This window comes from Microcoleus sp. D3_18_C2, from assembly GCF_036702395.1.
Taxonomy (GTDB): domain Bacteria; phylum Cyanobacteriota; class Cyanobacteriia; order Cyanobacteriales; family Microcoleaceae; genus Microcoleus.
This window is the reverse complement of record NZ_JAUBTG010000022.1, coordinates 1-57,671: the sequence shown is the minus strand read 5'-3', so window position 1 is coordinate 57,671 and position 57,671 is coordinate 1. Positions and strand designations below refer to the sequence as shown.

Annotated in this window: 46 protein-coding genes and 1 tRNA gene (1 of these 47 running past the window's edge); 15 read left to right on the top strand and 32 right to left on the bottom strand. The window is 45.2% G+C overall.

What is annotated here, in order from left to right:
* A protein-coding gene (locus QUA88_RS15425) for a phosphoadenylyl-sulfate reductase (protein ID WP_333058431.1) crosses the window boundary here: on the bottom strand, positions 1-40 show its start. 695 nt of this gene lie to the left of the window's left edge; the window shows 40 of its 735 coding nt (coding positions 1-40); its start codon is at positions 38-40; the stop codon falls past the left edge of the window.
* A 1,083-nt stretch (positions 41-1,123) separates the two neighbouring features.
* On the opposite strand from QUA88_RS15425, the gene QUA88_RS15420 reads away from it, so the two are divergent.
* The 5 genes from QUA88_RS15420 (at position 1,124) to QUA88_RS15400 (ending at position 11,984) form a co-directional block, all read left to right on the top strand.
* The gene (locus QUA88_RS15420; protein WP_333058429.1) at positions 1,124-1,489 is read left to right on the top strand and encodes a response regulator; all 366 of its coding nucleotides are present in this window, start codon (positions 1,124-1,126) and stop codon (positions 1,487-1,489) included.
* Between the two features lie 256 nt (positions 1,490-1,745).
* The gene (locus QUA88_RS15415) at positions 1,746-2,249 is read left to right on the top strand and encodes a chemotaxis protein CheW (RefSeq protein ID WP_333080154.1); all 504 of its coding nucleotides are present in this window, start codon (positions 1,746-1,748) and stop codon (positions 2,247-2,249) included.
* 90 nt (positions 2,250-2,339) lie between these two features.
* Positions 2,340-8,132, top strand: coding sequence for a PAS domain S-box protein (locus QUA88_RS15410; protein WP_333272469.1), 5,793 nt, complete (start codon positions 2,340-2,342; stop codon positions 8,130-8,132).
* 380 nt (positions 8,133-8,512) lie between these two features.
* Positions 8,513-11,326 carry a hybrid sensor histidine kinase/response regulator gene (locus tag QUA88_RS15405; protein WP_333272466.1) on the top strand — a complete coding sequence of 938 codons (2,814 nt, stop codon included), beginning with the start codon at positions 8,513-8,515 and terminating at the stop codon, positions 11,324-11,326.
* Between the two features lie 178 nt (positions 11,327-11,504).
* Positions 11,505-11,984 carry a chemotaxis protein CheW gene (locus QUA88_RS15400; protein ID WP_333058420.1) on the top strand — a complete coding sequence of 160 codons (480 nt, stop codon included), beginning with the start codon at positions 11,505-11,507 and terminating at the stop codon, positions 11,982-11,984.
* A gap of 65 nt (positions 11,985-12,049) precedes the next feature.
* On the opposite strand, the gene QUA88_RS15395 is transcribed toward QUA88_RS15400, so the two are convergent.
* The 5 genes from QUA88_RS15395 to QUA88_RS15375 form a co-directional block, all read right to left on the bottom strand.
* On the bottom strand, positions 12,050-13,297 hold the full coding sequence (locus QUA88_RS15395; RefSeq protein ID WP_333058419.1) for an adenylate/guanylate cyclase domain-containing protein: 1,248 nt from the start codon (positions 13,295-13,297) through the stop codon (positions 12,050-12,052).
* A 234-nt stretch (positions 13,298-13,531) separates the two neighbouring features.
* Positions 13,532-14,116 carry a PepSY domain-containing protein gene (locus QUA88_RS15390; RefSeq protein ID WP_333055591.1) on the bottom strand — a complete coding sequence of 195 codons (585 nt, stop codon included), beginning with the start codon at positions 14,114-14,116 and terminating at the stop codon, positions 13,532-13,534.
* Positions 14,117-14,432: 316 nt separating this feature from the next.
* Positions 14,433-14,930 (bottom strand): Fe2+-dependent dioxygenase, encoded by a 498-nt coding sequence (locus QUA88_RS15385; RefSeq protein ID WP_333055592.1) that lies wholly within the window; start codon positions 14,928-14,930, stop codon positions 14,433-14,435.
* A 46-nt stretch (positions 14,931-14,976) separates the two neighbouring features.
* Positions 14,977-16,374 (bottom strand): HAMP domain-containing sensor histidine kinase, encoded by a 1,398-nt coding sequence (locus QUA88_RS15380; RefSeq protein ID WP_333210694.1) that lies wholly within the window; start codon positions 16,372-16,374, stop codon positions 14,977-14,979.
* The gene (locus QUA88_RS15375; RefSeq protein ID WP_333055594.1) at positions 16,340-17,017 is read right to left on the bottom strand and encodes a response regulator transcription factor; all 678 of its coding nucleotides are present in this window, start codon (positions 17,015-17,017) and stop codon (positions 16,340-16,342) included. The genes QUA88_RS15380 and QUA88_RS15375 overlap by 35 nt, the downstream gene beginning before the upstream one ends.
* 185 nt (positions 17,018-17,202) lie before the next feature.
* Between QUA88_RS15375 and QUA88_RS15370 the strand changes: the two genes are divergently transcribed.
* On the top strand, positions 17,203-17,925 hold the full coding sequence (locus QUA88_RS15370) for a pentapeptide repeat-containing protein (protein WP_333055595.1): 723 nt from the start codon (positions 17,203-17,205) through the stop codon (positions 17,923-17,925).
* A 208-nt stretch (positions 17,926-18,133) separates the two neighbouring features.
* Here QUA88_RS15370 and urtE read toward each other — a convergent pair whose 3' ends face one another.
* The 19 genes from urtE to QUA88_RS15275 all read right to left on the bottom strand — a co-directional run bounded on the left by urtE (position 18,134) and on the right by QUA88_RS15275 (position 37,660).
* Positions 18,134-18,832, bottom strand: a complete 699-nt coding sequence (gene urtE / locus QUA88_RS15365; RefSeq protein ID WP_333055596.1) for an urea ABC transporter ATP-binding subunit UrtE — start codon at positions 18,830-18,832, stop codon at positions 18,134-18,136.
* A gap of 211 nt (positions 18,833-19,043) precedes the next feature.
* Positions 19,044-19,790, bottom strand: coding sequence for an urea ABC transporter ATP-binding protein UrtD (urtD, locus tag QUA88_RS15360; protein WP_333055597.1), 747 nt, complete (start codon positions 19,788-19,790; stop codon positions 19,044-19,046).
* Positions 19,791-19,969: 179 nt separating this feature from the next.
* Complete coding sequence (locus QUA88_RS15355) at positions 19,970-20,698, bottom strand: TIGR00266 family protein (RefSeq protein ID WP_333055598.1); 729 nt, start codon at positions 20,696-20,698, stop codon at positions 19,970-19,972.
* 186 nt (positions 20,699-20,884) lie between these two features.
* Positions 20,885-22,027, bottom strand: a complete 1,143-nt coding sequence (urtC, locus tag QUA88_RS15350) for an urea ABC transporter permease subunit UrtC (protein WP_333055599.1) — start codon at positions 22,025-22,027, stop codon at positions 20,885-20,887.
* Between the two features lie 27 nt (positions 22,028-22,054).
* Positions 22,055-23,209, bottom strand: coding sequence for an ABC transporter permease subunit (locus tag QUA88_RS15345; protein WP_333055600.1), 1,155 nt, complete (start codon positions 23,207-23,209; stop codon positions 22,055-22,057).
* Positions 23,210-23,696: 487 nt separating this feature from the next.
* Positions 23,697-25,016, bottom strand: coding sequence for an urea ABC transporter substrate-binding protein (gene urtA, locus QUA88_RS15340; RefSeq protein WP_333272458.1), 1,320 nt, complete (start codon positions 25,014-25,016; stop codon positions 23,697-23,699).
* Between the two features lie 539 nt (positions 25,017-25,555).
* Positions 25,556-25,628, bottom strand: a tRNA-Ala gene (locus tag QUA88_RS15335).
* A gap of 120 nt (positions 25,629-25,748) precedes the next feature.
* Entirely contained in the window at positions 25,749-26,477 is a 729-nt protein-coding gene (locus QUA88_RS15330; RefSeq protein WP_333272455.1) for an HAD family phosphatase, read from the bottom strand.
* Between the two features lie 129 nt (positions 26,478-26,606).
* Complete coding sequence (locus QUA88_RS15325) at positions 26,607-27,506, bottom strand: class I SAM-dependent methyltransferase (protein WP_333210705.1); 900 nt, start codon at positions 27,504-27,506, stop codon at positions 26,607-26,609.
* Positions 27,507-27,758: 252 nt separating this feature from the next.
* The gene (locus QUA88_RS15320) at positions 27,759-30,323 is read right to left on the bottom strand and encodes an ATP-binding protein (RefSeq protein ID WP_333055604.1); all 2,565 of its coding nucleotides are present in this window, start codon (positions 30,321-30,323) and stop codon (positions 27,759-27,761) included.
* A gap of 295 nt (positions 30,324-30,618) precedes the next feature.
* Positions 30,619-31,344 carry a TVP38/TMEM64 family protein gene (locus QUA88_RS15315; RefSeq protein ID WP_333055605.1) on the bottom strand — a complete coding sequence of 242 codons (726 nt, stop codon included), beginning with the start codon at positions 31,342-31,344 and terminating at the stop codon, positions 30,619-30,621.
* 99 nt (positions 31,345-31,443) lie between these two features.
* Positions 31,444-32,430 carry an arsenosugar biosynthesis radical SAM (seleno)protein ArsS gene (arsS, locus tag QUA88_RS15310; RefSeq protein ID WP_333055606.1) on the bottom strand — a complete coding sequence of 329 codons (987 nt, stop codon included), beginning with the start codon at positions 32,428-32,430 and terminating at the stop codon, positions 31,444-31,446.
* 231 nt (positions 32,431-32,661) lie between these two features.
* On the bottom strand, positions 32,662-33,057 hold the full coding sequence (arsC, locus tag QUA88_RS15305; protein ID WP_190732266.1) for an arsenate reductase, glutathione/glutaredoxin type: 396 nt from the start codon (positions 33,055-33,057) through the stop codon (positions 32,662-32,664).
* 43 nt (positions 33,058-33,100) lie between these two features.
* Complete coding sequence (gene arsH / locus QUA88_RS15300; RefSeq protein WP_333055608.1) at positions 33,101-33,757, bottom strand: arsenical resistance protein ArsH; 657 nt, start codon at positions 33,755-33,757, stop codon at positions 33,101-33,103.
* A gap of 6 nt (positions 33,758-33,763) precedes the next feature.
* Complete coding sequence (gene arsB, locus QUA88_RS15295; RefSeq protein ID WP_333055609.1) at positions 33,764-34,915, bottom strand: ACR3 family arsenite efflux transporter; 1,152 nt, start codon at positions 34,913-34,915, stop codon at positions 33,764-33,766.
* A 36-nt stretch (positions 34,916-34,951) separates the two neighbouring features.
* On the bottom strand, positions 34,952-35,980 hold the full coding sequence (locus QUA88_RS15290) for a PstS family phosphate ABC transporter substrate-binding protein (protein ID WP_333272449.1): 1,029 nt from the start codon (positions 35,978-35,980) through the stop codon (positions 34,952-34,954).
* A 116-nt stretch (positions 35,981-36,096) separates the two neighbouring features.
* Positions 36,097-36,456, bottom strand: coding sequence for a metalloregulator ArsR/SmtB family transcription factor (locus tag QUA88_RS15285; protein ID WP_333055611.1), 360 nt, complete (start codon positions 36,454-36,456; stop codon positions 36,097-36,099).
* A 97-nt stretch (positions 36,457-36,553) separates the two neighbouring features.
* A complete protein-coding gene (locus QUA88_RS15280; RefSeq protein ID WP_172188171.1) occupies positions 36,554-36,808 on the bottom strand; it encodes a hypothetical protein in 255 nt (84 codons plus the stop codon).
* 177 nt (positions 36,809-36,985) lie between these two features.
* Positions 36,986-37,660, bottom strand: a complete 675-nt coding sequence (locus tag QUA88_RS15275) for a HEAT repeat domain-containing protein (protein ID WP_333055612.1) — start codon at positions 37,658-37,660, stop codon at positions 36,986-36,988.
* Between the two features lie 289 nt (positions 37,661-37,949).
* Between QUA88_RS15275 and QUA88_RS15270 the strand changes: the two genes are divergently transcribed.
* A complete protein-coding gene (locus QUA88_RS15270) occupies positions 37,950-39,203 on the top strand; it encodes a transposase (protein ID WP_333272445.1) in 1,254 nt (417 codons plus the stop codon).
* 94 nt (positions 39,204-39,297) lie between these two features.
* Complete coding sequence (locus QUA88_RS15265; RefSeq protein WP_333272442.1) at positions 39,298-41,757, top strand: CBS domain-containing protein; 2,460 nt, start codon at positions 39,298-39,300, stop codon at positions 41,755-41,757.
* A gap of 373 nt (positions 41,758-42,130) precedes the next feature.
* Here QUA88_RS15265 and QUA88_RS15260 read toward each other — a convergent pair whose 3' ends face one another.
* The 5 genes from QUA88_RS15260 to QUA88_RS15240 all read right to left on the bottom strand — a co-directional run bounded on the left by QUA88_RS15260 (position 42,131) and on the right by QUA88_RS15240 (position 48,790).
* Positions 42,131-44,488, bottom strand: a complete 2,358-nt coding sequence (locus tag QUA88_RS15260) for a polysaccharide biosynthesis tyrosine autokinase (RefSeq protein WP_333055615.1) — start codon at positions 44,486-44,488, stop codon at positions 42,131-42,133.
* 328 nt (positions 44,489-44,816) lie between these two features.
* Positions 44,817-44,990, bottom strand: coding sequence for a hypothetical protein (locus tag QUA88_RS15255; protein WP_333055616.1), 174 nt, complete (start codon positions 44,988-44,990; stop codon positions 44,817-44,819).
* A 536-nt stretch (positions 44,991-45,526) separates the two neighbouring features.
* Positions 45,527-46,957: an MFS transporter gene (locus QUA88_RS15250; RefSeq protein ID WP_333055617.1), complete on the bottom strand. Its 1,431-nt coding sequence runs from the start codon at positions 46,955-46,957 to the stop codon at positions 45,527-45,529.
* Positions 46,958-47,350: 393 nt separating this feature from the next.
* The gene (locus QUA88_RS15245) at positions 47,351-47,902 is read right to left on the bottom strand and encodes a hypothetical protein (RefSeq protein WP_333055618.1); all 552 of its coding nucleotides are present in this window, start codon (positions 47,900-47,902) and stop codon (positions 47,351-47,353) included.
* Between the two features lie 210 nt (positions 47,903-48,112).
* Positions 48,113-48,790, bottom strand: a complete 678-nt coding sequence (locus QUA88_RS15240; RefSeq protein WP_333260803.1) for an ATP-dependent Zn protease — start codon at positions 48,788-48,790, stop codon at positions 48,113-48,115.
* Positions 48,791-48,847: 57 nt separating this feature from the next.
* Between QUA88_RS15240 and QUA88_RS15235 the strand changes: the two genes are divergently transcribed.
* The 4 genes from QUA88_RS15235 to rpsN all read left to right on the top strand — a co-directional run bounded on the left by QUA88_RS15235 (position 48,848) and on the right by rpsN (position 52,015).
* Positions 48,848-49,009: a hypothetical protein gene (locus QUA88_RS15235; RefSeq protein ID WP_333096380.1), complete on the top strand. Its 162-nt coding sequence runs from the start codon at positions 48,848-48,850 to the stop codon at positions 49,007-49,009.
* Positions 49,010-49,044: 35 nt separating this feature from the next.
* Positions 49,045-50,139: an RIP metalloprotease RseP gene (gene rseP, locus QUA88_RS15230; RefSeq protein WP_333210715.1), complete on the top strand. Its 1,095-nt coding sequence runs from the start codon at positions 49,045-49,047 to the stop codon at positions 50,137-50,139.
* Positions 50,140-50,402: 263 nt separating this feature from the next.
* On the top strand, positions 50,403-51,065 hold the full coding sequence (nth, locus tag QUA88_RS15225) for an endonuclease III (RefSeq protein ID WP_333272438.1): 663 nt from the start codon (positions 50,403-50,405) through the stop codon (positions 51,063-51,065).
* A gap of 647 nt (positions 51,066-51,712) precedes the next feature.
* The gene (rpsN, locus tag QUA88_RS15220) at positions 51,713-52,015 is read left to right on the top strand and encodes a 30S ribosomal protein S14 (RefSeq protein ID WP_006633844.1); all 303 of its coding nucleotides are present in this window, start codon (positions 51,713-51,715) and stop codon (positions 52,013-52,015) included.
* Positions 52,016-52,214: 199 nt separating this feature from the next.
* Here rpsN and QUA88_RS15215 read toward each other — a convergent pair whose 3' ends face one another.
* Positions 52,215-52,544, bottom strand: coding sequence for a hypothetical protein (locus QUA88_RS15215; protein WP_190740107.1), 330 nt, complete (start codon positions 52,542-52,544; stop codon positions 52,215-52,217).
* A gap of 46 nt (positions 52,545-52,590) precedes the next feature.
* On the opposite strand from QUA88_RS15215, the gene aat reads away from it, so the two are divergent.
* From aat to leuS, 3 genes are all read left to right on the top strand, one after another.
* Positions 52,591-53,187, top strand: a complete 597-nt coding sequence (aat, locus tag QUA88_RS15210) for a leucyl/phenylalanyl-tRNA--protein transferase (protein ID WP_445242611.1) — start codon at positions 52,591-52,593, stop codon at positions 53,185-53,187.
* A 97-nt stretch (positions 53,188-53,284) separates the two neighbouring features.
* Positions 53,285-53,965 carry a Uma2 family endonuclease gene (locus QUA88_RS15205; protein WP_333272435.1) on the top strand — a complete coding sequence of 227 codons (681 nt, stop codon included), beginning with the start codon at positions 53,285-53,287 and terminating at the stop codon, positions 53,963-53,965.
* Positions 53,966-54,333: 368 nt separating this feature from the next.
* Complete coding sequence (gene leuS, locus QUA88_RS15200; protein ID WP_333210719.1) at positions 54,334-56,889, top strand: leucine--tRNA ligase; 2,556 nt, start codon at positions 54,334-54,336, stop codon at positions 56,887-56,889.
* 82 nt (positions 56,890-56,971) lie between these two features.
* Here leuS and QUA88_RS15195 read toward each other — a convergent pair whose 3' ends face one another.
* On the bottom strand, positions 56,972-57,454 hold the full coding sequence (locus QUA88_RS15195; protein WP_333272500.1) for a restriction endonuclease: 483 nt from the start codon (positions 57,452-57,454) through the stop codon (positions 56,972-56,974).
* Between the last annotated feature and the right edge of the window lie 217 nt (positions 57,455-57,671).

The window sequence follows — 57,671 nt, the reverse complement described above, 5'->3', positions numbered from 1 at the left end:
CTAGGGCGGCAATGTTGAGATTTCTTTGGATGGCAACCATATTTTCGGGTTTTCGGTGTTCTTTTCCTCTAGCCCTTTATTATAGCCGATCGCCGTCTCTCTCTCGCCGACTAATTTGACAATCCAGCAATGTCGTCCGGGGCCCCCGGATTCATCCGTGAAGCGAAAAAAAAGCTTTGAATCCTCATCGCCAGCCCCCTGGGTTTATCAGTGAGGTCGCTTTCTTCAATCTCTTCAATTTCGTCAATCTAAAATCTAAAATCTAAAATCTAAAATCGACTGGCCGCATCTTGCAGCAGTCTTTTCGGCTGGGCCCACAATCAAGCTCAAGGATGGCGATCGCCCACTGGCAGAAGTTTTGGTGAACCCAAAACTCCTCTACTGGGTAAAATGGGACTGTCGCGCGATCCATTGAATTTGCCCCCCAATTATAAATCCCACACAATAAAATTATTTAAATGTCATTGTTACAATCCGAAAAATTGACTCGTCTCATTAATTAAATAAGGATCGCGAATTAAATAACTTACAATTTTAATTGTTATTGTGGGATGGGCTCTTATAGCCCGTCATGAGTGGACGGGCTATAAGAGCCCATCCCACTTTCAAGAGTGGAAGTTATTTAATTCTCATTCTTAATAGCGACTGCTGAGGGAGATTGTGCTGTATTTTAACAAGAAAAACTTATTTGAATACCTGTAGTAATCTCGCTATGGCTCCTTTTAAATTGCTATTAATTCCGATACTTAAATATTTTAGCACCCTCATTTAGGCACTGTCCACAACTAGATTATTGGGAATCAAGCTAAAAAAAATACGTAGAATATCCGGCTTTTGTCTGCTTAGGGAGCTTTCTACTGAGAGTAGTTGGTTTCAAAACAGCGAATTACCACGAATCAATTACTAATTGCCGATTAATTTATTCAGAGCGATTCTGTTAGTCAAGTAAATTTTTATCGTTTTTGATCGCTGACAGCTAACCTTCAGCCCTAGGATCGGCTATATAATGTATTTGGAAGTACATTAATTTGTCCGCAAAGCGGTATAGTCCCATCGCCGCCGATCGCGTCAGCTTCTAAATAAACATAGTCCGCTGTCAATAACAGCAAGGAAGTGGGGAATCATGTCCAAAATTTTAGTAGTGGACGACGTTAAGAGCGAACTAGAAATTATCTGCCGCATTCTTCAAGATGCCGGATTGGATGTGATGCGGGCAGGTGACGGCGAAGAAGCGATCGCCCTGATCCGCAAAACCCCTCCGGCTTTGGTCGTTTTAGATGTAGTGATGCCACGAATGAACGGGTTTGAAGTGATCAGAGAATTGCGGGGCGATCGCACAACTGCCAAATTGCCCGTAGTATTTTGTACTCATAAAAACACCGAGATCGATAAAGCTTGGGGAACTGATTTAGGGGCCGACGCTTACGTCAGTAAACCCTTTGAACCTCAACAACTCGTCCACATAGTGCAGCGCCTGCTTTCAGCGTAAACCGAATATAAAGCGATCGGCCGCTTCCCAAAAAACATTATACCGACAAACCCCGTTTTTTTTAATAAACTGGGTTTTTGAATTCCATAAAAGTTTATGTTTAATGATAAAAACCTGCTTATTTGCCCAACCGCGATTTATTTAACGGAAACATTTGAGGCACCCAAAGTGATGCTGAAAAACTCGATGGGCGATCGGCTTTAGGGTCAAAGCAACACTCTAATTTGTAAGCTACACTAGAAACTAAAAATAAGCCATGAAAATAACGGCTCCCCCCGCTGGGGGGAATCAGACAAGTGCAACAAAGCAATTTCTCCTGTTCGGTCAAGGAGGCAGTCTGTTCGGCATAGAATTAGATGCAGTGCGGGAAGTCCTTTCCCTCAAGGAACAACCGATTTCCCTGGTTCCCAATACCCAGCCATTTTTGCTGGGATTAACCAACTTGCGGGGCGAAATCTTAGCAGCGGCAGACTTTGGACTGTTTGTAGGTATTGAGTCGGTTGACACCTACCACCCAAACAGCCGCATCTTAGTGGTAGAAGCGCCCGATCCACGAGACGTGAGATTGTTGTCGAAAATGCGCCTGGGATTAGCCGTCTCCCGCGTCGAAGGAGTTTTACCTCTCAATCCCGATCGCATTGTCTCAGCACTAGATGTCAGTCCTGACCTAGCTCCATTCTTAAAAGGTCTGTACAATTCCGAAGGACGCTTGCTAATGATTGTCGATGTAGAAGCGATCGCCCATTCCGAACGCTGGTAAAAATCAACAATACAGATAAGTCTGCAACGGCTGTGCATGAATAAATTTAACTAACGATCGTCGGCATCCGATTTGCCCATCCTTAATTTTATGATCGAAATTCTCTATACCTGGATCGCAACGACTTTGACTCTGACATTGCCTGACTTTTCCCAATCGGTGGTAATTGGAGCTGCTAATTGCATCATTTGTGTGTGTTACTTTGCCATCGCCTGGATAATCAGCTTAGGTTTGTGGCGAAACCGTCAATTCGGGTTCGACATCTTCGCCACAGCCACAGCAGGCATATTTTGGAGCTGCGCTTTCGGCCACAGTGGCCACGCCGCCGAATACCTAGGGCTGCCCCACTCTCAGGTGGCACAAAGTGTGTTCGATTGGATAACTGTAATGGTGGCGCTCGTTTTTTTGAGTTTGTCCAACCGTTACGGATTCTTAGTAGGTTCCAAGCAAATCTTGAGCTCTAAAAAAGAAACAGAACAAGCACTGAGCGAAACTACCCAGCGATTTCACGCAATCTTCGACCAAGCTTTTCAAGCGATCGCAGTATTAGATCCAGACGGTACTCTGATCGAAGCAAATCAGACAGCGCTAGAATTGGGCGATTTCCAAGCATCAGAAGTGCTGGGGCTGAAATTTTGGCTGACACCAGGGTGGGCATCATCTCCAACCAACCAGCAGCGCCTAAAAACGAACATTAAACAAGTCTCGGCAGGCAAGTTTGTCCGGGAAGAATACGAAATCACTGGCCCCAACAACCATGTGACAGTAATTGATGTGTCCTTTAAGCCCCTGTTAAATGAAACAGGAGAAGTATTTCAAATCCTCGCCGAAGGCCGCGACATTACCCAGCGCAAACAGACAGAAGCGACCTTGCAGCAGCTAACGGCAGAACTAGAGCAGCGAGTGAATGAAAGAACCGAGCAGCTCCTGCAAACTAATGCACAATTGGAACAGGAAATTCGCGATCGCACCACAGTACAAGAGCAATTAAAAGCCTCAGAAAAATTTTTAAACAACATCCTTAACAGCATCCCCGACCCGATTTACGTCAAAGACAAACAGCACCGCTGGTTAATATTAAACGATGCTTTTTGTCAACACCTAGGTCACAGCAGAGAAGAACTAATTGGCAAATCCTACGACCAGTTTTTGCCCAAACAGGAAGCAGAGACATATCGAAAAAAAGACGAATTAGTTTTTTTGACAAATACCAGCACCGAAATCCAAAAAACTATCACAGACCAAGCAGGAAACACCCGCTTTGTCTCCGCCAAAAAATCTACCTTTGTAGATGCCGACGGTAGACAATTTCTCGTTTGCGCGATTAGAGATATCACCAATCGCGTGCAAATGGAAGAACAACTGCGGCAGACACTGGCAGAAGTAGAAAGCTCCCAAAACTTGCTGCGAACAGTCATTGACGCTACGCCAGACTGCATTTTTGTCAAAGATCGAAACTTGCGCTACACCCTAGTCAATGCAGGTTTCGCCGCCGCCTTCGGCAAAACCCAAGCAGAAATTATCGGCAAAGACGACGCAGAAATTGGTATATCGGTCGATCGCATCTTCGCCAACTTCCAGGCCGAAACCGATTCCGAGAACCAAATCCAAAACTTCCGGGCCGGCAACCATCTCGCGCCCGCCTCCAACGACTTAGCCACCTTAGCCGACGGCAAAGTACACACCTTCGACACCCAGAAATTGCCCCTCAAAGATGCAGAAGGCAACATTTTAGGAATGGTCGGCTTCGCGCGCGACATCACACAGCGCAGGAAATCTGAACAAGAACTATTGCGGTTCAAAGCAATTTTAGAAACCACAACAGACTGGGTAGGAATCGCCGACACCCAACAGCGCGCCATTTATCTCAACCGCGCAGCCAGAGAAATGTTGGGAGTTGGCTCTGACGCCGATTTAACCGGAATCCGCATTTCTGACCTGACATCCCCCAAAAGTATCGACACTCTTGTGAACGTCGGCATCCCCGCAGCGTGCCGGGACGGGGCGTGGAGTGGCGAGACAGTTTGGCAGAGTTTAGAGGGCGAAGAAATACCAGTTTCTCAAGTAATTGTTGCCCACAAATCCGAGAATTCAGAAGTTGAATTTATCTCAACGATCGCCCGCAACATTACAGAACGCAAGCGCACAGAAGAAGCCTTGCAGCAGAACTTGCAAATGCTCGATCTTGCCAGCGATGGCTTGATCGTTCGGGATATGGACGGCACCATTAATTATTGGAGTCAGGGAGCCGAACGGATGTACGGCTGGACAAAAAAAGCCGCCCTGGGGAAAGTCACCCATACTCTATTGCACACCATTTATCCCCAGCCTTTAGCCGCTATTTCGGCACAGTTAGAAGAGCAGGATTATTGGGAAGGAGAATTAATTCACACCACCAATTATGATACCAAAATTACCGTATTCAGTCGCTGGAATTTGCAGCGAGACGAACAGGGAAAACCGAAAGCAATTTTAGAAACTAACAACGACATCACGGAGCGCAAGCAAGCAGAAATCGAAAAGCAAAGATTGATTTCGCTAGTAGAAAGTAGCTCTGATTTTATCGGCACGGCTACCCTGGAGGGAGAGGCAACATACCTGAATGTCGCGGGAATGAAACTAGCAGGATTGCCAAATATTGAAGAAGTCAAAAGCAAAAGTATGTATGACTTCTTCTCAGTAGAAAATGGTAAGATTTTCCAAGAAGAAATCGTGCCTGCTACTGTGCGAGACGGTTTTTGGCAGGGCGAATTCCGCTTGAGGAACTTTCAAACCGGCGAAGACTTTCCCGTTGACTTCACCCTATTTACAGTCAAACACCCAGAAACCGGCGAGCCGATGGGGTTCGCAACAGTTACTCGCGACATCACTGATCGCAAACGTGCAGAAGAGATGCTGCGCGATCGCGAAAGACTGTTCCGAGCCATTTTTGACCAATCGTTTCAATTAGTGGGGCTGCTCAAACCAGACGGAACCGTTTTGGAAGCCAACCAAACAGCCCTCGACATCGCCGGAATGGAGCGCGAAGACTTCGTAGGAACGCAGTTTACAGATAATTTGTGGTGGCAAATTTCCCCAGAAGCCAAGCAAAAAGTGCAAGCAGCGCTCACAAAAGCCGCCGCCGGCGAGGTTGTCCGCTACGAAGCCGACGTGCTCGTTGCTGGGGGTGCTGTGATAACTGTGGACTTCTCCCTCAAGCCGATCGTAGACGACAGCGGCAAAGTCGTGCTGCTGATTCCCGAAGCTCGCGACATCACCGATCGCAAAGCCCTAGAACGAGAATTAGTTTTGCGTCAAACCCGGTTTGACGCATTTTTCACAGCCGCCCCGGCCTCAATGTTTATTTTTGACGAGCAGTTGCGCTTCGTCCAAGTTAACGAGAAATTAGCGGAAACCACAGGCGTCTCAGTTGCCGAACACCTCGGCAAGACGGTGAGGGAAGTTGTACCCCAAATGGTCGATACCCTACAGCCGATGTTGCAGCAGATTCTCGCCACCAACCAACCGTTTTTAAACGTTGAGGTGTCGGGTACAACCGTCAACGAACCGGGCCTCGTGCGAGATTGGCTGGCGTCATATTTTCCTTTGCCCGGAGCTGACGGCAAACCCATCGGTGTCGGCGGTGTGGCGATCGAAATTACCGATCGCAAAAAAGCAGAAGAAGAGCGCGATCGATTTTTTACCCTTTCCCTAGACTTGATTTGTATTATAAGTTTTGAAGGCAAATTCAAGCGTATCAATCCCTCTTGGGAAAACACACTCGGCTACAAGGCGCATGAACTCGAAGACAACTATTATATCGATTTAGTCCATCCAGACGATCGCGAATCAACCCGAAAACAAGCGGAAAAAGTAGCTAGTGGCGCCGAATTAAAATCTTTTGAAAATCGCTACCGCTGCAAAGACGGTTCCTACAAGTGGCTGTCGTGGAAAGTGCGACCTGAAACCGAACAACAGCTCATGTATGCAGTCGCTCGCGACGTTACTGAAAGCAAACAGGCGATGGTGCAACTGGAAAAAACAACAGCCCAATTAGCCCGTTCCGAAGACCAATTTCGGCAACAAACCAATCTCTTGCAACTGCTAATAAATAGCATTGGCGACGGCATAATTGCTGCCGACGAAAAAGGCAATTTTGTGTTGTTCAATCCCGCCGCCGCAGATATCTTTGGCACGGGTTCGACAGATACTCTTCCCGACGAATGGTCGGCAAGATACGGTTTATTCTTGCCCGATACGGTAACTCCCTATCCCACAGCCGAGATCCCCTTAACACGGGCAATTAGAGGAGAATCTCCTGAGAACGTAGAGGTTTTCACCCGCCACGCAGGGAATCCAGAGGGCCTGTGGGTGAAAATTACCGGCCGGCCGCTCAAAGACGAAACGGGCGCACTCAAAGGCGGCGTAGTCGTTTGCCGCAACGTCACCCAGGAAAGATCGTCCCAGCAGCAAATGCAGCAGTTGGCCGAGACACAGGAACGCTTGCTGCAAGAACTCAAAACGCGGCAAAATGCCCTAGACGAATCGGCGATCGTCAGCGAGACCGATCTGCAAGGCATGATTACCTACGTCAACGACGGATTCATTGAAATCTCCGGTTACAGCATGGGAGAACTCCTGCACCGCAACCACCGCCTCGTCAATTCCGGCTACCATCCCAAATCATTTTTTGAAGAAATGTGGGTGACACTTTCTCGCGGTTTGGTGTGGAAAGGGGAAATCAAAAACCGACGCAAAGATGGCTCGTTTTACTGGGTAGATTCGACGATCTCCCCCATCTTTGATACCAGTGGCACAATAGTCAAATATATCGCCATTCGCTTTGACATTACCGAGCGCAAAGAGGCAGAAGAACGACTAGGAAAATTAGCAGCAGAACGTAAAGCTGAAGCTGATTCTCTGACGCAGCAAGTCCTTAAATTGTTGGGAGAAATTAAAGGCGCGGCTCAAGGCGACTTGACAGTCAGGGCGGAAGTGACTAACGATGTTTTAGGTGCTGTCGCCGACTCTTTCAACTTCTTAATCGGTTCTCTGCGGAAAGTAGTAACGGGAATTCAAACTTTAGCCGAACAGGTAACATCTGCCACCGACGAGTCAATTAACAATACCAGTCAACTCACCCAACAGGCAGAAATTCAAGCAGCAAAAATATCTGCCATCATGCGCGAAATAGAGCGGATTGTGAATTCGATCCGCGACGTGCGAGATGTTTCGGTGCGGGCCGAAACAGTGGCTCAGCAGTCTTCTCAAACGGCTGAAGTCGGCGGTATGGCGGTCGATCGAGCTGTCGAAGGCATTAACGGGCTCCGGTTGACGATCGCCTCTACCTCGAAAATGATGAAACGTTTGGGCGAATCTTCGCAGCAAATTGGCAAAATTGTGACTTCGATTTCTCAACTTGCTTCGCAAACTAATTTATTAGCTCTGAATGCTACTATTGAGGCGGCGCGAGCCGGCGAACAAGGTTTAGGCTTTGCAGTTGTTGCCGAAGAAGTGCGGAAATTAGCAGAAAGATCCGCCGGCGCTACGGAGGAAATCTCGGAAATTGTCGGTACAATTCAAGAAGAAATCAGCCGCGTGATGAAGGCAATGGAATCGGGGACGCTGGAGGTAGTGGAAGGCACTAAGCTAGCAAGCGAAGCTAAAACTCACCTCAATGCCATCATCGAAGTTAGTCGAGAAATGAATGCTTTGGTGCAGAATATTACTATTGCATCTGCTAAGCAAACTGTTTCTGCTGAGGGAATTGCTAACAGTATGCAGCAAGTCAACGAGATTGCTAATACTACCGCACAAAAAGGTGCGGATGTCAAAGCATCTTTGGACGAGTTGTCTGGTTCTTTGGGCCAATTGCAAAAGTCGGTGGCGAATTTCCGCAGTTAGTTATTCGTCATTAGTCATTAGTCATTAGTCATTGGTCATATTAAATCCGGTTAAATACCACAATTCTGTAGGGGCGGGTTCATCAAAAATCTTGAATTATTACCGACAATCTGCATAAACCCGCCCCCTCTCCCAACGCAAAAAGTGCGCTCGCATTTCTGTCGTTGGGGCAAGAAACCGGGTTTCTCCGAAAAATTCGGGTTGAGTACGATAAATCTAGGAAGAAACCCGGTTTCTCCGAAAAATTCGGTTTGAGTACGATAAATCTAGGAAGAAACCCGGTTTCACCAGATTATTTGAGTGGTGCGGGTTGAAATGAACCGGACATAATCTAAGAACTGACTAATGACTAATGACTGCTAACCAATGACTAATTTAATATGAATGATGACGATTTAAACGAATTAATAGATGCTTTTACCGCAGAATGCGAAGAGTTTCTTCAGTCAATGGAGACGAATCTGCTGGCGATGGAAGCTGCGGGTTTGAAAGAGCGACAAGCTGCCGTTAAAGAAATGTTTCGGGCGGCTCACTCGATTAAAGGTGCGGGTTCGATGTTGGGCTTTCAAAACGTATCGGCGGCGGCTCACACGCTGGAGGACTGTTTTGTCATTTTGCGCGATCGCACAGACTTGGCGGCCCTGGAACCGACTACTGTGAGTGTTTTGCTGCAGGGGGTGGATGCTCTCAAAAAGATTACGATCGAATCAGTTCAACACTCCGATGTCACAACTCCGGATCAAACGGAAAACTTGGAGGCGATCGCCCAAATTTTCGCCCAGTTCCAGGCCAAGTACGGCAAGTCAGAACCGTCGCCAGTCACCGCAGCCAGTCAATCGCCCGCCCAGGAAACCCTGAAACTGATTTTTGAACAGCAAGTGCCGGCACTCTTCAATCGCCTAGAAACCGAGCTTTCCCAAGCTGACGAGGCAGATTTGGCAACAACTGTCACCGCCCTCAAGCAGGTTTACTACCAACTCTCCGGTTTGGCTGGAATGCTGCAATTGCCGGATTTTGGGAAAGTCGCCGCCGCCCTCAGCGCTTTGATCGACTCTCCCGACTTGACTCTACAACGGTTGCAATCCGACGGTTGGGCGATCGCCCAAAACTTGCAAACCGCACGCCAACAAATATTGGAAGGAAGGGCGATCGACATCCCCGAAATCTCCCCCTCTCCCACTCTCCCACTCTCCCCCACTCCCACTCCCCCCGAAATCTCCCCCTCCTCCACTCTCCCCGAAATCTCCCCCTCTCTCCCAGTCCCCAACCCGCAAAGGCCGACAATCCGGGTAGACTTAGAACGCTTAACTGAATTGGTGAATCTAGTCGGGGAATTAGTCATCAACCGTACAAATTTAGAACTTCAAGAATCCGAACTGCGGGGCGAAGTCAAGCGCATCCGCCGCAACATCGTAGATTTGAACCAATTCGGCGGTCAGTTGCGAGAAGAATACGACAGACTGAGCTTTGCAGAGTGGAGAGGGGGAAACGGGAACTCTGGATTGGGAAAACTTGCAGCCGCAGAAACAGAATTCCCCATGATTGCTAACGGCAAATCCTCTCCGGCCCATGCTCACTTCGATATCTTAGAGATGGATCGTTATACAGAGTTCCACTCGACAGCCGCCGAAGTCATCGAAACTGCCCAAGCAATTTCTCAATCCGCCACCAAATTAGACACCTTAGCCATGAAATTCGAGCGCAGTACCGACCAACTGCGCCGCATTACCGAACAACTACGCAGCCGCGTCATGCAGTTGCGAGTCGTGAGTTTCAGTCGCGCCGTCGATCACTTGCCCAGAGCCCTGCGGGAGATGTGTATCACATACGATAAAGATGTCAACCTGCTGCTAGTGGGAAGAGATACCAAAATAGACGAAAGTTTGCTCGATGCTTTGCGCGATCCCTTAATACACTTAGTGAGAAACGCTTTCGACCACGGCATCGAAATTCCCGAAGTTCGGAAAGCAAGCGGCAAGCCGGCCAGCGGTCAAATTGAAATAGAAGCCCGCCACCAAGGCGGCCAAACTATTATTACTGTCGCCGATGACGGCAAAGGCATTGACCCGGAAATGATTCGCCGTAAAATTGTCACAAAGGGTTTGGCTACGGAGGAACAAGCTCAAGAATTTTCCATTGCCGAACTCTACGATTTTCTGTTTTGGCCGGGTTTCAGCACTACAGAAGGGGTCAGTGACCTTTCGGGGCGAGGAGTCGGGCTCGACGTGGTGCGAACAAATTTGCGGACTGTGCGGGGGACTGTGAAGGTAGACTCTCGCCTGGGAAAAGGTACGAGTTTTATCATTAAACTGCCACTGCTGCTGTCGATTACTGATGCTTTGATGGTGAAGACAGATCACAATAAAATAGCAGTGCCGCTGGATGCAGTCGAGGAAATTCTGCACATTAAAGCCTCGGAAGTTCACATTGCCGGCAATCAGCCGATGCTGTGGTGGCGGGAAGAATTTATTCGTTTGGTGAGGATGCAAGATTTGCTCGAATACAGCGTCCTCCCGCCGGATGCCCCCTCTCCTGACCCTTTGACCCAAGAGGAAATTCCTGTCCTGGTTTTGGCTTCTACCGAAGGAATGCTGGCGGTGGCCGTGGAACGGCTGATCGGTCAGCAGGAAATTGTGGTTAAACCTTTGCCACCGCCTCTATCCAAGCCTCGCGGCGTTTTGGGGACTACGATTTTGGGGGACGGGCGCGTGGTGAATATTCTGGATGTGGACGATTTGGTGGGCCAACCTGTGGTAAATAGTTCGATCGCCGCTGTCTCCGGTAAAGTGCAGGAGATGCCGGCGAGTGCGAGTCGGTCACCGCAGATTTTGGTAGTGGATGATTCCTATACAATTCGCCAGTTGTTGTCTCTGACGCTGACTCGTGCTCGCTACCGGGTGGTACAGGCGAAAGACGGCGTGGATGCCCTGGAAAAGTTGCAAAATGGTCTTGATTGCAGTTTGGCGATCGTGGATATTGAAATGCCTCGGATGGATGGATTTGAATTGTTGCGATCGATCAGATCGACCCAGCGGTTTGCTAAGATTCCCGTAGCCATGCTGACATCCCGTAGCGGGCCCAAACATCGGCAAATGGCAATGGAATTAGGCGCCAATCAATACTTCACCAAACCTTACAGCGAAGCCCAACTTTTACAAGCTATACCCAAATTAATCCACCACTCAATAATTTAAGCCAAAATCTCAAATCTCCACTCAAATAATCCCTAATCTCAAACAAAACTTAGATCAAAAGTAATTGCACCAGCGAATAATAGTGGTCAACTACGCAGCCGACTTACCTACTAAAATCCAATAATCTTCAATCCAATAATCCTCAATCTAAAATCTAAAATCTAAAATCTAAAATCGAATGACTCACGCCAATTACAATCGCCGCTTTCGGAGCAAGAAACAAGCCACTGTTAGAATTGCCCCTAAAAAAATGGTTTCCTTTGAACTGGGGAACGTCTACTATGCTGTTCCTATAGAACGAGTGCAGCGTATTGTTAAAGACTTTACTCCCTACGGTTTTTTAGATAGCGGTCAAAGTTTAGTGCGACACCAAGAAGAACTAATTACGCTGATTAGTTTATCTAAAATATTTCCCAGCATCCAGACTATTGCCGACAACAACTACCTGATTGTTTGCAGTTTAAATAAGAGCGATCGCCTGGGAATTCCGGTTCCTAATATGCCGAAAATATTGGAAATATCCGAAGAAAACTTATGCGAAATTCCCGAATTGTACCGCCAAGATCAACTCCCTAACGCCGTAGAAAAGTTAATTCGCTCGCCAGACGGTACAGAAGTTTTTTATCTAAACTTAGAGCTATTTCACCAGAGGATATAATCAGAGTTTTCTGATTGAATATATCGCCATTTTTTTACTCTATGTTCGCAATCCGTGACGGCTAGCTATATTAACCGCCATGCAATTAAAGCTGCTGTTTTACCTTTAGCCACTATCGGTTCACAAGGTTCCACCGTTAGATGTTGTGACATCCCTTGATAAACAGCATCAGAAATAGTAATTGCACCACCAGGCGTGGCACTTTCTAAGCGTTTAGCTGTATTGACAACATCACCAATCACCGTATAAGTCCGAACATCTGCACCGCCAAATAGCCCTTCAATAACGCTTCCGCAATGCACCCCGCATCCCGCACCAATTCCATATAATTCAAGCATTTCTGAAGCAGCTTTACTCATAGATTTAGCCGCAGCAATTCCCTGTTGTGGCGTAGCATAAATAGCCATAATTTCATCGGCTGTAAAAGTTATTCTTAAAGGCTGAAACTGAGAAGCTGCTGGTTCAACACAACGGTAATATTCATTGAGAACCGCTGCAACTGTCTCAGGGGAAGTTTTTTCGCACCAACTTGTAAAACCGCGAATATCCATAAATAAAATCGTGCGATCGCACTTTTGAAAAGCCAAACCTGCTGGATTATTAAGCGCTGTGTCTACTACATGACTTCCCATTCCCCATTTTGCCATATTTCCTAGTAGTTGAGCTGTTTTTTCTAGCTGCTTTCTTTGTTTTACAATCTGTAGTGACTGCAACCCCAAAAGCAAACCGATAAACACCATACTCCAAGTAAGAAACCAGTGCGTTGCCGTCCGCGAAAATGTCACTATCAATTCTAAATTAGCAATTAAATATTGAGACTTAATCCCAATCACAACATAAAAAGCTACCACCATCAGAGCCCTTACCAAACTTTCCAGTGGAATCAGCCAATCATCAATACCCTTAGCCCAATGGAATCGCAATCCTTGCAAAGTAGCAATCATCAGAGAAAATAACCAAAAGACAATGTGACTCAGATTTTGGAAAAAATCTAGCCCGTCTATCGGCACATCAATCAGCGTATAGATACCAACGCAGATCAGGTTTCCCCAAAAACGGTGGCATTTCGAGCTCGACAGATACCAAGCCTGAACAAGCATTGCTACTATCAGTAAATATTCAGTTGGGTCTGTGATAAATTGGAACAAACCCGCTAATATCAAGTCTGATAAAGTCTTCAGAATTAAAAAGTGACCGCTGTTACTTAATACTTCACTGAGAAATGCACTGGTGCGACTTCCTTGTAGCCGACTTTCCCATACATTTTTTGAATTTAGACTTTTTTTTGCCGTTTCAATACCTCTATTCATCATCTTAATTAAAGGTCAGTGACCAGATAATTATTGTATACCAGTTCCCCAAAAAAGATGCAACTGTAAAGAGGATTAAAACCACGATATTCATCAGTCATTCCCGGAAAAAAAATCTATAGCGGTTCTCAAAAAAGTGAGATATGCCCTATGCCCTATGCCCTATGCCCTATGCCCTATGCCCTATGCCCTATGCCCTATGCCCATGAGTACCTCATTTTTCTGAGAAAGGCTATATTAGCTATCTTCCTCTGTTGTTTGCGGGCGACGTTTCCGAAAAATACCAGTCATATTGATTCCTGTTACCAGCAGCAAAATCACACCCAAACCCACCAAAAACACATAGATTGGCATCAAAAAATCTCCCAAATATTCTCCTTGGTGGATATTCAAAAAAACTTCTCCTACCTCTTTCGGCATCTTAAACCAGCTTCTGCCAACTCGATAGATTACACCTGTCACCGTACTGACTGTTAAAGGCAATAAAATAATCGGTGCAGCAATACGGTGAACCTTACGAAAATCAAGTTTAGCACCTGGTCTTTCAGGGCGTGCGCCACCCAAAAATTTGGTCATCGTCAAACCAGTGACTATCAGCCCAATCACTCCCAAAGCCAGCAAAAGCACATAAAAAGGTCTGAGTTCCTTTCCGAGATAGCTTCCTTGGTGAATCACCATAAAAATCTCGGCAGCATCATCTTCTATACCAAACCAACTTTGTGCGAGCCGATAGGTAACACCAGTTAATGCAGTCAATAGTAAAGGGATGAAAATAATCGGTGCAACTTGGCGGTGAAGTTTGCGAAAATTAATCCTAGCCATCTATTTATTCTCCTATTTTTTAGAGGTTTTGTTGTTGACAAATCAGATTCTCTTGGACGCACGGGTAGGCAGAAACCGGGTTTTTGCGAAAATATTTTGTGATCCCCGCAGATTCGGTAAAAAACCCGGTTTCTTTGGTCAAAATGGGTAATTCATGTTGCAAATAATTTCATTTTGATAGAAAGTGCCGTCACTTGTGTATCCATAATTGCTAAAACTCCCTGAAGTACCGCTTTGATAACCATAATTACTATGACAAAACAAAGTAAAGAACTCGGAAAGACCTAAAATGTATTTCATCCGCCTCCAAAACCTCCTAAATAGTCCTGGACGCACGACATCTATATCTCGTGTGAATGTAGGGGCAATCCCCCCGGTGGTTGCCCTTATTCCTTGGTCTCTTGCGTAAGTCCTGCTCAACCATTGAACCAGCAGCAAGTTTAAAAGCTTGTTGTCCTTGGGTACTTTCAATCACTAATTCCCCGCCCGTATAACTTGCAGGATAGCTGAGAAATAGAGTGAGAGACAAATCCGATCGCATTAGTTCTTCATCTCCCATAATCGCATTATCAATATGTGTGCCGTAGTACATTCCTCCCTGATAGCGACTCAACATAATCGGACGCATCGCTTTAGGGCGCGCCGCTATTTGGAATAAAGAATTTCGTTTTAGTGCTTGGTTGACTAAATTTCTGAGTTCTTGAGTTGGAGCCGCATCATTTTTTAGTTGAGCGTTATTTTTTACTTGTTGGGCGTACCAACCTGCTGTTAACTTCCCATCAACAAATTCAGCATTGGAGAAAGCGGTGAACAAGGAGAATCTGGGAAGAAGAGTTAAGGTTTTTTATTAATATCAACTCTTAAGCTACTGAGGATAATTTTACATGAAAACAGCTACCTACTCCTAGCTGACTGGTAACGCTAATTTCTCCTCGATGGCTTTGGACAATTGCTTGGGCGATCGCCAATCCCATCCCCAAACCCCCTTCGCGGCGATTTCTGGCTCGATCTGCTCTCCAAAATCTGTCGAAAACTAACTTTACATCTTCTGGAGCAATGCCGATACCAGTATCCTCTACACTCACAATTGTCGATCGGTTCTGTCTGCTCAGAGAAACAGTCACACTTCCGCCCGCTGGTGTGTAATGAATTGCGTTTCCGAGCAAGTTGGAAAACAAACGAGTTAGCTGTGCAGCATCTCCCATTACAGACGTATTAATGGCTAAATTTGACTTGAGAATAATTTGCTTTTCTTGAGCTTGCAGTTCCCACAAATCTAGCAAATCCTCTAATAGTTCATCTAACGGCACCGCTATCCACTCGCGGGCGATCTTGGCTGCTGGTGCATCCATTCTAGTTAATAAAAGTAAGTCTTCAACTAACTGAGTCATCTGTTTAGTAGCAGAGGCGATCGCCGCCATTTTCTTAACATCCGCTGCATGAATTCTCTCTGGATGACTCTGCATAACTTCCACAGAAGTTTTAATCGCTGTCAGCGGACTTCTCAACTCATGGGAAGCATCAGCAGTGAATTGTTTTAACTGCTGAAAACTATCCTCAATTGGCTTGAGAGATTGCTTAGTCAGCCACAAACCACCAACCGCAGTCAAGCTCATAACAATAATACTCCCATAACCCAAATTCCAGCGGAGTCTGCTGAGAACTTCTTCGACTTCTTTAGTAGATTCGCTGGTGCGAATATAACCTTTTAATTCTTGCTTTTTATTATCATAAGAAATGTAAACTGGAATGGTCGCCGAGCGAATTTGCCCGTTTTGTATGGTTTGGAAACCCGATTTTATCGGTACTGGCGGTAAAGTATTGCCGGAATTTCCTAACATTTTACCTGCTTCATTAAACCATTCTACAGCTTGATCTGGTTCCCGCAGATTTTGCCAGGGAATGTCTAAGTCTCCGTCTTTATCTAACTGGCGCGTTACTTTTTTGCGATGGAGTTCAATTTGAATATCATCATTGCGCTGTTCACTTTCTTGGTCAGATTCATCGCCTTTTTTTTCTGGATTTTCTGAAATATGCTGCTTTTCGATCGCAACTAAACTGTGAGAAGCTGCTTGAGCCAAAACCTCCAATCTCTGGTCTAATTCTTGATACAGACTGCTGGCAAATAATTCATAAACAGCAATAGCAGAAGCTCCTAAAATAGCTACCATTACTGTTAAGTAAGATAGCAATAAACGCCATCCCAAAGCTTGAAATTGGGGATTAGAGGTTTTGGTTGAGCCGATAACCGATGCCATAAATAGTCTCAATAAAATTAGCTGGTGCACCTGCAGCTTTCAGTTTTTGCCGCAAACCCCGGAGATGAACTTTTACGGTTTCTTCTCCTGGCGAGTCTTCAAAAGCCCATATATGGTCTAGGATAGCACTCCGTGTTAAAACGCGCCCTCCTGTTCGCAGGAATAATTCTAGCAAACTGTACTCCTTTGGTGTAAGATGCAGCAAATTATCGCGATAAGTAACTTCGCAGGTATTCGGGTTTAAACGCAGATTTTCCCACTCTAATACTGGTGGTAAAGTTGTACTTCCCCGCCGCAGTAAGGCTCTAATTCTTGCTGCTAATTCGGGCAAATCAAAAGGTTTAACGACATAATCATCGGCTCCCGCATCTAATCCCATGACTTTATCATTGCTGGTGTCTCTGGCTGTTAGCATTAACACGGGGGTTTTTAAACCTTGTCGGCGCAAGCGCTGACAAAGGCTAATTCCATCTAATTTTGGCAGCATCACATCTAGCAGAATTAAGTCATAAGTAAAAGCTTCTGCAAAGTTCCAACCTTCTTGACCGTCGGCGGCTATATCTACGGCATAATGTTGGTCGGTGAGGGCTTCTGCTAATGCTTGGGCAATGCGATAGTCATCTTCTACTAACAGAATCTTCATAGCTCGCTGCTAAATACTGACTGCTAAATACTGACTGCTAAACAGCAATATAAAAGATAATTGGCACACCAGACGGTTCCGAAGTATTTGATCTAAGTTGAGATTTATTGATCTCAATGTAGGGCGTTCGCTTTTCGGAGTATCATACAATATCAATGGTATTTTTGCACTCTTGTTATTTATTTATGAGAAAAATCACAATATTATCGATCGCCCTACTAATTTTTGCAGCAACTCTCGAACTGCCGAAGGTGGGGCTGCAACTAAGTGCGATCGGGCAAATAGAAACACCCCAACCAATCCCAACACCCCAACCAATCCCAACACCCCAACCAATCCCAACACCCCAACCACAAACACCCCAACAAATCCAAACACCCCAACAAATCCAAACACCCCCAATCCAAACACCCCAACCAAAAGCAAACGACCCCAAAAAGCTCGGCTACGTCTCCCCACAATTTGCCGAAAATTTCTCCCAGCAACAAATCGACCAAATCAACGCCAACGTCGAAACGCTGCTGCTAACTCAAAGCTGCTCCCGCTGCGACCTCCGAGCCGTAAAATTAGTTAACCTTAACTTAAAAAATCCCATCCTGACAGGATCGGATTTATCAGATGCCAACCTCAGCGGTAGTCGCTTCGAGATATCAGATTTTGTCAACACCAATCTAGCTCGCACAAACTTAAGCGGAGCCGAATTAGTAGGAGCGAGAATCAGCAACGCTAACCTTAGAAAAGCTAACTTGACAAAGACAAATCTAGACGGTGCAGACTTGCGATTTTCTGACTTGAGAGATGCCAATCTTTCCGATGCCAACCTCCGCAATGCTAATATAGATGGCGCTACTATCGATCGAGCAAGTATGGCCGGCACCACAATGCCAGACGGCAGAAAAAATCAATAATATAGTCTCGTTTCCGGCGCGATTGAAATCGCTTCTTGTCAAACAAAGTCCGCATGGTGCGCGGACTGCATCCCTTCCAGGCTCTGCCTCCTTGTCCTTGTTCCCAGGCAGAGCCTGGGAATAAACACCTAGAGGCTCTGCCTCATTTCCAGATTGTTAATTAATCCGTGTATCCGTGTCCAAATCCGTGTCGTGCCTTCCTTCTGAATCAAACAGCCAAAAACCTCTGAATCACCTCATCACTTAACTCGCTAGTGCTTCCCGAAGCCACAATCCCGCCTTTTTGCATAGCATAATACCAGTCAGCTTGCCGCACAAAATGCAAATGTTGCTCCACCAACAAAACAGAAATTCCCCTAGTCGCAACCACACGGCGCACCGCAGCTTCAATATCTAAAATAATCGATGGCTGAATCCCCTCCGTAGGTTCATCCAAAACCAGCAACTGCGGCTCACCCATCAAAGCCCTAGCAATAGCTAACTGCTGCTGCTGTCCCCCGCTCAAATCACCTCCCAGGCGATCGAGCATAGTTTTCAAAACCGGAAATAACTCAAAAATTTCATCAGGAACTTCAGGATTTTTGGTTTTGCTTGGTTTCGCTTCCAAACCTAACAAAAGATTTTCTTTTACAGTCAAACGTGGAATAATTTCACGCCCTTGAGGCACATAACCAATGCCTAATCTAGCCCGCTGGTAAGTCAACTTAGAAGCAATAGATTGTCCGCCAAAAGCAATAGTGCCACTGCGCGGTTGCAGCAACCCCATAATCGTTTTTAGCATCGTAGTTTTGCCCACACCATTGCGGCCGATCAAGCAAACCATTTGCCCAGCATTTACGCTTAAATCGACATCGCGCAAAATGTGACTTTCGCCGTAATAAACATTCAAATTAGAAACTTGTAGCATAGTTTTTAGATGGGTAATGGATAATTGGTAATTGGTAATTGGTAATTGGTAATTGGCCTCGTGTCCGTTGAATTACCCGCGCTCAAATTTGGTCGCTGGGGCGGGTTTCTGTAGATTGTCGGTGAGGATGAAAGATTGTTGGTTAACCCGCCCCTACAAATCTTGTGGTTAATTTACCAAAGATGATACGTCAACTGTCAACTGTCAACTGTCAACTGTCAGGTTTTCCCAAATATACCTCAATTACCCGATCGTCATTTTGCACCTCATCCATAGTCCCCTCACACAAAACCGCACCCTGATGCAACACCGTCACCTGCCGCGCAATTTGCCGCACAAACTCCATATCGTGCTCAATTACCAACACCGAATGACTTTCTGCCAACGAAATCAGCAACTCTCCAGTTAACATCGTTTCCTCATCCGTCAAACCCGCCACAGGTTCATCTACCAACAACAAATCAGGAGATTGAGCCACCAACATTCCAATTTCCAACCATTGCTTTTCCCCGTGAGAAAGCAAACCCGCCGAAATATCAGCCTTAGCAACTAAACCAATGGTTTCTAACAAACCAGAAACCGTGCGTTTTTCAGCAGCAGAAGCAGGCTGGAACAAAGTTGAAAAAACATTTTTGTGGCGACTGCAAGACAATTCCAAATTTTCGCGTGGCGTTAAATTCAAGTAAACTCGCGGCGTCTGAAACTTGCGGCCAATTCCCAAACGCGAAATCCTATCTTCCGACAACTTGCGTAAATTTTGTCCCTTAAATAACACCCTGCCCTCAGTCGGCTGCACCTTCCCAGTAATTGAATCGAGAAAAGTAGTTTTCCCCGCACCATTGGGCCCAATAATAACTCGCAGTTCGCCCGCATCCATACTAAAATTTAAACCGTTGATGGCTTTAAAACCATCAAAACTCACAGTCAAGTTTTCTATTTCTAATACTTTGCCATTCATAGGTAATTTCTCCGGGTAGGGTGCGTCAGTTAAAAGTCTCTCGGTAAGCCAGAAAATCTGTGGGCTGACGCACCTGAGAGCGCTGATTTTCTCTGAGAAGGTGCGTCAGTTAACAGTCTCTGGGTAAGCCGGAAAATCTGCTAGCTGACGCACCCTACACAAGCACATAAATGGTTATTTTACTCTAAACTAAAACTGCTAGAGCTGCTCGAAATAGGAGGTGGAGAAGCAGCTAAAATCCGTTCAGCTAACTTCGAGAGTGGCAAACTTTGCACGTATACTTTTCCCGGCCCAGTCATCTTTGCCAAAAACAAGCCTTCACCTCCAAATAAAGCATTTTTAAACCCGCCAACAAACTGAATATCGTAATCTACAGTCGCTGCAAAAGCTACTAAACAGCCGGTGTCTACTCGCAACACTTCGCCAACTCCCAAATTTTTCTCAACTATTGTTCCTCCCGCATGAACAAAAGCTAGCCCGTCACCCTGCAACTTTTGCAGAATAAAACCTTCTCCGCCAAAGAAACCGGCACCGAGCCGCTTCGTGAAAGCTACCTCAATGTCAATGCCGTTGGCCGCACAGAGAAATGAGTCTTTTTGACACAAAAATTTACCGCCAAGTTGGCCTAAATCAAGGGGAATTACTTTACCCGGATAGGGGGCGGCAAAAGCTACGCGGGCTTTACGATTTCCGGCGTTGACAAAGGTGGTAATGAAAAAACCCTCTCCTGTCAGCATTCGTTTGAAACCTTGAAATAAGCCGCCGCCTGTGGATGTTTGCATTTGGATGTCGCCTTCCATGTATGTCATGGTTCCAGCTTCAGCCCTGACGCCTTCTTTGGGGTCGAGTTCAATCTCGATGAGTTGCAAATCGTCGCCGTAGATTTTGTAGTCAATAATATCTGCCATATGTTGTCCCTCAAGTTAAAGAACGAAGCTACTTGCTACGGATATCTAAGTAGGTGGACATATATATTGCGTCTCCTCAGAGAGAAACGCAGATTTTCCCAAGTCTATTGCGATTGCTTTGTTTGTCTGTTGTAGGTGACATTTATTTATGTCAGCCTACTTATAAATTACACGATATTTTTGCACTCAATGTTCAAGTTCTTCTTTTTCGAGCTGCACTTGGGGGTCTTGTTCCAGGCTGGGGTAAGTAGATACGTACTTCGGTTTTCTGAACAAGCTGCGGATTTGGTCGAAACTTTGATCTTGCAGCCATCCGACTATGCCGTCGGGCAGGACTGTGACTACTATTAAAAATAGCGCGCCTTGGAAAAATAGCCACACTTCGGGAAATTGTTCGCTCAAAAAACTCTTGCCAAAGTTGACTAGCAGCGCTCCTAATATTGCTCCAGATAATGTGGCGCGGCCTCCCACTGCGACCCAGATTACCATTTCAATTGAAAAGGCAATATCCATTGCTTTTGGCGAAATGATTCCGGTTTGTACGGTAAATAATGCGCCGGCAATCCCGGCTAAACCGGCGGAAATTGCAAAGACTAAAACTTTATATCCTGTGGGATTGTAACCTGAGAAACGCAGGCGCACTTCGTCGTCGCGAATTGCTACTAGCAGGCGACCGAAGCGTCCGCTGGTCAGCCATCGGCAGAGGGCATAACTTGCTGCTAGAAATAGTATGGTGAGAATGTAGAAAATATATTGAGTATCTCGGTCATTGACTGTGGCTCCGAACAAGGTTTTAAAGTCGGTGAGTCCGTTGGTGCCGTTAATCAGTTTTTGCTGACCGTTAAAGAAGTTGAAAAATACAATGGTTGCTGCTTGGGTGAGAATTGAAAAGTAAACGCCTCGAATTCGATTGCGGAATACTAAATAACCTAAAAGTGCACCCAAGATGGCGGGGATGAGAACTATTGCTAATGCTGAGAAGGGAAATGAATAAAATGGTTGCCAAAACCAGGGGAGTTCGGTAACGCCGTAGAGGTTCATAAATTCTGGCAATTGACTGCTGGCGGTTGGGGGAATTTGCAGTTTTAGGTGCATGGCGAAGGCGTAGCCGCCGATCGCAAAAAACACCCCATGTCCTAAACTAAGTAAACCCGTGTATCCCCAAATTAAGTCTATGCCGAGGGCTGCAATTGCTAGTGCTAAAAATCGCCCTAATTGATTGAGCCGAACGTCGGGGAGTATTCCTGGGAGGAGTAAGATGAATGTGAGGGCGATCGCGCTGACAATTGCCGCTTCTTTTACCCAGGGTTTTTGATGTTTTTTCTGCATTTTTCGCTACACTCGCAGTTGTAATTTTTAATTTTCTACCGTCCGCCCTTTTTGCGGGAAAATCCCTCCCGGCTTCACTTGCAGAAAAGCCATAATTAAGGCGAATACCATTACTTTTGCCATGCTGGTTGTGGCGAAAAATGTGAAGAAGTCGGCTAAAGGCTTGATAGGAGCGAACATTAATGCTAGAGTTCCCGAACCGATCAGGTAATTGGCAGTGCCGATCGCGATCGCAGCAACTACACTCCCCACAATCTTGCCAACACCGCCCACAACCACCACCATAAAGGTATCGACTATATAATTTTGTCCGGTATTTGACCCTACCGAACCAATCAAACTAATCGCGCACCCAGCGACACCAGCCAAGCCTGAACCCAAAGCAAAAGTCAGCGCGTCTACTTGTTCGGTAGGAATACCCAAACACGCACTCATGCTGCGATTTTGCGTCACGGATCTAATCCGCAATCCCCACACAGACTTTTGCAAAAATAGGTAAATTCCCGCCAAACAAATTCCGGTGAGGACAATAATAAAAATTCGCGCGTAGGGCAACTGAAAATTGCCCAGCGGTATGCCGCCCCGCAACCATTGCGGTGCAGTCACGTCCACATTTTGAGCGCCAAACCAAGGTTGAGTTACGGCCAGTTTGTAAGTTTGCCCTAAAAAGGTGCTCACCGCCCAGGAAATACCCAAAGATAAAGGCAAAATTATGGCGATAATTGTGCTGCGAATGCGATCGAAATCCAGGCGCGATTTCAGCACCCGCAAACCGCCAAAAAACAGCAAACAAAACACCGCAATCCCAATTACCAACACCCAACTCACGCTGCGGACAAACTGCTGCAAAATTAAACTTACGCCCCAAGTTGCCAGCAGAGTTTCTAGCGGCCGCCCGTAAAGATAGCGAATCACTCCCCGTTCGAGAATTAATCCTACCAATGCAGCCACTAAAAAAGCTAGGGGAATTGCAAATAAAATGTAGGTTTCAAAAGCAAATCCTCCGATACCTTTGAAGACATTTTGCACTACGAAAGTTGTATAAGCCCCCAGCATCATCAACTCGCCATGAGCCATATTAATTACGCCCATCAGCCCGAAAATAATCGCTAATCCCAGGGCTGCAATTAGTAAAACAGCGCCGATGCTAAGGCCGTTAAATAAACCATCTAATATCGCCAATTGTGTTACTCCTGCATCAAGTCGGTTAACTTTGTTCGCGGATAATTAGGGGCTGATTTTACCCCATTGGTGTCAAGTTAAGCATCGAGTTTTATATAAAAAATGCTTAGATTCAGTATCTCGATTCCCCTAAATCCCCCTTAATAAGGGGAGTAGGGGTTGACTTTGAAGAGTCCAGTTCCCCTATATTAAGGGGGAATTTGAAGACTCCGGTTATATCATGTCCGATCGAGTGACTGCGATTAAAAGGGCGGGTTTTTGAGATTGTCAATTATTGGCAGATATTTTTCGTGAACCCGCCCCTACCGTATTAGGAGTAATCGACCGGACATGATATTACCTCTTATTAAGGGGAGTAGGGATTGACGAAAGAATGCTCTTACTCCCCCCTTGGTAGGGGCGGTGCTACCCCTACTCCCCGTGCCCGCCCTTGGCTAGGGGGGATCGGGCTTCACCCAAGCGTATTGAAATTGGTATTACCTACTTATCAAACTTTGAATTTGCCACCTTTTGCGGGGTCTGACCAATCGCAAGCAAAGCCTTGTGTTTCAGCAACAAATTGATTCCAAGGCACCGGCTTCACTGCTTCGGGTGTAGCAAATGCGATGTTAAATAAACCGTCATCTCTAACTTCGCCCAACCGCACAAATTTAGAAAGGTGATGGTTAACTTCCATCGTTACTGTGCCCCCCGGCGCGTCAAAGGTTTGACCCAAAGCGGCTGCCCGTACTTTTTCCAAATCGTCGGCTGTCCCTGCTTTTTCGACAGCTTGCTTCCACAGGTAAACCATGATATAAGCTGCTTCCATCGGGTCATTGGTCACTCTATCTTTGCCGTATTTTGCCTTGAAAGCTTCCACAAATTTTGTATTGGCCGGAGATTCCACAGTCATGAAGTAATTCCAGGCGGCGTAATGGCCTTTAAGATATTCTACGCCGATCGCCTTTACTTCTTCTTCTGCAATACTGACTGACATTGACGGATATTTGTCCGGGCCCAAACCTGCACCCTGCAACTGTTTGAAGAATGCTACGTTGCTGTCGCCGTTGAGGGAATTAAAAATGACGCCGCCGTCTGGCAAAGCTGCCTTAATTTTACTAATAATTGGCGTGACTTCTGTCCCACCCAAAGGAATGTAATCTTCCCCAACTAATTCGCCACCTTTGGCTGCTAGCTGGGCCTTGATAATTGTATTGGCAGTGCGGGGAAAAACGTAGTCAGACCCGACTAAGAAGAATTTTTTGCCTTTATTTTCTAGCAGCCAGTCCACTGCGGGTTCGATTTGTTGGTTCGGGGCTGCCCCAGTATAAAAGATATTTTTGGAACACTCTTGACCCTCGTATTGTACGGGATACCAGAGCATATGATTTTTTTCTTCAAATACTGGCAATACTGCTTTGCGGCTAGCGGATGTCCAGCATCCGAAGACGGTGACAACTTTATCTTGGTCGATCAATTTTTTGGCTTTTTCGGCAAAAGTCGGCCAGTCTGAGTTGCCGTCTTCTATTACTGCTTCGATTTGTTTTCCGAGAACGCCACCAGCTTTATTGATTTCTTCGATCGCTAATTGTTCGGCATCGACAACGCTTTTTTCGCTGATGGACATCGTGCCGCTCAAGGAATGCAAAATTCCTACTTTGATCGTGTTTCCGCCCCCGGCTGCTGCTGGTGTAGTTCCTGTTGATGTGGGAGAAGCGGCTGGAGTTGCTGTTGGAGTTGGAGTTCTACAAGCTTTTAGAAATAAACTTGATGTTAGGGTAGCAGAACCGTATAAAATAAATTTCCGCCGATCGAATCGCTTTGTCATTTTTTCTTGTTACTCTTGAATAGATGAGTCAGATGATTGAGAATAATAACACATAGCGACTTGATATTAAGACTCGCGCCAGCAGACTGTTGTATTTTTAGCTACAAAACTTATTGTTTTTGACAAAATGAATGTTTTGTGGGATTGAGGGCAACTGCGCCATAAACCGGGGTGATACCATTTTAGATTTTCGATTTTCGATTTTAGATTGACTGATGACATCAGGGTTGGGATCGCGGGCGTAGCGGATTTTTTTGGCAAACCTGGTTTAGACGCCCAAATACGTCTTTTCAGGAATTAGTGTGACATTAGAAACCCGGTTTCTTTACATAAATTATCTTATTGATGCTACCAGTTAGGCAGCAACCGGGTCGATCGCACACTCATAGAAAGCGGGTTTCTCGCTCTCGACAGGTTATTGATGCTAAAACTTAAGCAGCAACCGAGTCGATCGCACTTGCATAGGCGAGTATCAAAGCAGGTGACGATCGCACTTCGCTTTGAGTACGATCGTCACCTGTAGAAATACCCCTAATTTATGGAGAATAGCGGACTCGAACCGCTGGCCTCTGCGGTGCGATCGCAGCGCTCTACCAACTGAGCTAATTCCCCTGATTGAGTTTTAATTTAGCATTTTAGATGCGAGATTGCCGAATCTAAAAGGCTGACAGGTTTTGCTTGCTCTCACGTTCGCAGACCGTCACTTACACTAGCACGTAACTGCTAAAAAGGTCAAGTGTTTTCCGCAGCCGGCTCAGTGGGGGCGATCGAGCAAAATGCCGCCACTCTATCCAACTCTAAATCAGCAAAATAGTCCACCGTCCAATTAGCTTGGCGCTGAATCATGTGAAACGGGTAAGTGTGAGTCACACCCGCAACCTGAATCCCCGCTTTTTTCGCTGCTTCAATCCCCGCAAAAGTATCTTCTAGCGCCAAACACTCGATCGGTTGCAGGTTAAAGTCGGGATATTTCTGGTTGAGAAGTTCCACAGCCAATAGATAGCCGTCGGGTGCTGGTTTGCTTGCCGTCAAGTCATCGCCTGCAACAATTAACTCAAAGTTTGCTGCCAAACCGGCCCGATCTAACACCAATTCTATATCCGATCGCAGTGCCCCGCTAACTACGGCCATTTTCAGTCCGGCGGGCCGAATTTTATCAATAAATTCTGCCAAACCCGGATAAATCGGCAGTTTCTCCAAAGTATCTATTTGAGCTTTGTAAGCTTGGGCCTTGCGCTGCAGCAGTCGATCGAGATATGTTTCTGTTAGATATCGTCCCCGGCGCTTGAGCAGTTCGGTAATGCAAGCGCGATCGCTCCTTCCCAAACAAATTTCTCGAAACTCCCCACGTTTGAGCTGGAGATTTTCATCGAGCATCAATTGTGCGATTATTTTCTCGTGAATTGGCTCGTCATTAACAATCACACCATTAAAATCAAATAAAACTGCTTTTAGAGTCATTAGTCATTAGTCATTAATCATCAGTCATTAGCAAGTTAGTAGGGGCGGGTTTTACCAACCATCTCAACCTAAAACTAACCATCTATGAAACCCGCCCCCAAAGGGCGAAAAATACACCTCAACAATAAGTCAAGCCGGAGCTGGAATGCCCGGTAAATCGCCATCAAAATCAGGAGTTCGATCGCCCCAATTCCACCCCCTCGCCACCTTAGCCTGTTCCAAATCTTCCCCCGGCAAAGGTTTCACGCCCTGCGTCACCTGATTCACCCACCAGTGTTCGTGAGTTTGCACCCCCGCGAATCCTGCAGCCCCCACCCAAGCATCGAGGCTGCCAGCCGCGTAAGACTTAATATAAGGCTCTTCAAAGATATCAGTCAGCCACTCTGTCTGCCGCAAAGTTTTTTGGTTTCCGTCCAAAATTGCCACTTGTCCCCCAACCTTCAGCAGTCGGAAGCTTTCTCGCAAAATTGCCCGCGATACAGCAGGTGGCGTCTCGTGAAACAGCAAGGAAGCTGCGACTAAATCGAAGCTAGCATCGCCAAAAGCAACGCTTTCGGCATTTCCGTGCAACCACTGGATATTTAAGCCGGCTTTTTGCGCTTTCATGTCGGCAACTACCAGCATATAAGGCGACAAGTCCAGGCCGACAACTTCCGCTTCGGGAAAAGCCTGCTTGAGCATGAGCGTTGTCGAACCGGTGCCGCATCCCAAATCGATGATTCGGCGCGGTTTCACCCGCACAGCGTCAATTAAGCCTTGCCTGACGACTGTTTCGTGGGGAGGCAAAACATATTGCGTGATGGGATCGTAGGAAACGGCGGCACTGGGGTTGAGATAGCCGCGTTTAATGCCGTGAAAGTTTTGGCTGCTGTAATATTCGGGATAAACTAAGTTGGGTTGTCGGTAGCGATCGCCCGCTGTTTCCCAGTCGATACCTTCGTAGAGTCGTTTCAGCGCTTCTTCGTCGATCGCCAGTCGCATCAGGGGCGACAAAAAGCGCTCGAAAATTGTATCCTTGCCAACAGCCATAAAACACCTTTAACAAAAACTATTCTAATTTTAGCCAACCGCCGTAAATTTAGCATTAATTAAAACTGTTTAGCCCCTCTTCCCTCTTCCTTCTATCCCTTACCTCCGTTAAAACTTTACAAAATCTGCGGGCTTCCTTTCCCACTTCCTACTTGTACGAGTTTAAACAAGGCAACTGTAGACAAGCTATAAACTCTTATTTTATCAGTCCTTCCCAAATCTAAAATCTAAAATCTAAAATCTAAAATCGTTTTACTTTCCGTTACTAATAGGAATTTTAACCAAAAATTCCGTTCCTCCCCCCGGAGGTTTAGCAATTGTGATGCTACCACCATGTCCATCTACTACAATTTTGTAGCTAATTGCTAACCCCAAACCCGTGCCTTTACCCACATCTTTAGTAGTAAAAAATGGGTTAAAAATTTGGTCTTTAACGCTGTCGGGAATGCCGGGGCCGTTGTCGGCGATCGCCACTTTCAGAAATTTACCGCCATGTTCGCGAACTACCCCCGTGGAAATAGTAATAATTTTATCCAGGCGATCGATCTCGTTCAAGGCATCGATCGCATTACTCAGCAAGTTCATAAACACCTGATTTAGCTGAGACGGATAGCACTCGACTGAAGGCACTTTTCCGTATTTCTTGACTATATAAATTCTATTTTTAATGCGGTTGGAGAGCAGCAGCAAGGTATTTTCTATACCTTCGTGAATATCCGCTAGCTTTTTGTCAGATTCATCCAGGCGAGAAAAGTTCCGCAAAGAAAGAACTATGCTGCGAATGCGTTCGCTTCCTATTTTCATAGAATTCAATATATGCGGCAAATCCTCCTCGATAAATTCTAACTCGATTTCTTCGCTAAATTCTGCGATTTCCTGGGGAACCTCTGGGAATGCTTCTTTGTATAAACTCACCAACTCTAATAAATCTTTAGTATATTTGCTGGTGTGAGGCAAATTAGCCGAAATAAAGTTAACGGGGTTGTTGATTTCGTGCGCTATTCCAGCCACCATTTGACCTAGGGATGACATTTTTTCGCTCTGCACTAAATGAGTTTGAGTTTTTTTCAGTTCATTTAAGGCACTATTAAGCAGTTTTACTTGGTCTTGGGTTTGACTGTAAAGGTGAGCTTGAGTAATTGCGATCGCCAATTGGTCTGCTACAGCTTTTAACAGTTGAATTTCCTCCCGACTCCAAAGCCAATGAGTAGCGTGGCTACAAATTAAATAACCCTGCGGCTGGTTCTGAGTCTGGACAGGTACGGCTAAATAGCTATTAGCTTTAAGTTCCGGCGGTTGAGTTACACCCTCCGCCCAAGTGTCGCTCGAAAGAATAATTGGTTCGCCTTGACCACTCCGTACTAACACATTTTCGATAAAGTAAGACTCAAACTTTAGGGCTTGTGTCGGAGAATCAGATGGGCAATATTCCCACAGGATTTGTAACGTTTTTTCTTGCGGTTTGTACCAACCAAAAGCCGCCCGTTCTAGGTGCAGCAAACTTACTATTTCTTCGACTGTACTTTGCACAATCTTGTCTAATTCAAGAGAAGCGCGAATACGTCCAGCAATCCGGTTGAGCATGGCTTCTCGCTCCGCTTGAGCGCGATTGTTTTCGGAGGAGTAAATTAGCCAAATGGCTGCTAGCATTGCCGGGATGAGCAGTCCGGCGACTACGGATGTCAGCAAATTTAATGCTTGCAGTTGGGATTCAATATTTTCGCGGGGAATTACTAAAGCCATCGACCAGTTAACTTCCTTGAGGGGAGCATAGGCTACATACACCCATTTGTTATCTATTTTTACCAGTTCGATGTTCGTCTGGCGGTCGATCATCTGCCGCGCAATTGTGGAGAGAGCGGGGTCTTTTGACTGTAAAAAGCTTGGGGCCTCCTGGTCGATATTTCCGATTAAGTTATTGTTGGGATGAACAATTGGCACTCCTTGTGAATTGAGCGCAAAAGCATAACTTTCGGAACCGTACAGTAAGCTGTTAGCGACAGATGTTACTCGGTCTAATTTAATGCTGCCCGATAGGACTCCAATTACTTGATTGGGAGCGGGAGGTAAGGCCCAAATAGGAGCTGAAATAATAATCGTAGAAACTTTTGTACTGCGGCCGATCAGCGGGTCGGAAACGTTGAGCTGTCCGGCCATTGCTTTTTGAAAGTGTTGGCGGTCTTTGCTGTTCGCGCGGTTGCCTAGAGTATTGATAAATGAGCCGTCGGGTTGAATTAATGACAGGATGAAATACTCTTTTAACCGGTATATTTCTCCTTGCAACCGGGGTTCGACTAATTGCCAATTGAGAGTGCCAACCGTAGGATCGTAAGCAATGGTTTCTATTTCTGCTTTGCGGCTGCTTAGCCAGCGGTCGATTTCATCGGTGCCTTTTTCTAGTTTTAATAGTGCTATTTGCTTTAAATTGTCAAGGATTAGTCCGCGTACAAAAAAATAGCTGATGCAAGCTGTTGTGCTAATGGTTAAAGCGGTGGTACCCAGAATTAGCAGGGTCAGCAAATGGCGGCGCTGCCGTCTGTGTTGCCAAAGACTGTGCGCTTGCTGCCACTGCGATTGAGCAGAATTGCTAATGTTGTCCCAGATTTGGCGCAGCTTTTTTGTTTGGTGTGGCGGCGGCGCAGACACAGATCCGGCTTGATTTGCTGGGTTTTGCATCATCAAATGTTCTCTCCGAATCAAATTCATCAAACTGTATTGGTCATTCGGCAGAATTAATATCAGCCAAGTCGTGAAACCAGTTTCAGAAAATAATGCAACTGTAGACCGGTGCTGCCAACCCTGGTGGTCATCAGTCATTCCCAATCTAAAATCTAAAATCTAAAATCTAAAATGGTAAGACTTACATTCCGGATTGCAAACAATTTTTCTTATGGTTGGGCACTCGCCTTCTATTTTGGCATCAATTGTATATTTCGACGTTCGATTTACCTATTTGAGGTTTGTGCTTTACGATATCTTTAATATCTATCTCGTTTGTATAACAAAATAATTGTAAATAACACAGAGAAAATACGGAGTTTTTTAGATTTCTAATGTATTATAATGTATGAGCAAAACTCTATTGACAATTTTACTGATTTGTGCTTTGGTTTCAAGGGGAAATTTTTTCGTCTAAAGCTTTTTTAGCCAAGCGGGTTGCATAAACGGTGAGGGCGATCGTTGCTACCAAACCAATGCCGTAAAGAGTCCACTCAGCAGCAGTGCGCGATCGCCCGCTAGATCCAAGTGCAGCCAAACTCCCGGCCAGGGAACCGATATAAACATACATGACTGTTCCGGGAATCATGCCGATCCAAGATGCCAAAAAATAATCTTTTAGAGATACCTGCGTGACTCCAAAAGCATAGTTAAGCAAATTAAACGGAAAAATGGGAGAAAGTCGCGTCAGCAGCACAATTTTCCATCCTTCAGAAGCAACTGCGGAGTCGATCGCCTTAAATTTTTGATTGCCCTCTATCTGTTTGGAAACCCAGTCGCGAGTTAAATACCGCCCTACCAAAAAAGCGCAAGTTGCGCCTAAAACTGAGCCGATGGAAACACAAACCGAACCGCCAACGACTCCAAACAAAACGCCAGAACCGAGAGTCAGCAAAGAACCGGGGATAAATAGAACGGTTGCGACAATGTAAATGAGAATAAAAGCTGCCGGGCCCCACGGGCCGAGACTCGCGATCGACTCCAAGGCATTTTTCAGAATTCCTTGAAAGTTAAAAAACCTAGTCGCTGCAATTAAAGCCACAGCTAAACCAATCCCTAAAATCAGTTTCCACCTATTTGATGGCGGCGGATTTTCATCGGGCGATCGCGAATCATTCATTACCTAAACTCTCCACTCATTCATTGCATACACCGTAAGGTTTGTAGTTGCGCTTTAGCGCTAAAAAACTTTGTAATAAAGCGCAACTTTTCCCTTAAATTAAATCAAAGTACCGCCACAGCTAGAACCGCTACCCGCCGTACAGCCGTAACAATAAGCAGCCGTTTGCACATCTTGAATCACATCTAAACTGCCAGATGCAAGCAATTTAGCAGTATTTATCTTTTCCCCACTGCCAGTTTTCGCCGGCAGATTTTCCATTTGGTTAAAATCGCAGTCGTAGACATTGCCCAAATAGTCGATCGACAATTCGTTACGGCACATTAAATGTTCCAGAGTACCGGGATTAAAATTATCCTCCAAAAACCCCAGATAAGACTTGTGAAGTTTCTTATGTTCCAAATGAAACTTAGTCCGTCCCACCGGCAAATTAGTAATCGCGAACAATTGATTAAAACAAATCCCAAAATCTTCGGCTAAATAAACCTTGTAATCTTCCTCTAACTTGCCTTGTTCCGGTGTTAGCGAAAACTTGTCTGTTGCCGGCACTTGTGGATTGTACACCAAATCCAGAGTTAAATTTGGGTTTTTTCCGTATCCCAACTGATTTAGCTTTTGCAGCGCCCGAATCGAACTGTCAAAAACACCGTTGCCACGCATTTTGTCCACATTGTCAGCTTGGTAGCAGGGAAGCGACGCCACAATTCTGAGTTGGTGCTGCGCGCAATATTCGGGAATATCTTCAAAACCTTTTTCAAAGTAAATAGTCAAATTAGAACGAACAATTACCTCTTTACCTGCAGCCCTGGCAGCTTCCGCTAGCGGTTTAAAACCGTAAAGCATTTCGGGAGCACCGCCGGTGAGGTCAACAGTTTGAATTTGAGGAAAGCGGCGAATGATTTCAATTAATTGGTCGCAAATTTCCGGGGAAAGTTCTTCTGTTCGTGTCGGGCTAGCTTCAACGTGGCAGTGAGTGCAAGCGAGGTTGCAGCGTTTGCCGAGATTTATTTGTAAAACTGTAATCTGCTTTTTAGTTAAAGCTGAGTGAAGTTTGTTTTTGAAAGGCGTGACTGCGGTCTGAATCATGTGCTAAACTTTTTAGTCTCTGCTCGCAACGGATTTAGAGGCGTTCCGGCGGAACGCCTCTCATAATTTAGCACTAATTCTTTGGATGCGAAAGCGACAAATTTTAACTGTCGCTACAAAGTTAATTGAAACTCACATCTTGCACCATTCTTAAGAACAGGCTTTTCGGCCTGTTCCACAAAAGTTAATTTTATTGTGGGGTGGGCATCCTGCCCGCCCGTCTACTTAATCTTACTTGAGAGAGTCCACTAATGTTTCAACTCGTGCTTTAATTTCATCTCGAACGCGGTGAAAAGTTTCGATGGGTTGTCCGTCGGGATCGTCGAGTTGCCAATCTTCAAACACTTCTCGCAATACCCACGCTTCGGGTAAATTCACGCCGCAGCCGCAGAGAGAAATTACGGCGTCGTAGTCTTCTGCATTGAATTCGTTTAATGGGTTGGATGTTTGATCGGTGATGTCAATGCCGATTTCTGACATGACTTGAATTGCTGTTGGATGAACTCTGCTTGATTCTAACCCGGAACTGGTGACTCCAATCTTGCCGGCGCCGATGGTTTTAGCGAATCCTTCTGCCATTTGCGATCTGCAGGAGTTTCTTTTGCACACAAACATTACTTTTTTCATGGGATTTGTTGGTTGTTGGTTGTTAGTTGTTAGTTGGTGGTTGTTAGTTAGATGTTTCAAGGGCGCGATTTGCTAGGGCGATCGCCTCTTTAGCTGCTTGTTCCTTGCGTTCGCTGTAGCGATCGGTCAAATAGTCGGTTTGCTCCCGCAACAGCAAGGTAAACTTGTACAGTTCCTCCATTACGTCGATCGCGCGATCGCGGTAAGGCGAATCCTTCATCGTCCCATCTTCATTAAATTCCTGATAAGCCTTCGCAACCGAAGACTGATTCGGAATCGTAAACATCCGCATCCAGCGGCCCAAAATTCTCAAAGTATTGACAGCATTAAAAGACTGGGAACCGCCGCTGACTTGCATCACCGCCAAAGTCCTGCCTTGAGTTGGTCTGACAGCCCCAATATTTAAAGGAATCCAGTCAATTTGATTTTTCATAATGCCAGTAATATTACCGTGCATTTCTGGACTAGACCACACTTGACCCTCCGACCACAGGCTCAATTCCCGCAATTCTTGAACCTTCGGATGCGTATCGGGAACGCTACCGTAAATTGGCAGTTCCAGAGGATTAAAAAACCTAACCTCTGCACCGAACCCCTCAATAATTCGAGCCGATTCTTCCGCCAACAAGCGGCTGTAAGAACGCTCTCTTAAAGAGCCGTATAAAAAGAGAATTTTGGGTTTATGAGTGAATTCGTTCATGAGATTCTAGCAATTGGAATTGGGCAGACAACGAGGGTCTCGCAGCGATGCAGTTTCTGGTTTTCGGGGAAACCAAAATGCTGTTCGCTTGCAGATTTCTACCAACATTAACATCACTGGAACCTCAATTAAAACACCTACAACTGTAGCCAAGGCTGCACCTGAGTTTAAGCCAAACAGCATCACAGCCGTAGCAATCGCTACCTCAAAATGATTGCTGGCCCCAATCAGCGCGGCAGGTGCTGAATCTTCGTAGCACAAGTTGAGTTTTAAAGCTGCTACATAAGAAATCAGGAAAATGAAGTTTGTCTGGATAAACAGAGGCACAGCAATTAAAAGAATGTGCAGAGGATTGTTAACAATCAACTCTCCTTTGAAGGCAAACAAAAGAATTAGCGTAATCAAAAGGGCAGCCGTAGCAACTGGACTCAGATATTGCATAAACTCTCGTTCAAACCATTCTCGCCCTTTATGTTTAAAAATCCAGAAACGGCTATACATTCCGGCGGCTAAGGGCAAACCGACATAAATCAATACAGACAATACTATTGTCTGCCAAGGAACAACTAAATCATTTGCTGCTAACAGCCATCTGCCTAATGGTGCATATAAAAACAGCATTGCTAGGGAATTAATGGCAACCATAACGAGGGTATGTCCTTGATTGCCGTAGGACAGATATCCCCACATTAAAACCATCGCAGTACAGGGGGCAATTCCTAATAATATTGTACCTGCAATGTAGGAACTAGCGATGGAGACTTCACTGCCACGAATTATTTCGGTGCCGGTAATGAGGGGGCGAAATAGCCAACCTAAGAAAAACTGAGAAAATGCTACCATTGTAAATGGTTTGATAACCCAGTTGACGACTAATGTTAAAATCACTGGTTTGGGCGTTCGCGCTGCATTAGCCGCCTGGGTAAAGTCTATTTTTACCATGATGGGATACATCATAAAAAATAGACAGATGGCAATAGGAATTGACACCTGATAAAAGCTGAGAGCATCAAGGGTGACGGCGACGTTAGGGAATAGTCTACCGAGAAGAATACCGCCTAAAATACAAAGAAATACCCAAAGGGTGAGGTATCTTTCAAAAAAACTGAGTTTGCTTCCTGCTTTGACAGGTGAGTTAGTTGCTTGAGGATGGTTCATTTAGTTAACTGGTAAGTGAAACTTGATGAGAAAAAATTAAAATTTTGCCTCTTTTCGTAATAACTCTCCAATGGTTAAGTCAAACCTAGCTTGACCATCGAAGAAAGTCCCAACTTTGCCATTGTAGAAATTCTTGTAAATCAGTTGATAGCCTTCGCTTGGTAGGGGAATGTAACCGACCGACTGGACTAAACTTGGTGCTTTTTTCATGTAGAATTGCACAAACTCGCCCACCTCTGGTTTATTTTGGACAGCGGTGTAACTGACATAGATAAAAAGAGGTCTACCGAGGGGTTGATATTGAGCGTTTTCTACAGTTTGTATGCTGGGTAGAACTGGCCCTTTACCATTGTCTATTCCTAATGCTTTTAATTGATTTTGATTGGTTTCGTAATAGCTTAATCCAAAGTAACCCAAGGCATTTGGATCTTTGATAACTCCTTGGGCTAAAACATTATCATCTTCACTAGCTGTATAGTCGGTACGGCTGGATTTCGCAGTACCTACTGTTGCTTCTGTGAAGTAGTCAAATGTACCGGAATCTTTGCCTGCACCGTAAAGGGTTATAGGTTGATTTGGCCAATTAGGTCGAATCTGATTCCAGCGGGTAATTTTTCCTTGGGCGGCGGGTTCCCAAAGTTTTTTTAGTTCGGCTACTGTGATGTCTTTTGCCCAGCTATTTTGGGGATTGACTACTACTGTGAGCGCGTCAAAGGCGACTGGTAATTCGTAGTAGCGGATGCCTGCTTTGTTGCAGGCTTCCATTTCCCCTGCGCTGATGGGGCGCGAGGCGTTGCTGATGTCTGTTTCGCCAGCACAAAACTTTCTAAATCCTCCACCAGTACCGGAGAATTCAACAGTAATTGATGCTTTTTTGGGATTGGTATTTTGATATTCTTTGGCGATCGCATCCGTAATTGGATACACGGTGCTGGAACCGTCTATTTTAATGCTTTGCGATTCTGGCGACTGGACTTGTCCGCAGGAGCTGAGAAGCCCGATCGCACCTATGGTCAAAGCAATTATACTTAGTGCGGAAACCTTGGCCTTTTCTGCTCGGTTCATTGACCTCACCCAATGCCATAACTAAGGGGTACACTGGAATCATATCAATAAAATTTGATATGTCAAGTATGAGGGAAGACAAACAGGCAATCAACACATTAAGAAATGTTGATGGGTTAATCTGCGTCAGAACAGGGGCGTGCCGGCAGGATCTGGCTGAAGCGGCGGTATTCGGCGAGGTACTGTTCGAGGGCGACAAACTGAGCTAAATTGAGGCTGTAGTAAATCCAGCGGCCTTCTTGGCGGCTGCGGACTAAAGCTGCATCCTTCAAGGCTTTGAGGTGAAAAGAGAGTTTAGGCTGAGGGACAGAAAGCCGATCGCACAATTCGCAAACGCACAACTCCTGTTCCCGCAGCAACTCCAGAATCTGAATCCGCAGGGGGTCAGAAAGAGCGTGAAAGCCGGAGGAGACAAGTTTTTCCGAAATCTGTCGCTGTGAAATGCGATCGGGCGCAGCCGTAGAATTTTTAAGCATCAATTATTTAGAAAACATCCATACAAAACATCATAGTTACTCAAGCTTCATCCCAGAAAATCAGTGCATTCAGCATCGACAGATTCTTCGGAGTTGATTACTTGGGATTCTGTACCCTTGCCGGCACATCAGTGAGTCCGGCTTTCTGCATCAGCGAAATCACCCCTATAGATAGAATTCCCCCAATAATTGCCCCAACAACTACCAGGATGATAAAGACTTTTTGCAGAGTTTTTTTAGTAGCTGGGTGGTACTGTCTTGGCAATGCTTCACCTTGCTCGTCAACTTCTTGCTCCAAGGGGTCTAGCGGATTGGAGGGATTTGAGTTAAAGGGATTGGGCGCTTGATTCATGGTTAGTTTCGGTTAAAGGAGATCGACAACTATTTTAACTTGCGATTTAGCCTCGCAGCTTAAATAATACATTCTGGTTTTACTGAATAGTCTATAAATTTTATTAAGATTGCTAACATACGGATTAACCCGGTTTATTGAATAAACCGGGTTTTTTAACATACTAAAAGTTTTATGTCACACTTCTGCTTTTGACAAACGATCGAGAGAAATTGTTGCCGCCTCAGATACTTGAGAATTGCTATCTTTTTCTAGGTATTTCAAAGCCGAAACGCTCTTAACACTCGGCAAATTGCCCAAAGCTTCAGCCAGCCTCTGGCGGATCAGCCAATCTTCCGACTGAGCAAAATTGAGGATGCGATCGATCGCCCCAATATCTTTAATTTCCCCCAAAGCCGAAATTGCCGCCTGCTGGATCACCACTTGATCGCTGTCGAGAGCTTTCAGCAGCACGTCGCGGGCCCGGGGATCTTTGAGATTTCCCAGAGAAACAGCAGCGCTGAAGCGCACCAGCCATTGAGTATCTTCGTAAAAAGCGCGCACCAAAGCATCAAAAGCTCTGATATCTTCGAGATAGCCCAAAGCACCCGCAGCGTCAGCGCGAATGCCGTAATCCGGGTCTGTTTCTAGCAATTTGACTAGAATAGGATAGCACTCTGCTGTCGGTTTGACCCCAAGAGCAAACACAGCCATCGATCGTACCTGCAAACTTTCGTCGTTCAACACCTTTTTAATCAAAGGCACCGCCTCTGCAGCAGGCACATTCCGCAAGTTGGCCAAAGCCACCATGCGATCGGCGGAATTTTGGCTTTCTAACTTGGCTGCAATTTGCTCTAAGCTTAAAGTTGTCATTATGGATAAATCTTGTAGTAAAACTTTACATTCGGGTTATTTTGATTATAGGGGAGTCTCAGGGGAAAAGCAGGCCGTAAAAACCGCCCTGCGTATTTGAGATGAATGAGATTGCGGATTATTTCCATTAATCTGAAGCTCAGATTAATGGAAATAATCAATTAGAAAGTCTATTATTTAAGTCGCAAGCACAGGCGAGGTGTTACACTATATCGGATAATCCCTAGACTTTATTGTACAGTGCTTAACAAAGCAACAAAAAACTTTTCGTTTATCCCCCAAAAAAATTATGATTGTCGTTGAAAGGCATTACATAGATCGGCAGCATCAGTTTTTTAAACAGTTTGATGACTTATCTTTCCTGTCCAAAAAACTCTACAATTATGGTAACTCTTACATGAGGCAACACTTTTTTAACTCTGAGTCAAAAGTTGGCGCTGCCAAGAGTCTAAAACAGTTATATGCCATCCTAAAACCCACAGCCGACTATAAATCCTTACCTGCTAAAATTAGCACTCAAGTTCTCAAACAAGTTATTCACGATTCGGAGGCTTGGAAAAAGTCAATCAAGGCTTATTACCGAGATATCCATCAATTTTCATCCCCCCCCCGAATTCCCAAATACAAACATAAAACCTGTGGACGTAACTTGTTAATTTATGATAACCAATCGATAGGACAAAGGGGAAAAAAGAAAAATAATGGGCTACTTCATTTATCTCAAAGTGACATAATAATTGCTACAAAAGCGCAAGATGTCATAGAGGTAAGGATAGTTCCTGCCACAGCGACCTACGTTGTTGAGGTTGTTTATAAAAAGCCTGTAACGTTGGTGGATTTAAACCCTCAACTCATAGCAGGTAGAGATTTAGGGATTGATAACCTCGTCGCTTTAGCATCAAATAAGCCAACATTTACTCCAACTCTATATGATGGAAAACAGCTCAAATCAATCAATCAAGGTTTGAATAAGCGCCGAGCATTTTTACAGTCAAAACTTGAGAAAGGGAAATATACCACACATCAAATCCAGCAAATCATCTTTAAGCGAAACAATCGAGTTGAAAACTATCTTCATCAAACCAGCAGTTTGATAGTCAAGCGGTTGGTGGACGCTCAAATCGGGCAGTTAGTTATTGGGAAAAATGTGGGGTGGAAACAAAATTTACAATTAGGAAAAAAAACGAATCAGACGTTTGTAGCAATTCCTCACGCCAAGCTCGTAGAAATGATTACTTACAAAGCTGAGTTAGTGGGGATAAAGGTAACAGTTACAGAAGAATCTTATACAAGTAAGTGCAGCTTTTTGGATTTAGAGCCTGTCGGTAAGCAAGAGTCTTACCAGGGTAAGAGAGTTAAACGTGGGTTGTTTCGGTCGGGGAATGAAACGCTGATTAATGCTGATGTGAATGCAGCATTAAATATGATTAGAAAAGTAAACGGAAACTCACCCTTTGAGGAGTGCAGCAACCGTATAGAGGTGTTTGCAGTTTCACCTGTACGGGTTTCACCTGTACGAAAAGAGCCACAAAAAATCCGGTAATGTCAAGTATTGCCCGGTTTTTTGTGAACTGTTTCTGCCGTTCCCCAAGGCTTTGCCCGATCGTTAGCCGCCCTCTGACAACCTGCCATCCACTATGCCGTTCTACCACCCGCCCTTTTACTCCTCAGCCTTAGAACAAGCGATCGATCGCTACCCCCTCACTGCCGGGCCAGAAACTTCCTTAGCAGTGGCGATCGCGCTGATGAGTCAGTTGCAAAACAGTTGTCCCCTAGTCAAAACACCTGTACCCTCAGACCGGGGGGCGATGACCGAAACAGCCGCGCCGGAAAAGGTGCGGGCCCGCTGCGTGTTCGTCGTCCAGAACCAGCAGACTATTACCACAGGCAACTTATCCGACAACCCCAGCCGCGGACTGTTAATCGGCATATTAACTCCCGCCGACCTAGTGAGGCTGATAGCTTCTGGCACAATAGACAGCCAGCACAAAGTAGCCCTGCACAAAATACCAATTTCCGAAGTGATGTCTCCGGTGTCGGTCTCCCTCACAGAATCCGACGACCAAGACGTGTTTACCGCCTTATCCTTATTTCGCCAGCACAAGATTCGCTATTTGGCGATCGTCAATCAATTTCGCCACTTGGTAGGAGTGCTGACACGGGAAAGAATTCGCCAAGTATTGCAGCCTTCAAACATTCTTAAATTGCGGCGGGTAGCAGAATTAATGACTACCCCAATTACAGCGCCTCACACTGCCTCGCTGCTGAGCATAACCGAACTGATGTCAGAGCATCAAGTCAGTTGCGTAGTGATTACAAAAAACAAAGAATTAACAATGGAGAAACCCAAAGATGACTATACCTCCATTTTTCACTATTCCTTTCACCAACCCCTGGGAATTATTACCGAATATGACATTGTGCAGGCACAGTTTCTTGAACTAAATTTCCAGCAAACCCCAGGTCAAAAAATCATGAGAACTCCCCTGCAATTTCTTCAACCCTCCGATTCCCTATGGACGGCGCACAAAGAAATGCAGCAGCAACAAGTGCAGCGGTTAGTCGTGTGCGGGGGGCGCGGAGAACTGTTGGGCATTATTACTCAGACCAGCTTGCTCAGAGTCCTCGACCCCACCGAAATGTATCGAGTTGTCAAACAGTTGCAGCAGTCGGTTTATCAATTGCAAGCAGAAAAAGTGGAACTGTTGCAAAGCCGCAACGCCAAACTGGAACAGCAGGTGCGGGAACGGACGGCAAAACTCCACGAACAATTGCAGCGCGATCGGCTGTTAACTCACATTTCCTTGCGGATTCACCAATCCTTAAACCTCGAAGAAATTCTCAACGCCAGCGTCGATGAAGTCCGCCAAGTTTTGCAAGCTGACCGAGTAGCCATCCTGCATTTAGAGTCGAGCAATTACGGCATTGTAGTGGCAGAATCAGTTGCCGAAAATGGGCCTTCAATCTTAGGAGAAATCCTGCCCGATAATATTTGGCAAGAATCTGCTTCGGTGATAGAACAGGAAATTTATGCCGTCCCCGACATCGACCAAGCCCGTTTGAGTGCCGAAAAATATGCCTGGTTCCACCAAGCGCAAATCAAAGCTTATTTGATTGTACCAATTTTGCAAGACGGCAATTTGTGGGGGATGATGTGTGTTCATCAGTGTTCCCAATCCCGTCAGTGGCAGCCTTCGGAAGTGGATTTGCTGCTGCAACTGGCAACTCAAATCGCGATCGCCATTCAGCAAGCCCAACTCTATCAGCAAGTCCAAAATCTCAACACCGACCTCGAACGCCAAGTCCAAGAACGCACCGCAGAATTGCAGCAAAAAGTTCACGAACTCCAGCATTTAAATGTCCTTAAAGATGAATTTCTCAGCACAGTTTCTCACGAACTGCGGACGCCTTTAGCTAATATAAAAATGGCTATTCATATGTTGAGAATTTCTCCCACGCTAGATCGACGCCAGATTTATCTAGAAATTTTAGAAACAGAATGTACTAGAGAAACAGACTTGATTAATGCTTTGCTAGATTTGCAGCGGCTCGAAGCTGCAACTTGTCCGATCGACCTCGAACCAGTAAACTTAGAACTCTGGCTGCCTACTATTATCGACCCGTTTTACACCCGGGCCCACGACCGCCACCAGGATTTGCGAGTAGAGTGCGATCGTCACCTCCCCACGATCAGTTCCAACCGCGCTAGTTTGGGACGAATTTTAGCCGAACTCCTCAACAATGCCTGCAAATATACTGCCAATGGCGGCGAAATTTTTCTGAAAGTTGAGTGCAAAAACGGAGAGGGGGAACAAGGAGAACAAAGGACAAATTCGCGACAAGCAAGTGCTGTGGCTTCAGAAATCCAATTTACACTCAGCAATCAATCGTCCATCTCAATAGAGGAATTGCCTCGAATCTTTGAGAAATTTTATCGAGTTCCCAACGCAGATCCTTGGAAACAAGGAGGTACAGGTTTGGGTTTAGCTTTGGTTCAAAAACTTGTGGAACAGTTGCAGGGAAAAATTGAGGTTGAAAGCAGCAATGGCTGGACTAATTTTATCGTTACATTTCCTACCAACCCCGATGGAAATTAGTCCGCACTCAGTCAATTTGAGATTTGAGATTTGAGATTTGAGATTTGAGACTTCGGCCTAAGAGGTTGGGCGAGCGCGAGCTTCAAGTCGCGCTCAGTCCAAGGATTTTTGATTTTCGATTTACTCCACAGACAAATCTGGGAGATTGAACAAGAATCTAAAATTTTGGGAGTTCCATGACCGCGAATTTCTTCATGTGGTATCCGCCACGTGATTTATCCGTGGAATCAATCCCAAATCGAAAATCAAAAATCCTCAAGAAAGAGCATTTATCTCGCCCAAGTCAATTCTAAAATCTAAAATCTAAAATCTAAAATCGATTGACTCATGTCGAGGGCGGGCATCTTTTTTTGGGGGTCTTCTTTGTTGGGTTTCACTCTTTTTTTGGAGCTAGTTTGCGGATACGAGACGGTGCTGGTGTCAAATTCAAATATTCACTTTTATCTTCAACAACTGATGCTCTCGATGCTGGATACTTCTTGCGTTTAGGGGCATGATTCGCAACTGTGCCCAAGCATGGTATGCCAAAATTTTCTAATTGACTGAAAACTTTTTTGACTACAGAAAAGGGAACCTGGCGAATTGCTACAACCATCAGTATGCCATCGGTGCGCGCCGCTAAAAAATTCGTATCTTTACTGTCAGCCAGCGGCGGCGTATCGTAGATAACTAAGTCAAATTTTGCCTGAAGTTCTTCCATTAAATACTGCATCTGAGATGATGCCAGCCGTCTGGCAGTACCAGGATTCGGGATACCAGCAGTTAATACAAAAAGATTATCTGCTAGATGCGATCGTTGGATAATTTCATTGGGTTCGTTTTTATGGTCTAGCAAGTTGCTCAATCCCTTGACATTAGGCACTTCCAACAGCAAGTGCAGGCTGGGGGAATGCAAATTCGCGTCTACTAACAGCACTCGCTGACCCGCCAGCGCTGCCACGTGAGCTAAGTTTAAAGCAACGGTAGATTTGCCTTCGCCAACTGTAGCCGAACCAATTGCCACAGAGCTAATCGTTCGATTTGAAGAAAGAAAGCGGATATTAGTATAAAGAGAGTCAAAAGCTTCTATAAATTCCGCAGCAATTTTCTTATTACCCTCTTTTCCTTCAATATAAGCATAGGCATTAGCAATAGAAGGCGGCAATTTTCTAGCATTTTTGTCCAGAGGAATTGCTCCCAATAAAGGCACATCAACCGCATCTTTCACGTCATCAGCACAGTAGAAAATATTGCGGATTTTTTCAATGAGGATAGCAGTTCCCAGACCCAAAACTAGCGCTCCAACAACTGCCATCACTAATTTGTTTTTAGCTTTCGATGGAACTGGCATCAGGTTGCCCTTCTCATCTAGCGGTATCCGTGGTTCAGAAATTATTTCCCAAGGTACTTGGCTTTGAGCTGCTTGGACGCGCAGAGTTTCCCGCTGGCTTAGAAGTTGATCGCGGGTGCGGGCGGCTACTTCTAATTGCTGTTGCAGTTCGTTGTAGCGGCGGGCTATGGTGGGAAATTCTGTTGCTTGCCTGTTTAAATTGTTTTTAGTTTGGCTGATGGCCTGACGGCGAGCTTCTAAGACCTCAACTTGGTTAGCAGTATCAACCAATTGTTTAATCAAGCCTATGCGAATAGAATTTTGAAAATTCTGAACTTTAGAATTGGCTTGGGTACCGACTAAATTTTGCCCCAAAATTCTATCAGTTTGCTGGTTGAGCAAAGCTACTAAATTTGCCCGCTTGCGCTCTAAAGCTTCCACTATAGGGTTAGCAGATTTAAACCGAGCTGTTTCTACAGCAATCTGACCTTCTACTTCCTTAACCTTGGTCAGCAACTCTTTATATTGAGGTTCTTCGCTTAAAGCAGAAGCAGCAATAGCTTCATTTGGTGTAAAATCTAATTGTTTTTGCAAGTTAGCGTACAGCGTTTTCTGTTCTTGCAGTAGCCTTTGAGTTTCTAACTCTAAAGTTTCTACGGCACGAACTTGCTGGATTAATTGCGCGCCTTGTTCTTGAGGATTGGTAATCTGTTGCTCCTGCTGTATCACCTGTAACTCCGATTTCAGGTCGTTTACGCGCTTATTGAGTCCCGGAAGCTGGTCTTCAATAAATTTAACACCTTCACCAATCCGAGTCTTGCGTTCATCAAGACTGTACTTTAAATATTTCTTTTTAGTTTCTTGTAAAACGAACTCAACAAATTCAGGCTCATTCCCCATGAAGCGAACTTCCAAAATTTTAGTCATCGTCATCTGATCTTCTCCGAGCCGCAAAACGACTAATTCTTTTTGAAGCATTTTCTCAGTGAATTTTGGATATCGTTTTTGGACTTGTTTAACAATAGCTGACAGCATCTGAGGACTCTGGAGAATTTGAAGTTGAGTTGCGTAGTCCAAACTAAAAAAATCTCTACTAGGTACTCCTCCCCCCTCGCTGCGATTGGCTAGGGCAGAGGGGTCAGCAATTCTTGCCTCCGTTGTCACGGGTTCCACTAGCATCCGAAAATCGCCTTGATATGTTTTCTTGGCTCCCTTGATCTGATAAACAACTCCGCCGACTACTAGACCTATAATCCCAATAATGATTAGGGCTTTTCGCTGAACAGTCCTCAACAACGGCTTTACATTCAATCCTTTCTGAGGCTGCGCGCTTAAATCTTCTCCCTCGTCAACGGAAAATTGCTGCACCTGTCGGCTCTGGTTGCTAATGGGTACGATATGAGCGTCCTGTTCTCTTTCCATGTTGACCTCTTTGATATTTTGTGGGTAAAATCAGCTTTCTTCTGCGAGCCTTCAGGTTGATACTTTGAGCATTGGCTTAAGGATATCACACGAAATTATTGGTTGGTCGATCCCACTTCCTTCTAATAGTTCTCACTACTTTCACATAGTATACAAAAATCACTAAATCCTTATGCTAGGCCGGCGGTAAAAGTTCTTTTACAACTGCTGGAGAGTTAGATCGGACTGCATTTGGCTCGGCTGCGTTGTGCTTGTATTTAGGGTTTCCGGGCGACGAAGCCAACTTTTTCAGGTGTTGCTCAGCTTCGCGACAGCGGGTTCCATAACTTTACCAAACTTTTACAATTGACCGTAACACCTCAGCCGCCGCTTGCGCTGGTATTGGTTTGTCCTCTATGCCATTTTTCGGTTCGGAGTCAACGACAAAAGCACTTGTTAACTTACGCGCTAACTGATCGGCTAAAAAGTGTTGCATTTCCCCTGTAGATATAATTAGCCACATTCGGCAGATTTTTGGGAACGGCAACTAATCGAATCAATTTCCGAAAAAAATCTGTTTCTTCTTTTAATTATAAACTTTTTGAGGAGTTAGATGAATGATTAAGTGTATATACTTATTTTACCGTGGCGATCATATCGCAAACTCATTTCGATAGTGCGCGAGCGACATAAAATTTAATAATTTGTGTTCTCAAGCTCGATCGACATTTAGAACAACTCAAGCATTCGGGGTTTTTCTACTGGGGCGGATGGCGCGGCGCGATTTATGTATTTTCGTAAAAAAAACTAGGTTTCTGCGTTCCGGGGCTATTACTAAAACTATCGCTTTTATTCGCCCTCCGAGCAAGCTATAGCAATCCTTTCAGGAAACGCGCAACGTTTTTTTTAAATTAACCGATGCCATAAGAAGATGACACATTGTTCAAGAAAAAAATAGTTTGCATAGGATGGGAGGATTGCTATTAATATCGCCCGGATTAGCTATCGGTAGTTGTTATTTTTCGATTTTACGAATTACCAACTATTGGTTATTAGCGCTTACTGATTTTGTGCTTTTCTTTCTCGCAGCTTCAACAATATTTCTGCATGAACTTCGCGGGTTATGGGATAAAAGTATGTGAGAATCATCCCAGCAATTAAAGCAATTGTGGGGAGCGGCCCGATCGCAACTCGAATCGCAAACAGTGCCGACTCCGGCTGTACGGGTGCAGGCTGTCCCGGAACTGTAGATAGAAATCCAGCTCCTTCTAATGCTTGACCTACCAACCACAAACCCCCTGCCAATCCGATTTTTTGCAGCAGTACCATAAACGAATAGAAAACCCCTTCGCGTCTTTCTCCTGTTTGCAGTTCGTCTAGTTCGATCACATCCGGTATCATCGACCAAGGTATTAGATAAGCCGTGGAAACTCCGACACCTGCCATGACTGCTAATAAGTACATCTGCAAGACTTGTCCTGGTTGGAGAAAAAATAGTCCAGCTTGAGCAATAATCCACAGACTCATGCCCATAAAATATACGGCTTTTTTGCCGTATCTCTCGCTGACTTTACTCCAAACAAATAGCATGATTAATGCAGTGCCTTGAACTGCGATCGCCACCAAGCTAAAAACGTACTGTGGCTGTTGCATCCAGTTAACAACAAAGTAGGGAATAATAGTAGCCGTCAACTGCACTCCCAGCCAAGAAAAAAGATAAATTCCAATGACGTACAAAAAAGGGCGATTGCTAAATGCAATCTGCAACTGTTCTTTCAGTGGCAAGGATGTAGAATTATCGAGTTCGGCGTTTTCTAATAGTTGGGCTGCGACGTGCTTGCGAGTTCCCAAAACGCACCAGTACAAAGGCAAGACAGAGATAACTGCACAGATTGCACCTAATACTAAATATTGTTGATTCGGGTCTTTTTCAAATACACGAAAGATAATTAGAGCTAAGATTAATGAAAAGATGCTGCCGCCAATGGAGAAAGCAAACCGAAAACTATTAAGGCTAGTGCGTTCGTTGTAGTCTTGAGTAAGTTCTGGAGTCAGGGCAGTGTAGGGAAGATTGACAGCCGTGTAGGCGGTGTTGAACAAAATACTGATTGCAACATAGTACCAAAATAACACTGTGTGATCCGTGCTAGGTACTATCCACTGCAATAAGAAGAATATGCCGAAGGGAATGCCACCATATATTATCCAAGGATATCGGCGGCCCCAAGGGTGAGAAGTGCGATCGCTCAAAACCCCCACAATCGGGTCATTTATAGCATCCCAAATCTTGCCAACTACCAAAATATTACTGGCTAAACCGGCAGGTAAACCAGCAACATTGGTAAAGAAAACTAGGAGGTAAAATGCCAAAACATTAGCGGTAATTGCCGGGCCGAGGTCGCCGGCACCGTAAGCTAATTTTGTTGAGAGGCTGAGTTTTTGTGTTTTGGGGTTGTCGGCTGCAGGTCGAAGCCCGGAAGTGTTGCTCATAAACTTTGATGTCGAGATTTTTTGGCAGTCACAGTCTTTCCAGTAGGAGTATAACTCGCGCTACGCCCTAATACTAAGTTTTTTGTAGCGATCGGGATTATTCTGAATAATTGGTAATTCATAATTGGTAATTGATAGATTTGTTGGGGCGGGTTCACCAACAATAATCGCCCCAAAACAAACAATCTCAAAAACCCGCCCCCACCCAACTTTCCCAGCTAAATGTACGTTCAGATTTACGGTGGGGTGGGGGCGGGTTTATATGAATTGTCGGTCATTGTTATGTATGGTTTGTGAACCCGCCCCTACAACGTTGTGGTAATTAGTATAGTCCCGGACTACTTTAAATCCCAAATCCCCAATCTAAAATCTAAAATCTAAAATCTAAAATTGCTATGTCAGCAATCTCGATTTAGCTGTAATTGCTCCCACACACCACAAAATGGCATTGACAATTTCCGATCGCTGAATATCTTCTGTGTCTAAAAAACTTGCAAACTCTTCCTCAATATTCAAATGGTCGGCAAAATCATAAAGTATGCGCTTGTATTCAGTTGGCATCGGTATTAAAGTAGCTTTCACTAAATCGAAAAGCGCGTTCAAACAGTTGAGGATAGTAGCTGACTCGTCAAAATCTTCGGCATCGAGCAGGTATAGCGTTTCTGCAATGTCGCAAATAGCGTCTATTTGTGTGGGTGGCTTTCCCAGTTTGCTGACATCGATATTGCACAATTGGAGAGCGTTAATCGCTAGTTCTGGACGGGTAAAAAATACAAGTTGACCGCCGGCTACTAAGGGCGGCTCTTGTTCTCCATAGACAATTAGAGTATATAGATTTGGTATTTCGGTGCCAGGGTCGATCCGCAAACCAAACAGCCACAACAATTTTTCTGTATTTGGGTTTGCTGTTTGCAGTGTTGTTGGGAAAATATTTGGTTCTGACATTAATTTTTAATCCCTATAATACGCTCTTAAACTCGGTTTCTACGCAAATTTTTTGTGTTTTAGGACTTACGCCATCATTCCAGGTATGGGGGCAACCACGGGGGTTTGCCCCTACAAAACACTATATATTGAGGCGGTGCGTAAGTCCTGTCTTTGTGAGAAATCTAGAGATAAACCGGGTTTATAAGGCAAAACTGCGTAATTTTTTTGCTATAAATTTTGCTGGATGATGTCGCAGCATTCGGCAACACTTGCTCTTTTTTCCATGGCTGCTACTAGGGCTTCGTAAGCTGATTGGTGGCTTTCGATCAGGTTTTTTGCTCGCAGCAAACCCCAGTTTTGTTTGAGTTGAATTTCGGAAATTGGACGGCGCAGTTGTGTTAAAATTGCACTGATTTTGGTGCGGTCTTCTGCTCCTCCTTCTGCACGGCCGTAAACAAATTTTTCTGCGACTATTCCGGCCATCCACACGGTGCAGTATTGGTCTAAAAGTTGGGCGGAAAGAGTGCCACTTTGGAGTTGAGATGCTAATTGTTGGTCTTCAAATCGGACGCCGCCTTGGGCTGTTTGGCCTTGTTTAAATGCTTCCCAAGCATTGAGGGCGTAGCTGGTTACGGGAATTCCCAATAGGTGGGCGACTAGGAAGTGTCCGGCTTCGTGGTGAAGGATACGATCGCGCTTTTGTTTGGAAGTTCCTCCCAGCAAATCTAATAAAATTGTACCGCCTTGACCTTGCCACTGGAAACTGTCGAGGGTGGCTAGCCCCAACAGGCAAAAAGTGGCGATCGCAGGTACGGCTTCTGGCAAGTTGAATAGGGGGCCCAACAATATGGAAACGGTGATGGCAAAGATAGAAATAGCGATAATATTCAAAGAAGTGTCTTTCATAATCGGGAATTGGTAACTGGGAATTGCTAATGGGGAATTTGTAATAGGGAATTGGTAATGGGAATGGGTTTTAGAGGTAAACTCAGGTACGATCGCGCGATCGGTTTGGCAGCGTCGGGTCGATCGCAGCAGCCGGGACTTCCGACAAAAACACCACCTTCCAGTTTGACTGAAAATTGTCCCTCCGAAGCCACCGATATTAAAAAGATATTAAAATAAATCAAAGTCCAGTAAAAGTGTTAGTGGAATCCTTCATGTCAGTTTTGGCAGCGATCGCAGTTTTAGGTATCTTGATTGTCGTTCACGAACTCGGCCACTTCTTGGCGGCGAGACTTCAACACATCCACGTCAACCGCTTCTCCATCGGTTTCGGGCCAATCCTCTGGAAGTACCAAGGCCCGGAAACTGAATACGCCCTCCGCGCGTTTCCCCTGGGAGGTTTCGTGGGTTTCCCGGACGACGATCCCGACAGTACAATTCCCCCAAATGACCCGAATTTGCTCAAAAATCGCCCCGTGCTCGATCGGGCGATCGTCATTAGCGCAGGGGTAGTTGCCAACTTAATTTTTGCTTATTTCCTGCTGGTGGTGCAATTGAGCACTGTCGGCGCTGCAGAAATCAACTACCTACCGGGAGTTAAAGTCCCGGAAGTCGCTGCGGAAGTCAGTTCGGCCGCCAAACAAGCGGGAATTCGATCGGGCGACGTTGTTCTGTCTGTTGACGGCAAGGAATTGGGCGCTTCCGGCGAAGCAGTCAAATTATTGGTCGCAGCAATCCAAGATCATCCCAACCAACCCCTAGCGTTGGAAATTCAGCGCCAAGAACAAAAATTTCTGGTGACAGTAACTCCTGAAGAGTCGCCCGACGGCAAAGGTCGCATTGGCGTGCAACTAACTTCTAACGGCACTGTGGTGCGGCAGAGGGCCGGATTTGTAGAGGCGTTTAGCAAGGCCGCCAAAGAATTTGAGCGGATTGTGGTGCTGACGGTTCAAGGCTTCGGGCAGTTACTTAGCAATTTCAGCCAGACTGCCGACAAGTTGTCCGGGCCTGTGGCGATTGTGGCGATTGGTGCAGGGATTGCCAAATCGGATGCTGCGAGTTTGTTTCAGTATGCGGTGTTAATTAGCGTCAATTTGGCTGTGATTAATATCTTGCCTTTACCTGCTTTGGACGGCGGTCAGCTAGCTTTTCTTTTAATCGAAGGACTGCGGGGCAAGCCTCTGCCGAACCGCATTCAGGAAAATGTCATGCAGACAGGTTTGGTGTTGTTGCTGGGTTTGGGAGTTTTCTTGATTATTCGCGATACTGCTAATTTGGCTGGGTTTGATTTGCGAAATTTCATGCAATAGTAAATGAAGGAAGAAGGAAGAAGGAAGTTCGGCAACGGATTCTGTAACGGATGTAACGGATTTCAGGAAGAAGGAAGAAGGAAGATTTATGTCTAGTTTTTCGTTTTCCTATTTTCCTATTTTTCCCTCTCTTTTTTTCCTACGCAAGCGAGGCAGAGCCTCTGGTTATGGGTTCCCCGGTCGTGCCTGGGAACCATTTAAAAACAAATAACAAATGACTAATGACTACTGATTACTGACTAATGACTAATGACTACTGACTAATGACTAAAAAGTTAAGTTTAAAACAACGATCGCTAGAAATTTTGATTCGCCTCAAACGCCTCTATCCAGAAGCTCCTTGTACTCTCAACTACGAAACTCCCGTGCAGTTGCTGGTGGCGACGATTCTCTCGGCTCAGTGTACGGACGAGCGAGTAAATTTGGTAACGCCGGCTTTGTTTGAGCGTTTTCCCGATGCGGTGGCTTTGGCAAATGCTGATATAGAAGAATTGGAAAATCTCGTGCGATCGACTGGTTTCTACCGCAATAAGTCTAAAAACATTAAAGGTGCTTGTCAGGCGATCGTCAATAAATTTAACAATCAAGTGCCGCAGCGGATGGAACTGCTGCTAGAATTGCCCGGAGTTGCCCGCAAAACGGCTAATGTCGTTCTCGCCCACGCTTTTGGTATTAATATGGGCGTGACGGTAGACACTCACGTCAAACGTTTGACTCAGCGGTTGGGATTGACCGAACATACCGATCCTATAAGGATCGAGCGGGATTTGATGATATTGTTGCCGCAGCCGGATTGGGAAAATTGGTCGATTCGGTTGGTTTATCACGGCAGGGCAGTTTGTAATGCGAGAAATCCGGCTTGCAATATTTGCGAACTGGCAGATTTGTGTCCTTCTGCTAATAGTTTGGTCTTGCACCAAGGTTAAGTACAGGCAAGATGCCTGTACCACAAAAAAAATGAGTTATTGCAGATTTTTACCCTTCTGCTAATAATTAGGTGTTGCACAAATGCTAAGTACAGGCAAGATGCCTGTACCACAAAAGTGTTAATTTATTGTGGAACAGGCATCTTGCCTGTTGCTAAAAGTGTTAATTTATTGTGGAACAGGCATCTTGCCTGTTGCTAAAAGTGTTAATTTATTGTGGAATAGGCATCTTGCCTGTTGCTAAAAGTGTTAATTTATTGTGAAACAGGCATCTTGCCTGTTGCTAAAAGTGTTAATTTATTGTGGAACAGGCATCTTGCCTGTTGCTAAAAGTGTTAAGTTATTGTGGAACAGGCATCTTGCCTGTTGCTAAAAGTGTTAATTTATTGTGAAACAGGCATCTTGCCTGTTGCTAAAAGTGTAGAGTTATTGTGGAACAGGCATCTTGCCTGTTGCTAAAAGTGTAGAGTTATTGTGGAACAGGCATCTTGCCTGTTGCTAAAAATGTAGAGTTATTGTGGAACAGGCATCTTGCCTGTTGCTAAAAATCTTGTTGACAAAAGAAATAATTCAAATAAAAGCGATCCGAAATCACCAAAATATAGTAAAATAGTAGATTGTGATTAATCTAAGGATATCAACAGATTATGGCTAAGAAGAGCATGGTCGAGCGCGAGAAAAAGCGCCAGAGACTCGTAGACAAGTACGCCGACAAGCGGGAAGACCTGAAAGACCAGTTTGACCAAGCTAACAATCAGATGGACAAAATGGCGATTCACCGCCAACTACAACAGCTACCCCGCAGCAGTTCGCGGACTCGCTTGCGGAACCGCTGCTGGGCAACTGGACGGCCCAGAGGTTACTATCGTGACTTCGGACTGTCTCGCAACATGATGCGAGAAATGGCTCACGAAGGTCTTTTGCCCGGTGTTGTGAAGTCTAGCTGGTAGCAGGAAGAAAGAAGGCACGACACGGATGATGACACGGATATACGGATGATGTTTTTCTGAAATTGTCGTGTTTCTGGAGATTTATTCTAAAGAAAAAGGAAGAAGGAAGAAGGAAAAAAACTTATAAATAATCGGCAAGATTATGTTTGGGGTTGATTCTTGTTTCAGACTTATGAGTTAAATTTTCCTCCTTCTTGCTTCACTGGCCACAGCATTTATCGATGCCGAGACTTTCGAGTAACAAGTCGCTGACGGCGTTGGCGATCGCAAATTCGCCGTAGAAGCTTTTAGAAAAATCATAGGCCTGCATTTCGGTGACGATCGCAATTACGAGGCTGCCCACGTCATTTTCGCCTTCCATGCGCTGGCGGACATAGATTTGGGCAGCTCTTTTAGCTATTTGCTGGTTGGCTGCTTCTGGGATAAACTCGGAGTCTAGCCATGCCAGCAGCGTTTGTTGGAGCCATTGGCCTTCTTGTTCGGGGTTTTTGGCGGGCGGTAAGGTAATAGGTTCAATGGTTTCAGACATAATTATTCCTAATTGCTAATGTTGACTTTGAAAAGTTAACTGAGAAATGACAACTGATAAATATATGCAATATGATATACCGACAATTATACAAGGATACGCGCAAGGCTATTTCTTGATGGCAAATGACGGCGAGGAAAGTTTGGGGTGGTATTCCAGCCGACAGCGGGCGCTGATTCCCCTGGATGAAAGATTTACCTATCCGAAATCCCTGCGTCGCCAAATCAATCAAAATCGATTTTCGGTGGCTGTGAACCGCGATTTTGGGGCGGTGGTTGAGGGTTGTGCCGATCGCGAAACGACTTGGATTTCTAAGGAGCTCAAGAAGATTTACTGGGGTTTGTATGAGGCCGGTTGGGCTTACAGCTTCGAGACTTGGTGCGGGGACGAATTGGCGGGCGGTATTCTCGGATTGTCGATCGGCGGTGCGTTTATTGGGGAGTCGATGTTTTACCGAATTCCCGAAGGTTCTAAGGTGGCGATGGTGAAGTTGGTGGAGAGATTGCGCGATCGATCTTATCTACTTTTCGACGCTCAAATGAACAACCCGCACTTGGAAAGATTCGGAGCTTATACTGTTAAGGAAAAACTGTACAACACTCTTTTGCAAGCAGCTTTGAAGCGCCGCTGCACGCTATTTTGAATATGTCATGCGGGAAAATGCAGTGCCGTTTCCGACCCCAGTAGCTGCTTCAAACAATAGTATAATTCAGCTCAGATACTTCTCGGAGACAACCACAATGCAAGTCACAACCGAAGAAATTATTTATCCATCCAGCGACGGTCAGCCGATGGCAGATAGCACAATTCAATACAAATTAATTGTCACAATCAAAGAAGGTTGCGAATCGCTGTTTAAGAATGACCCAAACGTTTTTGTAGCAGCCGATTTACTCTGGTATCCGGTTGAGGGCAGACCCGATATTTCTCAAGCACCTGATACGATGGTGGTGTTTGGCAGACCAAAGGGCGAGCGGCCTTCTTACATACAATATCGAGAGGACAATATTGCTCCTCAAGTCGTCTTTGAGATTCGCTCCCATAACGACCGCCAAACCAAAATGAATAAGAAACTTTCATTTTACCAGCGTCATGGAGTTGAGGAGTATTACGTTTACGATCCCGAAAGAAATGAATTAGAAGGCTGGCAAAGAATTGAGGGAATCTTAGAAGTAATTGAACCGATGGAGGGATGGATAAGTCCAAGATTGGGTGTGCGATTTGAGTTGGTAGAAGATAGGTTGGAAATTTATAGACCTGATGGCGAACAGTTTCTTTCCTATGCGGAATTAGAAGAACAGCGGGGATTATATCGCCAGCGTTTACAACAAGAATCTCAAAGAGCCGAACAAGAATCTCAAAGAGCCGAACGTTTAGCCGCCAAACTGCGGGAAATGAACATCGATCCAGATAGCATTTAAGCCGGAATAAATGCTAAGAAACCCGATTTCTCAAACAAATCGGGTTTCTGAGGATTGCGGTTATTTATTCTTTTAGTCCAGGACTAATCAAGACAAAAGAAACCGGGTTTTTTGCGGTTTTGCAGACGGTAACGCGTCTTCTCAGGTAAAAACCCGGTTTCTGACCGCCCGTGCGTAAGGCTTATTCTTTTCAGGGCGAACCGGGATATTTGGTCGATCGCCCCCCAGCTCAAATTACCTATACTACAATATATAATACAGATATTCGAGCCAAAATCCTTGGCGCTCAGAAAAATCAGAATCGAAGCCCCTTGAATGTGTAAAAATACTGAAGCAAACATTACTAAAGCCTACACGGAGCAATTGTTGTGGATTCCAGATATAACCCCCAATCCATAGAAGAAAAATGGCAGCAGACATGGGCTGAGCAAAACTTAGACCAGATGCCAGAAGATACCCAAAAGCCTAAATTTTATGCCTTATCCATGTTCCCCTACCCGTCGGGAAACCTGCACATGGGCCACGTCCGCAACTACACAATTATTGATGTAATTGCCAGACTCAAGCGAATGCAAGGTTATCGGGTATTGAATCCGATGGGATGGGACGCTTTTGGTTTACCCGCAGAAAATGCCGCCATCGAGCGCGGAATTCCCCCGGCAAAATGGACGTATGAAAATATTGCCCAAATGAAAGGCTTATTTCGCCGTCTCGGCATCTCCTTTGATTGGACAAAAGAAGTTACAACTTGTTCTCCCGATTATTATCGGTGGACTCAATGGATTTTCTTACAATTTTTAGAAGCAGGATTAGCATATCAAAAAGAAGCGGCAGTTAATTGGGACCCCATAGATCAAACAGTCTTAGCAAACGAACAAGTAGATAACGAAGGTCGTTCCTGGCGTTCCGGTGCCAAAGTCGAGCGCAAATTATTGCGGCAGTGGTTCCTCAAAATTACCGATTACGCCGAACAGTTATTAAACGACTTAGACAAATTGCCAGATTGGCCAGAAAGAGTCAAATTAATGCAAGCCAACTGGATCGGCAAATCAGTCGGCGCTTACTTAGAATTTCCGATTGTCGGCATGGATGAAAAAATCGCCGTTTTCACCACACGTCCCGATACAGTTTACGGCGTCAGTTACGTTGTTTTAGCGCCGGAACATCCACTAACTCAGCGCGTGACAACCGCAGACAGAAAAGCGGCCGTAGAAACCTTCATCAAAGAAGTCGCCGCCCAAAGCGAGATCGATCGCACAGCCGAAGACAAACCAAAGCGTGGCATCCCCACAGGCGGCAAAGCAATCAATCCTTTCAACGGCGAAGAAATTCCCATTTGGATAGCCGATTATGTGCTGTACGAATACGGCACCGGCGCAGTCATGGGAGTACCAGCCCACGACACGCGAGATTTCAAATTTGCCAATCAATATCAACTGCCAATTAAAGTAGTAATTGTGGATGATGATGAGCTGCCATTGACCGAAGCTTACACCGAACCAGGAATTATGATTAATTCCGAAAGCTTCAACGGCATGGATTCAATTAAAGGCAAAGCAGCGATTATTCACCATGCCGAAAATTCCGGTTATGGCAAAGCCCGCATCCAATACCGATTGAGAGATTGGTTAATTTCTAGACAGCGTTATTGGGGCGCTCCAATTCCCGTAATTCACTGTCCCACCTGCGGAACAGTCCCCGTACCCGCATCGGATTTGCCAGTATTGTTGCCGGAAAATGTACAATTTACTGGCAAAGGTTCGCCCTTGGCAAAGATGGAAGAATGGGTAAACGTTCCTTGTCCGAGTTGCGGCACTGCGGCGAAGCGGGAAACAGATACGATGGATACTTTTATCGATTCTTCGTGGTATTTCTTGCGCTATCCCGATGCTCAAAATCAAGAGCAAATCTTCGATACTGCGAAGACAAATGATTGGATGCCAGTAGACCAATATGTCGGCGGCATCGAACACGCAATCTTGCACTTGCTGTATTCGCGGTTCTTTACCAAGGTTTTGCGCGATCGGGGTTTGATCAATTGTGACGAACCATTTAAACGCCTGTTAACTCAGGGCATGGTGCAAGCAATGGCCTATAAAAATCCTGTTACTGGCAAATACTTTCCCCCAGCAGATATAGACCCCGCAAATCCCAAAGATCCTCAAACTGGCGAAGCTTTGGAAGTCTTCTACGAGAAGATGTCCAAATCAAAATATAATGGCGTTGACCCCTTGCAAGTTATGGGCAAATATGGGGTAGATACGGCGCGGATGTTTATTTTATTCAAAGCGCCGCCAGAGAAGGATTTGGAGTGGGACGACGCTGATGTGGAAGGGCAATTTCGCTTTTTAAATCGCGTTTGGCGCGTGGTTACAGAGTTTGGTTCACCCCCCCCTGCCCCCCCTTGCCAAGGGGGGGAGAAAGAGGTTTTAAGTAAACCTGAGAAGGATTTGCGGCGGGCGATTCACACTGCAATTAAGGAAGTGAGCGAAGATTTGGAGGGCGATTATCAGTTCAATACTGCTGTTTCGGAAATGATGAAACTCAGCAATGCTTTGAATGATGCTAAATGTAAAGATTCGCCAATTTATGCAGAAGGAATTAACACTTTGATTCGCTTGTTAGCGCCTTTTGCGCCGCATATTGCTGATGAATTGTGGCACAATACTGGTAACAGTGAATCGGTGCATACGCAAACTTGGCCGACTGTCGATCCATCTGCATTAGTTACCGATGAAATTACGCTGGTAATTCAAGTTATGGGCAAGACTCGCGGCACAATTCAAGTGCCTTCAGGTGCGGATAAAGCTGCTTTGGAAAAGTTTGCTCGCGAGTCGGAATTGGCTAAGCGTCACCTGGAAGGTAAGGAGATTAAAAAGGTAATTGTGGTGCCTGGAAAGTTGGTGAATTTCGTGGTAGCTTGAGTGTAAAAGTCGCTACCTGTAGGCAACGTATCGTTTCTAGACAAACACAACCTAATCCCCTTTAAACACTATCGGGCAACTATTATTTACTGTAAGAGTAGACAAGTTGCCCTTTTTTTACTAGCTTTAAGGGAATTTTAGGATTGTTTAGCGGCTCGTTTCTTAGCCTCACCTTTTCTTCCCATTCTTTAAATTTAGGTTCCAGCATTTCCGGTGTAAGTTTATAAATCTCTTTGAGAGTTATGCCTTCATACAGTCCAATATACCAAGCTTCTACTCTGCGATACTTGTTAAGTATAATTTCATTCAAATGATGGTGAGTAGTGACCCCACCGCTTCTATTGAGAGCAATATTTATTGTTTTAAGTTCGTATTCTTTTCCTTCAGCATCAATAGCATCGTTTCCTTCACGTCCAGGTGATATCCGCAACCCTAAAAGGATTAATAACTGTAAAGTCTTTCCCCCGTTATCTTGAAAAATATCCGCAATACCATATTCACTAGCCAGATTTTGCAATTCTTGGATGCTTTTCATAGCATTTTCTAGCCGTTTAGCATCTGAAATGCGTTCTGCTTCCGTGGTAACAGCCTCTTCAACAGGCTCTACAACTGACGGAGAAACTGGTTCAGCTATTAGGGTGCTAATGAGAGCTGTACTCTCGCCGCTTTGGCTAAAACTGATTAAATAAGTAGCGGGTACATCGAGGGGAGCATGTCACTTTTGCAATAAGTATTTATACTTGTGCAGTTTTTGGCGGTCTACCAATTAAGCCATTTAAGTA

Excerpts from the sequence above, each read along its gene's own strand:
- QUA88_RS15250 (WP_333055617.1), bottom strand. The coding sequence starts at position 46,957 with ATGAGCAACACTTCCGGGCTTCGACCTGCAGCCGACAACCCCAAAACA.
- QUA88_RS15390 (WP_333055591.1), bottom strand. The coding sequence starts at position 14,116 with ATGGCTAGGATTAATTTTCGCAAACTTCACCGCCAAGTTGCACCGATT.
- QUA88_RS15330 (WP_333272455.1), bottom strand. The coding sequence starts at position 26,477 with ATGACTCTAAAAGCAGTTTTATTTGATTTTAATGGTGTGATTGTTAAT.
- QUA88_RS15320 (WP_333055604.1), bottom strand. The coding sequence starts at position 30,323 with ATGACTGATGACCACCAGGGTTGGCAGCACCGGTCTACAGTTGCATTA.
- QUA88_RS15375 (WP_333055594.1), bottom strand. The coding sequence starts at position 17,017 with ATGAAGATTCTGTTAGTAGAAGATGACTATCGCATTGCCCAAGCATTA.
- QUA88_RS15380 (WP_333210694.1), bottom strand. The coding sequence starts at position 16,374 with ATGGCATCGGTTATCGGCTCAACCAAAACCTCTAATCCCCAATTTCAA.
- arsH (WP_333055608.1), bottom strand. The coding sequence starts at position 33,757 with ATGAACGAATTCACTCATAAACCCAAAATTCTCTTTTTATACGGCTCT.
- QUA88_RS15245 (WP_333055618.1), bottom strand. The coding sequence starts at position 47,902 with ATGTCAGAACCAAATATTTTCCCAACAACACTGCAAACAGCAAACCCA.
- arsC (WP_190732266.1), bottom strand. The coding sequence starts at position 33,057 with ATGAAAAAAGTAATGTTTGTGTGCAAAAGAAACTCCTGCAGATCGCAA.
- rpsN (WP_006633844.1), top strand. The coding sequence starts at position 51,713 with ATGGCTAAGAAGAGCATGGTCGAGCGCGAGAAAAAGCGCCAGAGACTC.
- QUA88_RS15240 (WP_333260803.1), bottom strand. The coding sequence starts at position 48,790 with ATGAAAGACACTTCTTTGAATATTATCGCTATTTCTATCTTTGCCATC.
- QUA88_RS15420 (WP_333058429.1), top strand. The coding sequence starts at position 1,124 with ATGTCCAAAATTTTAGTAGTGGACGACGTTAAGAGCGAACTAGAAATT.
- QUA88_RS15235 (WP_333096380.1), top strand. The coding sequence starts at position 48,848 with ATGGGAATGGGTTTTAGAGGTAAACTCAGGTACGATCGCGCGATCGGT.
- urtE (WP_333055596.1), bottom strand. The coding sequence starts at position 18,832 with ATGCTACAAGTTTCTAATTTGAATGTTTATTACGGCGAAAGTCACATT.
- aat (WP_445242611.1), top strand. The coding sequence starts at position 52,591 with ATGACAACTGATAAATATATGCAATATGATATACCGACAATTATACAA.
- urtC (WP_333055599.1), bottom strand. The coding sequence starts at position 22,027 with ATGCAGAAAAAACATCAAAAACCCTGGGTAAAAGAAGCGGCAATTGTC.
- nth (WP_333272438.1), top strand. The coding sequence starts at position 50,403 with ATGACTAAAAAGTTAAGTTTAAAACAACGATCGCTAGAAATTTTGATT.
- arsS (WP_333055606.1), bottom strand. The coding sequence starts at position 32,430 with ATGATTCAGACCGCAGTCACGCCTTTCAAAAACAAACTTCACTCAGCT.
- QUA88_RS15275 (WP_333055612.1), bottom strand. The coding sequence starts at position 37,660 with ATGACAACTTTAAGCTTAGAGCAAATTGCAGCCAAGTTAGAAAGCCAA.
- QUA88_RS15280 (WP_172188171.1), bottom strand. The coding sequence starts at position 36,808 with ATGAATCAAGCGCCCAATCCCTTTAACTCAAATCCCTCCAATCCGCTA.
- QUA88_RS15285 (WP_333055611.1), bottom strand. The coding sequence starts at position 36,456 with ATGCTTAAAAATTCTACGGCTGCGCCCGATCGCATTTCACAGCGACAG.
- QUA88_RS15370 (WP_333055595.1), top strand. The coding sequence starts at position 17,203 with ATGAGAAAAATCACAATATTATCGATCGCCCTACTAATTTTTGCAGCA.
- QUA88_RS15205 (WP_333272435.1), top strand. The coding sequence starts at position 53,285 with ATGCAAGTCACAACCGAAGAAATTATTTATCCATCCAGCGACGGTCAG.
- QUA88_RS15290 (WP_333272449.1), bottom strand. The coding sequence starts at position 35,980 with ATGAACCGAGCAGAAAAGGCCAAGGTTTCCGCACTAAGTATAATTGCT.
- QUA88_RS15255 (WP_333055616.1), bottom strand. The coding sequence starts at position 44,990 with ATGTGGCTAATTATATCTACAGGGGAAATGCAACACTTTTTAGCCGAT.
- arsB (WP_333055609.1), bottom strand. The coding sequence starts at position 34,915 with ATGAACCATCCTCAAGCAACTAACTCACCTGTCAAAGCAGGAAGCAAA.
- urtD (WP_333055597.1), bottom strand. The coding sequence starts at position 19,790 with ATGAATGGCAAAGTATTAGAAATAGAAAACTTGACTGTGAGTTTTGAT.
- rseP (WP_333210715.1), top strand. The coding sequence starts at position 49,045 with ATGTCAGTTTTGGCAGCGATCGCAGTTTTAGGTATCTTGATTGTCGTT.
- QUA88_RS15400 (WP_333058420.1), top strand. The coding sequence starts at position 11,505 with ATGACTCACGCCAATTACAATCGCCGCTTTCGGAGCAAGAAACAAGCC.
- QUA88_RS15265 (WP_333272442.1), top strand. The coding sequence starts at position 39,298 with ATGCCGTTCTACCACCCGCCCTTTTACTCCTCAGCCTTAGAACAAGCG.
- QUA88_RS15260 (WP_333055615.1), bottom strand. The coding sequence starts at position 44,488 with ATGGAAAGAGAACAGGACGCTCATATCGTACCCATTAGCAACCAGAGC.
- QUA88_RS15215 (WP_190740107.1), bottom strand. The coding sequence starts at position 52,544 with ATGTCTGAAACCATTGAACCTATTACCTTACCGCCCGCCAAAAACCCC.
- QUA88_RS15415 (WP_333080154.1), top strand. The coding sequence starts at position 1,746 with ATGAAAATAACGGCTCCCCCCGCTGGGGGGAATCAGACAAGTGCAACA.
- urtA (WP_333272458.1), bottom strand. The coding sequence starts at position 25,016 with ATGACAAAGCGATTCGATCGGCGGAAATTTATTTTATACGGTTCTGCT.
- QUA88_RS15315 (WP_333055605.1), bottom strand. The coding sequence starts at position 31,344 with ATGAATGATTCGCGATCGCCCGATGAAAATCCGCCGCCATCAAATAGG.
- QUA88_RS15395 (WP_333058419.1), bottom strand. The coding sequence starts at position 13,297 with ATGATGAATAGAGGTATTGAAACGGCAAAAAAAAGTCTAAATTCAAAA.
- QUA88_RS15410 (WP_333272469.1), top strand. The coding sequence starts at position 2,340 with ATGATCGAAATTCTCTATACCTGGATCGCAACGACTTTGACTCTGACA.
- QUA88_RS15355 (WP_333055598.1), bottom strand. The coding sequence starts at position 20,698 with ATGGCAGATATTATTGACTACAAAATCTACGGCGACGATTTGCAACTC.
- QUA88_RS15405 (WP_333272466.1), top strand. The coding sequence starts at position 8,513 with ATGAATGATGACGATTTAAACGAATTAATAGATGCTTTTACCGCAGAA.
- QUA88_RS15325 (WP_333210705.1), bottom strand. The coding sequence starts at position 27,506 with ATGGCTGTTGGCAAGGATACAATTTTCGAGCGCTTTTTGTCGCCCCTG.
- QUA88_RS15270 (WP_333272445.1), top strand. The coding sequence starts at position 37,950 with ATGATTGTCGTTGAAAGGCATTACATAGATCGGCAGCATCAGTTTTTT.